This is a genomic window from Collinsella aerofaciens, assembly GCF_964283865.1.
Classification (GTDB): domain Bacteria; phylum Actinomycetota; class Coriobacteriia; order Coriobacteriales; family Coriobacteriaceae; genus Collinsella.
In genome coordinates this window covers 1-57,671 of sequence record NZ_CAXYLS010000002.1, presented here as the reverse complement: position 1 = coordinate 57,671, position 57,671 = coordinate 1, and the positions used below count along the sequence as shown (strand labels likewise).

The window sequence follows — 57,671 nt, the reverse complement described above, 5'->3', positions numbered from 1 at the left end:
CTCCCAAATATCATCTTGATCGCAAAATACTACGTAATCCCCTTCTGCCAAAGAGAGTAGTGCCTCGAACGATTTGACATAACCGAGATTTTTATCGCCATGATAATAACGATAGGCGTTTTTCTTTATATGCTCTTGGATAAACCCCTCTAAAGAGGCCGATTCGGGGCAGTCATTTCTGACCAAAAGCGTAACCGGAAACGTTTGTTCATCAATCGAATCAAGTTGAGCGGCGAAAAACTTAAGATCAGGTTTATATGCTGAAAGAAGTACGCATACGCCTGTACCATTTCCCTTTTCTATTTCCAAAAATCCTCCCAAAGTCATGTTTTCAAGATTAGCAAAGCAATCATTAGAGATTTAAGGTGTTGTTTATTACGCTCAAAAAAGACAGGAGAAGGCTCGGCCTTTAGATAATACATGGCGGCAAATTGAATGGTGCTCCCGTAATTTTTAACACCAACACCGACATCTCGCCCCCCTAGAGGGAGCGAGATGGTTGGCTTTTCAAAATAATCTGAAAAGGAAGCTCGTAGAGAATTAAAATCCTGCGCACCGGAAGTGCATACAGTTTATGACTGCCTTCTCATGAAACCGCTTGCCAAATCAAAGCACCTCAATTGGAAAAGAGTCCCTTAAGAATCAGTGTCTTTCTCCCACCTTTAAAGACACTTGTCCAATATCAATAGGAAACAACCTTTGTTCCATAAGGTATGTTATCGTAAATCCATTTTGCGTTCTGGATCTCAAGGCGCACACATCCTGCAGAGGATGGAACGCCCATCGTGGGATCCATCACCCGGTTACTGTTGACGTAGTAGGGCGAAGAATGGAATAGATAATCACCGTAGAACTGTGTGTAGTAATAGCAAGTATATCCATGCCCAAAGGAGTATCCCTTTCCGTAGACTTGGTACTCCCCTATCACAGTTGGCGTACTGGCTTTTCCCGTCGAACATACATATCGACGGTTTAAGGACCAATTATTCCATGACCCAGTGTAGATGCTCGTGATACAACGCGACGTATCGACAAGTATCAGCCAATTTGTATTGCTTGAATAACTTTGAGCTTTAGCGTCCATATAGTCTGACACCCACGCGCCGTTAGCCATGAAGTAATTCCAGGATCCGTCCACAACGCGCCAGCCAGTAGCCATAGCCCCACTAGCATCAAGCCAATACCAGGTGCCGCCCAAATTGAGCCATCCCGTCTGCATATAACCAGACGAATTCAAGTAATACCAATATCCGTTAACGGCAACCCAACCGGTTTTCATAACGTAAGTAGATGGATCTAAATAGGACCAGGAGCCATCCTTGCTCAGCCAGCCAGATCGTGCATAGCCAGCGGTCTCATCAAAGAAGTACCATTTTCCGTTAACGTTCTGCCAGCCGACGCTCAAGGAGCCATTAGTCGGATCAGCATAGAAAATGCAGCCACCAAGCGTCACGAAACCGCGCGCTTCGACCAATTCGCCATCGCCGTTTGAAGTAAATAACTTCCCATTGCGCAATGTTCCGCACAACGAGCAGTCAGAACCAGCAAAAGCCTTAGACGGACCATCCTGAACCGAGTCCTGGACATCTACCCATTCACGACAAGCAACAGCGCCTGAGCCTTTTGCATAATAGCTTTTCCCATTTACAGAAAAATGCCCGAGCAGCATTTTGCCGTCGACGGCAGGATCAAGATAATAGTATTGGCTACCGTCCTTCAGCCAACCCGTCTTTACAATACCCGATGCATTAGATGGCTCAGCGTAATACCAGTCTCCATCGCTCATAAACCAGCCGAGTGACAGCGCTCCCGTTGAAGAAAAATGATACCGATTCGATCCGATGGAAAAAAAGCCGGTAACCATTCTATTGTCATTTGCGATATCGAGCCAATACCAAGCGCCGTTCACCGAACGCCAGCCCGACGCAAGTGCGCCGGAACCGTCTGCGTAATACCAGTCCGTACCATCAAACGCCCAACCAACAGCCATTGCACCGGAATCCGATAAATAATAACGTGATGAGCCAACGGAAACGATTCCCCTAGACATAGCACCATCATTGGCGGGATCAAGCCAATACCAGTTATTGCCAGTTTGAAGCCAACCGGTTAAGACTTCACCATTGCTACCCCAATACCATAAACCGTTATCAAGACACCATCCATTAATCAGTCCATAGGTTCCAAGAAGATAAGGATGCCCATCGATAACACGTCGCCCAGTAACCATGGAACAGCCGTCAAGGGAGTCAAACCAGTACCATTGGCCTCCGATAAGCTGCCAACCATTTGCCAAAGCGCCTGATGGACTCGCGTAATACCACTTATTGTCAGTAAAAATCCAGCCGCAACTCATCGCGCCGTCACGAGCGGGGTCCAAATAAAACAACGAGCCGTCAACATTCTGCATTCCGGTCAAACGGCAGTCGTCAAGATAGTAATACCAGGACAAACCGTCCCATTGCCATCCAGATAGTTTTTCCGTCGTCGACGAGTCTTGGCTTTCGACAACCTGTGGATTCGAATCTTCCGCTGTTTTGCCAGCATAATCGTTGGAATCTTGAGCGAGACCGCCGCCGACAAAAGCACCCGACCCTTCCGTCGAGTCGCGCTCTACGATATCGTTATCCGCCCCCTCTTCCACGGCATAAGCAGTGCAAGAAAACGCGGGGGCGAAAACCGAGAGCGAGGCGGATAGTAGCACCAAGCCGATTGCTCGCCAGCAAATTCGATGATCAATCCGAGCATTCATTTCAGGCCCCCAACCGGTACCGACTGTCTTACAAGGAATCAATTAGATAAACGGACGGGCTGCGCCGATCACATTTCCCCTAGCGCTGACGGGATGAATACCGACACCCTGATGAGGCCAGGAGTCAATCATCATACCGCCGCCAAGTGCGATTGCGATATGCCCGCGATAATAAATCACATCGCCACGCTGAATCGAGCTGGTGCTCACGGGCATAAAGATGTTGCTTCGATACCAATTCATCGAATTGTAGGTTTGGCTTGGATCCCAGCGATGGTTATAAGGGTTGTAAACACCCATATCCATGCCAGTAGCATAAAGACATTGCAAGACAAAACCAGAGCAATCAACAGCCCCGCCGGGAGCGGTAGACCAAGGCTCAATATATTGCGTACCGATATATTCGTAAGCACGCTGAATAAAGGCATTCACGCAATCTTCCCGCGTCGCTTCGACAGAAATGCGAGAAGGAGTCACATAGGTAAAGTAGCCAGTGCAGTAGCTAGGCAACTGAACAGTCCAAGAGCTGACCTGGGGATACTGCGGAGGATTTTGCCAGCCAACCTTGTCGCACTGGCCATCGCTCCAGAAAATTCGACGCACGCCATCGATGGTTCTTGCGCCTGTTGCCATAGCACCGCTGCCGTCTAGCCAATACCACTTACCCGAATCTTTAAGCCAGCTAACATGCATGCTGCCGTTGGAGTCAAGGTAATACCATGTTCCATTGAGGCATTTCCAACCAGTTGCCATTTTTCCGTCGGCGTTTAGGTAATACCATGCACCGTCAGTAAAAACCCATCCAGTTTTCATCGCACCAGAATCGGCATCAAGCCAATACCAATCGCCATCAATCTGCAGCCATCCACGATGAATGACGCCCGTTCCGGGCTCAGCATAAAACCTTTGATTTGCAACATTAACCCAACCGGACGCAACCTGCCAGCCATCAGCTCCAGCTGTTTTTAGGATAGTACCGTTTTCGCGGATCACATCTTTGCAAAGATATCCATTGCCATCGGCATATCTTTCTACGCCGTCTTTAACGGTAATCCAGCTTGACACCACAAGTCTACCGCTCAGGTTTGCGAAACAATCGTTGCCGCCCACCTCAAATAAGCCCGTTTTCATGAGATGGCTAGCAGGGTCCAGGTAATACCAACTCACGCCCTCTTTATACCAGCCAGAAATAAGCGCGCCAGATTCAGAGGCAAAATACCAGCCGTCCTCGGACTGAGCCCAACCAATAGCCATAGTCCCATTCGAATTCAAATAATATGCTGCATTGCCAAGGTCTAAATACCCAACAGACATTTTGCCGTCGGAAGCCGGATCGAGATAATACCAGGTTCCGTTAACGAGTTGCCAGCCAGTGACCGCAATACCATTAGAGCAGTAATACCAATCTACTCCATCTTTGAACCATCCATTTACGAGGCCATAGTCGCCAAAAATGTAGGTACTTCCATCGATCTCGTGACGACCTTTGAACATAGCCAGCGTCTGAGAGTCAAAATAATAGCGAGTCCCACCTATCGTCTGCCATGACGAAGCAAGTGCGCCCGATGGATATGCCCAGTACCAATTCCCGTCAACGAGAATCCAGCCGGTTTTCATAGCACCAGTGGCATCTAAATAGTATTTCCCGCTCCCGAGGTCGACAAAACCAACCTGCATTATATGGGTGGCAGGATCCAGGTAATACCATGTGCCGTCTTGATAAAACCAATCAGCAGCTAAATCGCCTCCAGCATTGGCATAAAACCAATTTCCATCTGAGTTACGTAGCCAGCAGTTCTGATATAGCGCGCCAAAAGGCGTTGCGGCATTGCCGTCATTCGCATAAAACGAAGCAGTCGATCCGCCAGCATCGGTCACATTGAAATAACCTGTCTGCATTGCACCATCATTGGCCGGATCAAGCCAATACCAATAGCCCCCGCTTTGCAGCCAGCCAGTTTGGTGTTTACCGTTTTTTCCGTAATACCAAACTCCAGACGACTCGTCTCGTTGCCAGCCATCTTTTATGACGGAAGAATTATCAGGTTGCAAACCACAGAAAAAATCCGCTTTTGACTCAATACTCTGAGCCTCAACGGAATCCTGTGCAAACGCGACATTCGCACTCAGGGGCAAGCAGCAAGCAGTGATTAATGACGCAGCAGCACAAACAAGCGTGGCCTTCTTTTCGAATCGATACATAAGCGACCCTCCCAGATATCCTATTTAGTTATTTTAATCCACCTTTCGAGATTGATTTTCGCTACTTTCTGTTCAGTCTATGTAGCTAAATACAATTGATTGAACATATCGTTCAATCATTCTATTCTTTTCCTAAGCAATGAACATCTTAATTGGAGGCCTGCAGTGGAACTGACCAAGCGTAACTTTACAGTTCTGTACGAATACCTAAAGAACCCATATGCCAGCCAGCGAGAAGTTGCCGAGCGCACCGGCCTTTCACTTGGATCAGTAAACGCAGCGAATAAAGAGCTCACGAATGAGGGGCTTCTCGAATCGGACAGCCTAACCGACGGCGGTTACGAAGCGCTTCATCCCTATAAGGTTGAAAACGCAGTGATATTGGCTGCGGGGCTTTCGAGCCGCTTTGCTCCCATTTCGTATGAAAAGCCCAAAGGCCTTTTAAAAGTACGTGGTGAGATCCTCATTGAGCGACAGATTAGGCAGCTGCAAGACGCAGGTATCAGCAATATCACCGTCGTTGTCGGCTATAAAAAAGAATATTTCTTCTATCTCGAAAGCAAGTTCGGCGTCTCGATTGTCGTCAACAACGAATATGCATCCAAAAATAACCACGCATCGCTTATGTGCGTAAAAGAGCGGCTTGGCAACACCTATATTTGCTCAAGCGATGATTACCTTCTAAACAATCCGTTCGAAGCATACGTTTGGAAAGCATTTTATTCTGCTCAATATGCTGAAGGCGCCACCAAAGAATGGTGCATTCAAACCGGAGCAATGGACAGAATTACCAATGTTACGATTGGCGGTTCCGATGCTTGGTATATGCTCGGACATGTCTACTTTGATAAAGCCTTCTCGCTTGCATTTAAGCAGATTCTCGAAACGGAATATAACAAGCCCGAAACAACGGACAAGCTTTGGGAAGATCTATATATCGAGCACATCAAGGAGCTCGATATGGTTATCAAGAAGTATCCTGAGGGCGAGATCAACGAATTCGATTCTCTTGATGAGCTGCGTGCCTTTGATCCGCATTTTATCGAAAACGTTGACTCCGATATTTTCGATAACATCGAGCAAGTGCTCGGCTGCTCCAAAACAGAGATTCACGACGTTTATCCCCTTAAACAAGGTCTTACGAATCTATCGTGCCACTTTAGAACCAATGACGGAGAGTACGTTTACCGCCATCCGGGAGTCGGGACCGAACTGCTTATTAACAGAAATGGAGAAGTAGCCGCACTTAAAAAGGCCAAGGAGCTCGGCCTTGACGACACGTTCATTCATGAGGACCCAAAGCGTGGTTGGAAAATTTCGAAGTTTGTACCCAACGCAAAGCAGCCTGACCCGCATGATCCTGCCCAAATGAATCGAATGATGCAGATGTGTCGTTCGCTTCACGAGAGTGGTGCAAATGTTGAAACCGAATTTGACTTCTACCTCGAAGCGAAGCGCTACGAATCACTTCTTCTGGAAAAAGGTCCCATCGACATTCCAGGCTACAGGGAAATGTCCGCCGAAATCGATGAATTGGAGCACTTTGTACAGGCCGATAATGCACCAAAATGCCTTTGCCACAATGACTTCTTTTACCTCAATTTCCTTATCGATGAGAACGACAAGTACTATCTCATTGACTGGGAATATGCTGGCATGAGCGATTACGCAAACGATTTTGGAACATGCAGTGTCTGCTGCGAGCTTTCCGAAGATGAAGTCGACCGCGCGCTTGATGCATATTTTGGGCGCAAGGCAACAAACAACGAAATTGCGCATAACTATGCGCACATTGCCCTTGCAGGATGGTGCTGGTACCTCTGGTCTCTTCTGAAAGAAGCCGAAGGCGACTTCGTGGGCGAATGGCTCTATATCTACTTCAATTACGGTGCCAAATACCTCAAAAAGGCACTGGAGATCTATCGGAAAGGTGAGTAACGATGCAATTCGGCTTTTTTAGCGGTCTTCTTTGGGGCCTTGATACAGTAATTCTTGGAATCGGCTTGGCGCTTGCGCCCTATATTGGATCGGCGGAAGCGCTTGCATGCGCCTCCATTGCGGGATCCTTTCTCCATGATGCCTTCTGTGCAATTTGGCTCTTTGGCTACATGGGAGTCCGAGGCAGACTAAAAGACACGCTCGCTGCACTTAAAACTCGTTCGGGCAAGGTCGTCATCGCCGGCGCCCTACTCGGTGGACCTATCGGAATGACCGGCTACGTATTGGCAATTAATAACATCGGAGCTGCCTACACGGCAATCATCTCCGCCTTCTATCCCGCAGTCGGAGCATTCCTTTCCTTCGTACTGCTGAAGGAGAAAATGGGCAAAGGCCAGATTCTTTCCCTTCTCGTTGCTCTTTGCGGTGTAATGACGATGGGCTATCTATCGGCCGGATCGAGCGAGATTGCAAATGCCCCCCTCGGCTTACTCGGCGCAGTGCTTGCCGTTATTGGATGGGGATCCGAAGCGGTGCTGTGCGCATGGGGAATGAAAGATGATGCCGTTGATGACGAAACAGCTTTGCAAATCCGCGAAACTACAAGTGCGCTTGTTTATGGAGCGCTCGTACTCCCCCTCTTCGGAGCATGGCATTTCACGTTGGGCGCTATCCCAAGCATGCCCACATTGATTATTGCACTCGCCGGACTCGCAGGAACTGCATCCTATCTGTTCTATTACAAGGGCATTGCGGCAATCGGAGCAGCGCGTGCGATGGCTCTGAATATCTCCTATTCGGCATGGTCAGTGGTCTTTGGCCTGATCTTGCTTGGAACAATTCCCGACATGGCATCCGTAATCTGCTGCGTTGTAATTGTATGCGGAACAGTTTTGGCAGCCAGTAACTGGGACGAACTATTTGGACGTAAGAAGACGGCGTAGCTAGATTAACAATGTAGCAAAAGGGGAGAGCTCGTCGAGCTCTCCCCTTTTAGCATCATGGCTATTCAATTACCACGGCCTGGCTATCCATCTGTTGCCACGTGCCGAAGAACACTTGGGCATTTCGCGCAACATTGCCGTTAATCGAATCCGAAAGATAGACAATTCCCTGCTCGTCATCATAGCCTTTAAGGACTACGGCATGATTACCGCCCCACAGACCATAGGAATGCCCGTTATACCAACGCGCAGCATAACGGCCTCCTGGCCAACTTCCCCATTCGGTATTCCACATCTCAACAGGTTGACCACAGGTCAGCCTGTTCTTAATGGAAGAAATTGACGAGAAAGAGACGTCTTTTGCCTGCTTGCCACTTCCAGCAGCACGCAGAAAGTTATTACCAGCAATAGTAATCGCAGGTGCGACGCATCCCATGAGACCCCCGCTGCTACGCCTTGGATTGCCATCAAAAGCGGTAACAAAATTGCCATTACTTCCCTTGGGCAAATAGTAATCCGCAATAATCGTCTTACCTAAACCGAAACCATAGTAGTTAAGCAAGTTTGTAAGGGCAACCGACTCACAGCCAGTAGGAAGTTCCGGGTACTGCGAATAGCACGGGACATCGACCCAAGCGCCAACCATTGCGCCGGATGAACTGAACTTGTAGTCAGTAGAGCCGATCCAATACCAACCGTTGCTCAACATTACTCCCCCACGTGCGGCATCAAGGTAATACCATGTGTCCCCACGGGAAAGCCATCCCGTTTTCATTATGCCAGAAGCGGAATCTAGCCAGTACCAGTTACCGCCATCGTTAAGCCAGCCGGTCGCCATTCGACCATCCGAGTTAAAGTAATACCAAGACCCAGCAATTTGCTGCCATCCAGTCAGAATTACCCCATTAGCAGAACAATAATATCGAGAACCCTGACTCTCAATCCAGCCCGTTCTGGCATTACCGTCATCGTCAATCAGCTGGATTCCCGAATCGGTCATTATGCCTTTAAGGTCAATTGCGCCGCTGGATGACGAATGATACATCCAAGACCCATCACCGTTTGACCAGCAATTAGCCATCATCTTGCCGGTACTATTAAATATGTATTCACATGATCCGATAGTTTGAACGCCCGTGGTCATGGCATGCGTCGAGGGGTCGAGCCAGTACCATGCACCGCTTAGGCTGAGCCATCCGGAGGCGAGGGCACCGGAGCCCGTCGCGTAGTACCAGGTCCCGCCGTCGAGCACCCATCCGGTCGCCATCGCGCCGGAGGCGCTGAACCAGTACGCTGAGTCGTTGCACACGTGAAGGCCCGTCACCATGGCGCCGCCCGCGTCGGGGTCGAGCCAGTACCAGGAGCCGCCGGTGTAAAGCCAGCCGGTCGAGGCGATGCCGTTCGCGAACCAGTACCAGGAGCCGTCGACGAGGCCCCATCCGTTAAGGGGGCCGCAGCTGCCGAAGTAGCGGCGGACGCCCTGCGCATCGGTCTGGTAGCCCGTCAGCATGGCCCCCGTCCGGGCGTCGAAGCAGTAGGGCACGCCGCCGACGGATACGGGGCCGCGCGCCAGCGCGCCGGATCCCGTCGCGTAGTACCAGGTACCGCCGTCGAGGACCCATCCGGTCGCCATCGAGCCGGAGCCGTTGAACCAGTACATGGAGCCGTTGCACCCATGGAGCCCGGTGGCCATGACGTGCGTCGAGGGATCGAGCCAGTACCACGTACCGTTTAGGTTGAGCCAGCCGGAGGCGAGGGCGCCGGAGCCAGTCGCGTAGTACCAGGTCCCGCCGTCGAGGACCCACCCGGTCGCCATGGCGCCGGAGGAGTTGAACCAGTATGCGGAGCCGTTGCATGCGTGAAGGCCCGTCACCATGGCGCCGCCCGCGTCGGGGTCGAGCCAGTACCAGGCCCCATTGGTATAGAGCCAGCCAGAATGCAGCGAGACTGGATTAACTGAATCCACATAGAACCAGTTACCGTCAAACGAATTCCAACCCTGATTCCATTTAACGGATTCTTGAGCAGACCCATCATTGATTGAATCGGAAGAATTAAGAGTCGAGGAGACGGATTGCTGCTCAAAATCAGTAGGGATGAAGGAGCTTATGGATTCTGCGTTCGCGATATCAACCACACCGGGCCCAGCGAGCAGTAGAGTTGAAAGAATGATTAGGATTAATGTTATTCGCTTTTTCCTTGCCATGTCAGCCCCCAGTAGTAACCAATTTTTACATAAACATAGTCTACAAATGGATAGCTAAGAGCAATATGTAATTAGAAAAAAGCAATTAAAGAAGAGTTGCTAGCCGAGCCAAGCACCATTACTAGCAAAAGAGTATTGTGCCCCGTCGATCTGCTGAACACCAGTAACCATAGCGTGCGTCGAGGGATCGAGCCAGTACCAGGCGCCGCCGACATATGCCCAGCCGGAGGCCAGCGCGCCGGAGCCCGTCGCGTAGTACCAGGTTCCGCCGTCGAGGACCCATCCGGTCGCCATCGAGCCGGAGCCGTTGAACCAGTACATGGAGCCGTTGCACCCATGGAGCCCGGTGGCCATGACGTGCGTCGAGGGATCGAGCCAGTACCACGTACCGTTTAGGTTGAGCCAGCCGGAGGCGAGGGCGCCGGAGCCAGTCGCGTAGTACCAGGTCCCGCCGTCGAGGACCCACCCGGTCGCCATGGCGCCGGAGGAGTTGAACCAGTATGCGGAGCCGTTGCATGCGTGAAGGCCCGTCACCATGGCGCCGCCCGCGTCGGGGTCGAGCCAGTACCAGGAGCCGCCGGTGTAAAGCCAGCCGGTCGAGGCGATGCCGTTCGCGAACCAGTACCAGGAGCCGTCGACGAGGCCCCAGCCGTTAAGGGGGCCGCAGCTGCCGAAGTAGCGGCGGACGCCCTGCGCGTCCGTCTGGTAGCCCGTCAGCATGGCCCCCGTCCGGGCGTCGAAGCAGTAGGGCACGCCGCCGACGGATACGGGGCCGCGCGCCAGCACGCCGGAGCCAGTCGCGTAGTACCAGGTCCCGCCGTCGAGGACCCACCCGGTCGCCATGGCGCCGGACGAATTAAACCAGTACAGGGAGCCGTTGCACTCGTGAAGGCCGGTTGCCATGGCACCGCCCGCGTCGGGCTCGAGCCAGTACCACGTGCCGCTCTGGAACAACCATCCGGCATACGCCTTGCCGTTGGAGGCTGCATAATACCAGGTGCTGTCAATTAGTTGCCAATGATAAAGGGAGACATCAACATACGCGTAGTTCATATCAACGTTGCCGTTGATTCCAAGGACTTTTCCGTTGCTCTTATACTGCCAAAAACTGTAATTGCCGGTATAGTCACATTGCGAGTTATATTGAGCAATCCAATGATCCCAAGAGCTACTCTTAAATACAGAGTCAGTCAAAATGTTGTTAAACCAATTTAAATTTGCATAAATACCAGGCTCATATCCTGCGGCAGAAATCCTATTACAAAAAACCTGCGCCCTCGATGCAATTCCGGTTTGACGTCCATTTGCAATTATCGAGTTATCCTCAAGATCGTAATACACCGGCAATCTTGGATTATGTCCAGAAAGGCAATTGATCACCATTGATGCCTCATCGGCTGCCTGCTGATTATCAAAAGCATATGAATAGATATAGACGCCGTAGGGAATTCCGAGTCGCTCGCACTCAGAAATATTTCGATTAAATTGATAGTCAACTCGACCGCCCCAAGATGGAGCGCCAAATCCAACACGCAGAATAGCGAAATCGATACCAGAAGCCTTAACAGCATTCCAGTCAATACGTCCTTGATGCTCACTGACATCGATGCCCTGCGCCGTAGCCCCATCGGGAAGAATGTCCATGGACAATAAGGCTATTCCATCTTCTTCGGAAGAAGCATCCTCTGCGACCAATTGCCCATCCTCATAACGCCAGGAATTCTCAACTAGGGACCGCGCAGCTTCCGCGTTCGAGGGGAAAACAAACACAGAAATGGGCGCAAGGACCATCAGCACCAACAATGCCGAAAATAACTTAAGATGTTTGCTCATGTAAACCTCGTCATTCGTTCTTGTTTGCGTTTAGCTTACAGCATGGCTGTGAAAGATTTCCGAACATCCAACTGGACAAGATGCCATCTAGGACGACAAATAACTGCACGCAATACCACAATGTAAACAAGAACTTCCCAGCAGGGTGAAACCAAGGACTCCTAGTCCCTACTCTTACCCCCCCCAAGAATACCGACTTCAAATAAACTTTCAAACTAGATGTCAAAAAGGTAGGGGATCCAGAGAGTCCCCTACAACTCAGAATTCTAACGAATCAATATTACTTTCGATGGACCCAAAGCGGTCAAACCGGAGATGCGGTTTCCATAACCATCACTATGCCAGAACAAATTTTCGCTCGGCGAATTGCCCCAGAAAAAGCCAATGTGGCTATCGTCGGCATATGGGTTGTAAGGATTGAAGAACACAATGTCCCCCTTACGAGCCAAGCCACTGCGCAACAACTCATCAATAGAGTTGAAATAAGTCACGTTCGCGCACGTATCGATAGCGTAGCCGTACCAACGATAAGCGTTAACGCAGCCGCCCCTTCCGGGACCTCCACTCCAAGGGGAATGGCTCTGCTCGGCGGCAATGGGAGCTAAATTACCGCCCGCTTTCATATACGCATGCGATACAAATCCGCCGCAGTTCATACCGGTATACCCATCCCAACGAGGATCACCCTTTGGATACATGCATGTTTCTTGGCTAAGATGCGTATCGTAGGGTGTTCCACGGTAATAGCCATCGTTTTCGTGGCTCATAAGCCAATTGACCAGGCTGGACCTATTAACCCCCAAAACAGAACCAGACGTATTCAACCATGCACCACTTGCATTGAAGTAGTAGTCGACGCCATCGATTTTCAGCCACCCGTTAGCAAACATAGCGCCCGAAGGCTGAAGCCAGTACCACGTGCCGCGGTCATTGAGCCATCCGGTCTTCATCTTGTAGGTGGAAGGATCCATCCAATACCACGCACCGTTAACATATTGCCAACCAGACTTAAGGACACCATTGGAAGATGCGTAATACCAAGTATTGCCGCTTTCGTCAGAAGCGTCTTTCGACATAATCCAACCAGATGCTACATTGACGGCACCGTTTGCATCCGCATAGAAAACCGCGTCTCCAATATGAATCACACCTGGCAATGAAGACGAGTCAGCACGATCAGCGACTACGGGAGATCCATCAGATGAAGTAGGCAACGGCTCGCTCAGTGCTCCAGACGATTTCGCCCATGCCATACCGTCGCTCAAGTTAATCCAGCACGAAGATGCCATCGCACCGGAATCATAAGAAAAATAGCGCGTGTTTCCTACCGCGAATTCACCAGTACACATTGCGCCGGATACATCATCAAGGTAATACCAGGCGCTTCCGAACTTTATCCATCGTCCTCGTTGAATAGCTCCATTTGATGCGGCGTAATACCAAGTACCATCAACAAGTGCCCAGCCTGTTGCCATGGCGCCTGAACTCGTAAGGAAATAGGTGGACAACTCCACTTGCATAAAGCCCGTGAGCATAATATGGCTTCCTGGATCCAGGTAATACCAAGAATTCCCTAGAAGTAACCAGCCTCCATGCAGTAAGCCGTTGGAGTCAGCGTAATACCAGTTGTTGTCAATAAGAGCCCACTGGGAGGAGAGCATGGCCCCTGAGCTGTTAAAGCTATAAGAAGTGCCATTACATTCTTTCAACCCGGTGGCCATAGAACCGTCTGCAGGATCAAGCCAGTACCAACGACCCCCATCCGAGAGCCAGCCTTTCACCATGGCACCAGAGCCGGAGAAATAATGCCAGACGGAAGCATCAAGGTGCCATCCGATAAGCATTGCGCCAGAAGAGGAGAATCCATACGTGGCTTCCCCGATCTGCAGCATTGTATCGTGGACCATCTTGCCCTCATCATCCAGCCAATACCAGTTGCTGCCGTCTGAAAGCCAGCCTTTTACCATGGCGCCAGAACCGGAGAAATAACGCCAAGCAGAAGTGGGGCCTGTAGAATCTAGGTACCAGCCGACACGCATTGCACCCGAAGAGGAGAATCCATAAGTTGCACCCCCGACTTGAACCAATCCATCCTGAGCCATTCGACCTTCGTCGTCGAACCAGTACCAGCTACCGTTTATGTGTCTCCAAGAAGAAACAGCGATTGTTCCGTCGGACAAGCCCCAACGCCAATAACCAGCCCCTTCTTCGGGTGATATCCACCCCTGATGCCAAACAATTTGATTCGAAACCTCAGAAGGGGTCTCATTATCAACCTGAGAGTTCTGCTCGACAGCGAAGGTCGATTCGCGCTGAGCATCAACGCCTGACTCGACAGAAGCAATAGCAACGTTAGATGCGGGACCTTCGTCAGTGTTATTCGAATCAAGGGCGTATAACATCGAGGGCGAACCCAAAAGGAGTCCCAAAGAAACAAGGCCCGAAAAGACCAACACCCCGAATGAGCATTTCTTCATAGCAGCACGGTATCCAATCACGCAGCGACCCCGTCACCTCAGGGCAACGGGGCCTCAATCAAAACTAGCTCAATAATGCGTTAGCCAATTTGTTGGCAGTTCTTGCACTCTCGTAAAGCACCGCGCCTCCGGGCCTCCTGGATAGAGATCTGCGAATAGCCCTTTGCGTCCTTGCCAACGGTACGACACTTATGCGTATGGTAAACATCGCTACCGCTCTTATACCAAACTAAACCGTAGTCCGGAATCCACTTGCCGTCCTCGCCGACATAGTAGGAGCCAACCCAGGCATTCGTAGCCATGGCGCCGGAAGACTGGAGGTAGTAGTCGCCGACCCAGGCGTCGTGGGCCATAGCGCCGGAACCGCTAAAGTAGTACCAGGCGCCGCCGACCTGACGCCAGCCGGTGGCCATCGCACCGGAATCGTCGAACCAGTACCAAGAGCCACCCAGGCTGCGCCAGCCGTTAGCGACCATGGCGCCCGAGCCGTCGAGATAGAACCACGCACCGCCGATGTTGAGCCAGCCAGTGGCCATCGCGCCGGAGGCGTTGGCGTAGTACCAGGTGCCCGAATCGTTGATCCAGCCAGTTAGCATGACACCGTACTCATTGAAATAGTACCAAGTTCCACCGATATTATGCCAACCGGTCAACAGCTCGCCGCTGGAAGTCGCATAGAGCCACTTTCCATAGATGGAGTCATAAATCCAGCCACTATGCTGCATGCGGCCATCAGCATTGGCGCCAGGGGTGTTCAGGAAGTAGTTTTTGCCATCAATCTGAACTCGGCCGTATGCCATATCGTGGTTTTCGGGATAGAAGTAGTACCAATCCCCGCCGATAAGCTGCCAGTTCGACACCGCGGTCCCGTCAGCGCCAAAATAGTACCAAACGGCTTCGTAATCGTTATACCACTGGTTCGTGACCATGACGCCAGTCTCGGGATCGAAATAGCGAAGGTTGCCGTCCTCGCACCGAACGAGTTCGGTCTGCATCGAGCCATCGTTGTCGAAATAATACGTTCCAGCAGGACGAGAAACAGAGAAACCTGTCAAATTGCGAGACTCGCTATGATCAATATATTGAAGACCAACGAGAGAATCAATATCAGCAAATGAGGGCGCCGGGACAACCGTCATGCAGGCGGCGGCAAATACAGCAACTCCCAGCGCTGTTAGTCCTCGCCATCTTTCTCGAAGGTTATTCATACGACATCCTTTCTCCGAGATTTAAGGCTCTCTTAAGTTATTCTCAGACTATCAATTTAGTTTTTCAACAGGGAATCGATAAAAGGTATCTTTGTGACTGCAATTTGATGAGAGCCGCCACGTCCTTGCCGTCCCGTGCATTGTCGACAGCAACGTCTTATGGCACAAACCGGATATCCTTTTCGGCGCAAATCGTTTGAGCAGGCGGCACGCGGAAGGAGTGTGTAGAGCGGTTTTCTGCTGGCTGCCAGCCACGGCATCCTTTCGGAAACCTAATTGCCGCCGGAATTAAAGTCCCCGGCGCGGACTCACCTTATCTCCCCGACGCGGGCTCGATATCCTCTCGGATATCTAATCGTCTTGGACTTTTACCTGCCCAAGCACAGTACAACTTTTACGTGCCGCCACACGGAGCAAGGCCCGGGGATTATTCTCTAAAAACCATGCTTTCAAAGCAACTTAGGCACAAACGTAGTCAAACAAAATACCTTTCAGGTCTTTCTTGAAGATAAGCAGTAGATTAAAGTATCCGACAAGAAATCCCGCATTACATTCAACCCGCAGAAAAAACAGAGCACTAATACTCCGCCATGCCTTCGGACTCATATAAAAACCTCATATGATCGACATCGAATCTAAGTGATAGCACATCTATAGATTTGCGTACATCAGAACACAGGCAAACGAATTTAAAAAACGAATCAGTTAATTCGCTTTCAAACTCTTTGTCGCATATACGTTTTCCAAGCTCAATAGCTTGGCTCAATTTAGTAGCGACAAAGTGGTTGGAAATTAAACCAAGCATGTTATTAGCCTTCTCAAGGCTATCAAGAACAGGCAAAACGTATTGTATTGCGAAATCTAATGTGACGGTATCATCCTCAATATAATTCGGAAGTCGATACGCTAAATCACATGTATTTATATAATATTTGATCCATGACTCTTTCATTTTTGGAAACCGAGAGATATGGATTAACCGACTTTCAGCAGAGGTATCGCCCAATCTATTAGAAGTTGGAATTAAAATAGTATTTGACCTTTGCTTTCGCCAAGACGAATTATCGAAATTCAATCGAACACGAATATACTCTTGCAACCAGACAAAATAGCACGCTCCATCATCCGCTAAAGAACATCTAATTAAAAGAAAAGGTATTGCAAACATTTCAGCGTATAAAAGCGTCTTCGTATCAATGGAAAATGGAATTTCAGGTTTATCTTCGAGTGGCTTGTTTGTTCCCTTCACCTGAATTGCCATTAATTCACCAGTAGCGAATCCGTTTTCAAAGCGCTCAAAAATTTTATCGATTCCAAAATCACGTTCTGTTAAGTCTCGAACAACCCAGTTTTCAGAAGGCATAAGGGAGGTGACGAAAGAGCATGCCTCTGTATCAATTATGTGGCTATTTGGACGTTTCGGAGGATATGCCATAAAAATCAGCTCCATCAGCCTTAGCGCAAGAGCACCTAATAACGACAAAATAAAGATAACAACCAACATAATTAGACTGCATGTCAGTTGATATCGAATAAGCGGTTAAGGACACAATAACCAATAAAACAATAGCACTCACTGTGTCCAGGGGCATGGACCATCTCCTCCATCCTTCCTGCTCGAGCACGTCAGAGTAACCACCCGGTGAAACCATTGGCCGAGAGCTGCGCCCCCAGTCCCCGGGAAGCGGCCCTCTTGATTAAACTGCTCAGTATTTCGTGCTCACGGGCTCAATTCCCGGTGACCACTTGAGTCACTTCATAGTAGAGAGCAACGACAATGTCGACGCTGCAGGTCTTAAGAATACATTCGCAATAGATGTTCCGGCTGTTCACGCCACTGCAGTGAAGCTGACCGGCCTCGGCTTCTATGATCGAATTAAGCACCTGATCGGAGAGCCTGCGGATAAGCACCAGCTGTCGATCGTCCCGTCGCTGAGGTGGGGCTCAGCGAACATGTCGGGCGCGGCGTCCGCTAAGATCTACATTGCGGTCCTCATCCTTCTCAAGAACCTTCCTTGTGGTTATTTCAGATTCTAGTGCGAAAGCCGTTTTGCGTCAGGCAGACGTCATCACCCCCCCCCCACGCTTACGCCATCTATTTTTTGTGCGATCCAAAGTATCGCTAGCTCACGCTCTTCACTATCATCAAATTTGCAGGTCTCATATTTGATGTTTCATTCAGCTCCTTAGAATCGATAACCAAATCCCATTGTCCATTTTGGCCCGGCAATGATCGGCAAAGTTGTTTGTTAGGTATACGAAACAATCGATTAACTGGAGTCAAACGCTTAACTCCAAAACATTTCAAACTGACAATTTCGATACATAATAAAGCTGCCAGTGAATTCAAACAGTTCTCCAAATTAGCTTTTCTAAAATACGTACCACGATCATGTTTCACAGCGTTATAGCTATCCCACCAAGTTAATTTTGCATACATTCCATTTATCCACGCATTAAAAGGTTTGAGTGAAATACTCTGGTTAATCGCAATGTCAACTACCTCATTTACAAAGGCAATATCATTCAAAGCAGACAGGCACTCGAATGCTTCCTTGATATTAGATGGTCTATTTCCGGATCGAAGTTCGACATAATCTTTAAAAACCGAATCAAATTCAGAACAAATCGATAAAAGCATCTTTGCAAATTCAACTGAATAAGTTGAGAAATTATCGTTGCTCAGCTCAACATAATTAAAGGAATTAACAAGCTCTCTTTCAAGAACCAAGTAGTAATCCCAATTTGATAAAGATAAACTCATAGACAAGCAACTCCCGTTAACGTAAATTACACCAAATTATCTTTCGAAATGCCCCCGTAGATATAGCAATCGCCAGCTCAGAAGTCTACTGACGCCCGATTCAGCTGACAAATAATTGACTATACGGCACTATTAAAGGATAACTAGCACTGTTCATCTACAGGAATATCCAGTTTATTCGCCGCGCAAATGCAAAGCTCTTTATCCTCTTGAGTCATCCTGCTCCCAAGAATAACTCGCAACGGCTTGCATGGGCGTTGTACATAATTCATCTCAAGCTCATCTGGCTCTGGTACAAGACGGGCACGATATTCGTTCTCCCGCTCAAACACACTGCCCTTTCTGTAAATTGCCCGTAGATCACTAAGCATGTCATCACTGCTCACATTAAGACCAAGCATCCTAGCAGCAGTCCAAGCAATTTGAGGGTCGCAATTAAATGGTTCGTCATCATATAAAATTGGTAATAATTCAGTGCGCATTCCGTTAGCTATGTTGCAATTGCGAATAGCTTCTCTGTCGTAAGCAAGAACGAAACCCGCTTGGCTTTCGGAATATACATTCCACATATTCGAATCGCTAGGATTGTCCGTTAGGCACAAAATGCGACAACAATTTCGGCAGCTATTCTGATGAACTGGGGCAACAAATCCTCCAACAAATAAGCGCAAGTTTTTAACAGCCGAGCGAAAAAGACTAACTTTTCCCTCATCGGATAGTATCTCGAACTCATCTATTCTTGCTGGATTAAAAGGAGCCCCCAGAACCCCTAAAACAAACGCAAGTCGTCTAAAATCAATTTGATTTATTATCTTTAACGCTTGTTCATCATCATTGAGATTACTTTCGATTTCATCTATACCATTCCAGTTATAGATCGGTACCGAGTCGCACTGATCGCTGAAAACCTTTGGATGAGAAAATGTAACAGTCGCGTTTTCTAGATCGGCAAAAGCGTATTCACTTGGAGGTCGATAGCGGTAAAGCATTCGCGGGACGAGAGAAGTCGATAGCGCTTCCAGCTCCTTCTTTGCGGAAACAATGGAGGCGCCATCGTTTTGCTTGGCAACGAGATTAGCCAGCGTCTCCCGATATGTTTCTTTCTGTGTCAAGCTTAGCGCCATGCAATATCGCTTCCCGATCTAGCTAAATTAGATGCAGTTGATTTTATCCAGTGCAATAATACTGAATGCACATACGAAGCAGAAGTCATGTCTATCAACTACCAAAAAATGATTCCGATTGGAACGTACCGGAAATCGTAAAAGCTGCCAACGGATATATTTATAATAGCCTGAGATGGCTAGAGATGAAAACATATAGTCATCAAGCAGTCTTGTCCTCCGATGAAGACGCCAGCTATGACATCGAATTCCACTCTCTGTCAGGTCGCTTTACCAATTACGGAGCGCCGCAGAGGCTGCAGAAGCAGTCGAGTATGCAGAAAAGATTTATATGGGCGCGTCAATTAAAAAAGCTCTGTTAGACCAGGATTGACACACATCTGTCCCCACGGCGCCATATCGTTAGCCTCGTAGACCGCGGGGCAGCATGAACGCCGAGGACCTGGTAATCGCCTTCAAACGGGACATGGCGAAGCTGAGCGGGACCGAGCGCCGCCGCGCGATTGAGTCCGTCAGGGACGTGATCCGCGCGGCGGCGTTCGACGACACGGCCGGCTCCGCCTACGAGGTCGAGCGCAGCCGCGTCTGCCTCAAGACCGCCTACGCCATGCGCCATAGGCTGATCGAGTGCCTCTCGGCCCACTGCCCCCATTCAGGGCCGGGCGGGGCTGCGGCGGCGAGCTCGACGAGATCTACTTCCCTGAGTCGCTCAAGGGCAAGGGCAACCGCGCGAAGGGGTTGTTCGCGATGCCGTATCGGCAGCATAGAGACGGTATGTCCATTTCGTCTCTTTTAGCGCTGAATACCATGTATCGGGTTCATTTTCTCATGCCTTATAAGGAATATATGAGACGGCTGAATTCGTAGATGCCTGTTGTAAATGAATGTATGTGAGAAAGCTAACAACTACATAATAAGAGTTGCGTTTGGCATCAGGCAACGAAAACCGTTGCATTTTGTCTCTTGCAACTAAAAGGGTTGCGTTTGGTATATAGCAACGAAAACAGTTGCATTATGTCTCATGCAACTAAAAGGGTTGCTTTTGGTGTCTAGCAACGAAAACAGTTGTGCACGGGCAAGATAACCCTCACGCTTTGCGAATGATATCTTTGTTCCTGCAAATTAAAACACGCAATGTTATAGATAGACGAAATCTGATTAGCGGGCGACGATGAATGCCACATCTCTATTATCACGGGGACTGCCGCCCCAGAAAAACCCGATATGGCAATCGACGCTGATAGCAGTCTTAAAGAACATGACGTCGCCCTCACTCGACCTAGAACCGTTCGAGAATCTCCTCGGCGTTCTCTCGCAGATAGATATCTAGGTCCGGCACGGCAAACTGCACGTAGCCCCTCTGTGGTGCCTGAATAACCTCTCTTTGTAGCAATTTTGCCCTAATGGAGCTGACCTCATTGGTCTTTTTACCCATGCGCTTAGCAATCTCGGATGATTTGGACTGTTGTTTATCCTCGCACATGGCCAAAAGGTATTTGATATCGTTGAGCCCCAGTCCAGAAATCGCGGGCTCGTGAACAACATCGTGAAAACGAGCCTCTGCCAGCGCAATGCCTTCAGTGACGTCGCGCTCGCTCACAATGGCACTTTTGGCACGATGCAAGTTGGCGCGCTGCCAAATGGAATAACCGACCAGTTGCACCAGATAGGCATAGCCCTTAGTGGCCTTAGCGGCTCTCGACAGGAGATTGTCCTCTATGGTCAAGCCAGTCGCGACAAAGCTATCGCCCATAGAGAGCGCTACCTCCACCTGGTTGATAGGCGCCAGATCTTCGGGGAGGGCACGACGCAAGAACGTAAGCGCCTTGCCGTTAATAAGATCCATAACACCGGCGGGTAACCCGGCAAAGGCAAGTGCGATATCTACTTTTTCCCCTATCAAAAGCTGAACCGTAGACGCAATGGCACGCATATCGTCAATCGGAGCGTCCTGAACTTCATCGATGGCAATAAAAAGACCCTCGGATGACTTCGCCGCCGAACTTAGCAACTTTCTAAGGCTCGACTCTTTGGGTGCAACATCGACTTTCGCAGAAACAAAGCCGGCGTTTACACCGACCGAAGCATTGGCCGCAAGGGAAGAATCAGCAACCTGATCCTTCAAGTCCAGCAATAGGTTAGGGCCAGCAGAAACAATAGCGGTCTTCCATCCAAGCTCTCGCGCACGATCCCTAAGATCGCAGAGCAAAACAGTTTTTCCGGAGCCCCTCGGTCCAGCAATACGCATGAGCCTCGCAGGTGCACCAATTCCCGCATTCAAACTCTCGGTAAACTCAAGGGCAATATCATCACGACCAATTATGCGCGGAGGCTCAGCGCCGGCAGTGGGACGAAACGGATTATGGAATGCTGTGGCGCTCACTTGTTTGCCTTTCTAGGGAATCGATTAACAGCCAATCATCGGTTAAATAATTATCGCAGACTATATCGAATAATATCGAGTTATATAAGGCTGTATAAACTTATCGCGGAAGTATCGAGCTTTCGTAATATGACTTAGTTAATAGTCCACCATTGCTTTCTTCCAAGCTCATAGCGAAAGAAAGTTCAGGACTTCCTAAACCCATTGCCTTAATACGAGAAATACTCGCTCTCGGCAGATAGGTTTGGCCCCAACCACGGATCGCCGCTGAGGAAGAACTCCGGCCAGCGCTGCATGAACAGTGCTTGCTCACGCTTCCAGCGGCGCAGCTTTTCCTCGTTGGCCTCTTCCCTGCCGCGCGAGGTGAACTCGTAGTGATACAGGGGTGAAGATAGGTAGGCCCGGCCGTGCGCGGTAGCTCCGCGGGCGGCCGGGCCGGTTTTGCCTCTTGGCAATGTTCAACTCATATTAAAAGGGAGGAGTCGACTGATCGGCCCCTCCCACGGCGTTTCGCCGTTTCTCTCTGCACATATTAGCACACGGAAGGAACGTCACCGCTTGCGCCCGTAGCCATCGATGAACCCCTCAATAAATCCGTATTTCTGCCGGTCACCGCTTCCGACGATCATCATGTACGTATCAACCCCGACAGCGCTCTCGAGCTTCTCGAGCTCCCGCAGGCATTTCCGAAGAAAATCTCTGGAACGCTTCTTCTGATGCGTTAGCAAGGTCAATAGGTAGGCCAGGAGAACGATGTAGTCGATTATGGAATTGAAATTCAACCTGTACCCGATAGAAAGATCCTCATCGAGAAGCTCGCCAACCGCGGCCAGGTTTCTGTCGGTCTTGGGATACTTAACCGATTGGCTGAACCTCGAATCAAATACCGCCCCGTTATGGGCGACCGCGTTCCTTAAGGGACGAATCGTCTCGACGATGTTGATGACGATGCCGGGGTTCGCATGTAAGAGACCTAGGTCGCTTGCGATATCGGCGAGGATTTCATCGGGAAGGCTTCTGCATACGCTTGTGAGATCGCCGAGGGTCATCACCTCGAAAATGCTCCAAACGGGCGCGTCATCGTCGCGATCGACATAATGCTTCACGAGATCGTTTTTGTAACTCCGTCTCACGATGTTCTGAAGCTGGCTCTTGAGCTTGAGCTTTTCCCCCATCTGCCCGTTCACGACCCTTCCGTTGACATCCCTGCATGTCCGGAGGCCGCGCTTTAAGAAGGTCGCCAGCCCGGGGTCCTCTATGTTCTCAAGTATTCTGGCCAAGACTATGTTTTTAACCGCCGTTTCGATGAACATTATCTCCGGGTAGATTGCAGCCTTGATGGCGGAATCGAACCCGTATATGTCCATGAGTGCATCGAACGAAGGGAGGGGGAGCGCATTTTTGGGCTTTCGGACAAACCGGAAGCCTTTATAGCCATGGAAATAGCCCATGTTTCTCAGCAGTATCTTTCTGTCGCTCCCCCGCAAATCCTCCATACCGTGATTCGTCCTCATGTGCTTCATGAGGGAATTGATGCTCATGCCCTTCTTCATCGAACCTCCCTTGGCCTCCTTCTAGGAAATTATATCCCAGCCCGCCTCGACGGGGCGAGCCTGTCGTTGGCGCCGGCCTATTTGTGTTTGTTAACGTCGTGATTGCGGGTTTGATCACATCCGATTTTCAGAATTGAGCACGATAGTTTTTCGGTTTTGAGCACGGCCACGCCGACCAGACCGCATGCCTTAACGTTGTCGGTGCGTCGTATCGGCAACGAGCAAAGGCAGGAGGGAATGATCGACGTGGACAAGATAGAGGACGCAGGTGGCGGGCTGCAGGGCCATGCTCGAGGCCGAGCTCGCGCACAGGGACGCGACCAAGAGGGCACGGCTGCTCAGGCAGGCGAGGCTCCCCGTGCACAAGTCGGCCGAGGGGTTCGACTGGTCGCACGTGCGGTTCTCCGAGGGCTGGGGCCGCGACGACATGCTTTCGCTGGGCTTCGTCGGCCCCCGCGAGGACCTCGTGTTCTTCGGCAAGACCGGCAGGGGCAAGACCCACATGGCCGTGGCCCTGGCGATGCGCACGGCCGCCGCCATCTGGTCGTCGCCGAACACCGCGCCCCACCGGCTGAACTCCAGGTTCGTGGTGATGACCACCGACTGCCGCTCGTAGGCGTCGGCGAACACCTAGAAGAGCGCGCGCGCCGTCGAGATCCAGCGGCAGGAAGCCGAGCTCGTCGATGACGAGCAGCCTAGCGCAGCCGATGAGCGCGGCCTCACGGTCAAGGCGCCCCTCGTCGCGGGCGCGCCGCAGCCGCATGACGAGCGATGACGCGGTGAAGAAGCGGGCCTCCATCCTCCGCTCGCACGCCAGCATGCACAGCGCCGAGGCCATGTGCGTCTTGCCGGTGCTGACGTCCCCCACCAGCACGAGGTCCTCGCAGAAACCAGTTTCATGGAGCGTTTCATTGAAAATCCCCCTAATCTAGCAACGGTTTAAAGTCTACTAGATTGGGGGGGGGACGCGAGCCAAGTCGACAAAGGCAGTTAACCGGCGGCTATTCATGCCTCGATTTAGAACCGCTCGAGAATCTCCGCAGCATTCTCTCGCAGATAGATATCTAGGTCCGGCACGGCAAACTGCACGTAGCCCCTCTGTGGTGCCTGAATAACCTCTCTTTGTAGCAATTTTGCCCTAATGGAGCTGATCTCATTGGTCTTTTTACCCATGCGCTTAGCAATCTCGGCTGATTTGGACTGTTGTTTATCCTCGCACATCGCCAAAAGGTATTTGATATCGTTAAGTCCCAGTCCAGAAATCGCGGGCTCGTGAACAACATCGTGAAAACGAGCCTCTGCCAGCGCAATGCCTTCGGTGACATCGTGTTCGCTCACAATGGCACTTTTGGCACGATGCAAGTTGGCGCGCTGCCAAATGGAGTAACCGACCATTTGCACCAGATAGGCATAGCCCTTAGTGGTCTTAGCGGTTCTCGACAGCAGTTAAACCATTGTCTAAAGCGAGAAATACTCACTCTCGGCAGATAAGTTAGGCCCCAACCACGGATCACCCGTCAAGAAAAACTCCGGCCAGCGCTGCATAAACAGCGCTTGCTCGCGCTTCCAGCGGCGCAGCTTTTCCTCGTTGGCCTTTTCCCTGCCGCGCGAGGTGAACTCGTAGTGATACAGCTCGGCATAAGGCGTATAGATGGTGTGGTAGCCCGCCTCCCATACGCGCAGGCAAAAGTCTGCGTCGTTAAAGCCAACGGCGAATTCCTCGTTGTAGCCGCCGACGCGCTCAAATACGTCGCGTCGCACCATCTGGCAGGCACCCGTTACGGCGCTAAAGTTGCCCGGGCGCACAGCGCGGGCAAGATAGCCCTCGCGCTTTGCCGAGAAGTCCTGGTTGGCATGGGCAAGTGCCCCACGCACGCCAACCAAAATGCCGGCATGCTGCACCAGATGATCGGCAAAGTAGAGTTTGGCGCCCACCACGCCCGCATCGGGACGCTGCAGATAGCCCATCATCTCTTCGATAAAGTCCGGGCTTATGACCTCGGTATCGTTGTTGAGCAGCAGCAGGTAGTCGCCCTTGGCGTGCTTCACACCAAAATTGATGATCTGAGAGTAATTGAACTCGCCCGGCCAGCACACAACACGCGCGATGCCCTTGCCTTCGGATGCTGCAGCCACGCGCTCTGGCAGGGTTTCGTAATACGCAAACGTCTCCGGGGCTTCGCTGTTGTTCTCCACCAAGACGATCTCGTAATTGGTATACGTTGCCTTCTGAGCGATCGACATCACGCAGGCATCGAGCGTCTCAACGTGATCCTTAGTGGGAATCACAATGCTCACCAGCGGCGCAGACTCCGGCAGCGCATAACGCATGTGATAGACAAACGGCGTCTCGGCCTCCTCGACCGTTCCGCAAATGCCCAGCGCGTTAAAGTGGCGCTGAAGCGCAAGGCGCCCAGCTTCAATAGCATACGGCTTGCTATCGGCAGAACCGTCGGCGGTTGAACCGGGATGCACGCGCCAGTGATACAGTACGTGCGCAACATGTTCAAACCGCGCGCCCGCCGCAAGGCAGCGGAGCGTCAGGTCGTAATCTTGGGCGCCCGCGACGTCTTCCGGCGACATGCCAATGCGATCAATAAGCGCCTTCTGCACCATCAGGAAATGCGTCACGCAGTTATGGCTATAGAGCAGGTCGACGTTGAGCTTGGTCTTAAAGACCGGCTGGCCCCACTCCCCCGTTTTCTGGAACATGTCCTCGTCGCAGAACAGGACCTGGGGACGCTCGTCCTCGGCAGCCTTGTTCAGCGCGGCAACATAGTGGAACAACGCGTCCGGTTCCAGGATGTCGTCATGGTCCAAGAACGCGATGTAGTCGCCCGTCGCTTGCTCGATACCTGCGTTGGTGTTGACCACAATGCCGCCGTTGCCGGGAAGCTCGATGCGACGGATGCGCTCGTCGTTGGCACCTGCCGCAAGGGCGGCCACCGCATCCCATTCAGGCGAGGCATCCATAAGGAGCAGTTCCCAGTTGTCATAACTCTGGACTAGCACCGAGTCCAGCAGCTCGCGCAGGTATTCCCGATCAGTCTTGTAGCACGGCACCACAATACTCACGAGTGGTCTATAGGCAAAAGCCACCGAAGCGACACGCTGGCACGCTAAATCGCCCGGCTTTGCGCGATGTTGCTCAAACCAACGTCGATAAGCTGCGTCGTCTGCACGCGCGTCCTTCATGCGGTTCCAGCTGTCGTCGACAATGCCGTTGTACAGGCGACCATCCATGGCGCAAAAACCGCTCTGGATTAGGCCCGTGGGATCAGCCGCAATCGCGACAAAATCACGTATATCCTGGGGCATCTCAACGCTCAAATACGTTTTATTGACGCGGCAACCGTTGCGCTGCGGCACATCGATCTGCGATTCAAACACATGCACGGTGACATCGATGGCATTCATATGCGCATCGAAAATCTGGAGCTCAGGGGTGCACTTGGAGTCTCCCACCCACGTAACCTCATAGCGCCACACCGCGCCGGCGTCTGCCGGCAAATAACGAATGGCATCGATCTCGTAGCGACCGCAGCATTCGCCACGCTGCGCATCGCGGATAAGCGCACACAGCGCAGGCTTTGCTTTGTAGTTAATCTTGGATTCCAGCTTGGCCACGCGGCTATCGAGGCGAATAGAGCCCAACCTTTGGCCACCGAATGCAAAAACGGCATCCATCGACGAGCCATCCAAAAACGGAAGTACCAAGACGGCGAGCTCGCGTTCGTAATCGGAAACGGAAGGGCAAAGCGCCAGCACACGGCCATGATCGACCGGGAGTACCAGCGACGGCACACAAGAGCCGCTCGTCGTCGCATGGGCAAACGCTTGAGAACCCTCCCGCTCAATAAGCGCGGTGACATCCTGACCGGCAAAACGAAGCAGCACAAACAGACGGCCCTGACTGCGGCAAAGCGCCAAACGCTTGATACTCATCTACACTTCTCGCTTTCCCAGGGCGTTCGCTGCCATGCGTTTGCAGGCACCCAGGCGCCCAAACCTCAAGACGTCGTAATCGAACATGAGCTTTTTACATGCACGGGCATTGGGGGCCTTGCTGGTAAGCGCCGCACGCACCATAGCAGCAACAGAAGGAGCGCATTGTGCGAGCGCAGCATCGCTGCCCACGGCAGAACCGGCAAGCGCCGTGGCAACGGCAGCAAACACCTTGCCGCAGTCCGAACCCAGCAACCTGAGCGCATCGTACAGCACCAGATCGCATAGGAAGTACGCCAGGTCATCGGCATACTGGACATCGAGACCGTCGCGCTGCCAGTCAGCCAGCACAGCGGAGTAAATCTTCACATGCTCCAGCAGACGCGTCTCGTCGTCATAGCGCATGGTGTCCATGAGCGAGCCCTTGCGCGCCACGCGGTAGTCATACAGCTTGTTCGAAATAAGCGCGGTCTTGCGCGAGCGACCGTACACGGCAAAATCGAAGACCTGGTCCTCGCCATACTTAACGGTTTCGTCGAACACGATCCCGTTGCCCAGCAAAAACTCACGCTTGCAAGCGGTGCGCCATGCAAAGGGGCGAGACGCTTCCTTAAACAGCAGGTCGGAGCCATAGCCTTCAAACGACACATCGCGCGGGCTCAGTACATAGTTAAGCCACGGATACCCCGCCTCCAGCGGATACGGATTCGCGCCAAAGGTCAAAACATCACAGCGCTCGCGCTCAAAGGCATCGACGATTACACGGCATGCATCGGGCGTAAACCGGTCGTCGGAATCCAAAAACGCGACGATAGGCGCCGTGGACGCAGCGATGCCGGCATTACGCGCACTCGACAGGCCCCCGTTTGGCTTATCGACCAGCGTAAAGCGCGCGTCCTTTTCGCAATACGCAGCCGCAATATCGCGCGAGCCGTCCGGCGAGCCATCGTTGACCAGCACGCCTTCCCAATCGGGCATGTCCTGCGCAAGCAGGGAGTCCAGGCACCAGGCCAGGCACTCCTCCACGTTATAGATGGGAACGACAACGGAAATCTTGGGGGTAGCCATAGTCACTCGCTCCTACTGTGCGGCCGGAACGTCATCGGGGTGCGGGTTGTCGCCGTGGGTGCGCTGATACGTCAGCACGCGCCAGACCAGCGGCAGGCCGCCGATCTTAAAATAATGCTTAAACGTATTGATCTTGCCCGGCTTCTTAAAGTCAAAGCGCGAATCGATATAGGCGCGGGGAGACTTGACCATCAGGCGCAAGTCGGTCTCGCCACGCGGATCGAACAGCGACAGGTCAAAGCGACCGGCATCCCAATCGGCCTTGAGCTCGGGAGATGCCTTCTTCCAAAACTGCTCACGCAGTTCATCGACCAGACGTTCATCATTCCAACGGTACGTATCGACCTTCATGCGCATTAAAATCCCCTGGAGCTGAGCCTTGAGCTCGGGGCGCTCTTCCAAAAAGCGCTGCATCTCGGCATATTCGTCGCAAACGCAAAACACCTTGTTGGGCGAATTAACGGAGCTCTTCTCGTTATCCTGACGATAGCACAAAATGGGGTCCGCAATAAACGCGGCACGTTCGGCACAAGCCCAAACCTTAAAGTTAAAGCCTGCGTCCTGATACGAGGCACCCGGCGTGGGAAGGAACCGAATCTGATTGTCGTTGAGGAACTCGCGCCGATAGATAGCCGACCAAATGGAAGGTTTGCGGTAGAAGATGCCCGGGCGGTCGACGGGGCGATACGCGGCGCCCGTCATATGCTCGTCGATAATCCCAAACAGTTCACGGCGCTCGCTGGGCGTGGACCAATACAGGTAAAAGTCGCCCTTTACCACATCGGCATGCTCAGCATCGGCCTTGGCGACCAACTTTTGGAGCGAATCCTCAAACATAAAGTCGTCGGACTCAAGGATGCCCACGTACTCGCCGCGCGCCATCTCCAGGCCGCGGTTCATCGAGTCGCCGTAGCCGCTGTTGGCCTTGTCGATCATCTTTACACGGGGGTCGCGCTCCATGTACTCGCGGATGATATCTGGCGAGCTATCGGTAGAACCGTCGTTGATACAGATGATCTCGATGTCTTTGAGCGTCTGCGCCACGGCGGAATCAAGGCACTCGCGCAGGTAGCGTTCGACATTGCAGATGGGGACAAGCAGCGAAACTTTAGGGGTATCAGAGTTCTGCAAGAGAACCTCCTGTTGAATAGCGTGTAACAGGGTTATTTTAGCAGCCGAGTTGCGGCGGGCGGCAGCGCTTGGAATTAGATAAAGCGCTCCAGGCAGGCTTTGAGACCGCGAGTCGAAAGATAGAACAGCGTGGCGTCTGCCATCGAAACGCCCGAGGTCGCCACAACGAGCTTGTGGGCAACACGGCGAACGGCGCCCTTAGCAGGCATATCCGTCCACTCCCTTCCCAAAAACGTCGTGAGATCCATATTGACGCGAACGGCTACACGGCGGTAGTCATTAGCGTCCAAGCGTGCCAAATCAAACACGATAAGGTCCAAGAACCAGGTGATCAGCTCGCCGGGGCACAGGTCCAAAAGACCGTAGGCCACCCAGTCCTCCAAGACCTCCTCGAGCATCCTCATGTGGGAGTCAAGCTTTTTGGCGCGAGCCTCGGCACTGTTGAACTCGTGCGTCGCCGATTCGCTCTCCATCACGTAGTGGTAGAACTTGTCCGGCATGACAACGGTCTTGCGGGCAAGCGCATAGGCCGCAAATTGAAATACGACATCCTCGCCCAAGGCCAAGCCGGGAGCAAAGCGAATGCCTTCGCGATTGAGCAGCTCGCGCGAAAAAGCCGCACGACAGGCATAGGGCTGCGCATTCGAATGGAACAGCAGTTGGGGATCACGGGCGCCGAAGGTACCGGCTTTGGGGCTCATGAGTTGCTGGACGCGTTTGGGGGCAGCATCGGCAGGTTCACAGACGCCGCCAAAAACGGCGGCCTCGGCATCTGCAGACTCCATGGCATGCAGCACGCGCTCGACCGTCTGGGCATCGATGTAATCGTCGGCATCCACAAAAAAGACGGTCTCGCCCTCGGCGGCATCGATACCGGCATTTCGAGCACACGAGACGCCAGCGTTTTCCTGGTCAATCACCAGTACGCGATCGTCGGCCTGCGCGATCTGACGCAACACGTTCAACGAATCATCAGTCGAACCGTCGTTGACACACACAACCTGAATCGAGCGCTCGGACTGGGCCAGCAGCGAATCGAGGCATCGCTGAATGGAGCGCGCAGAGTTGTAAACGGGGACGACAATGGTAGCTTTAGGGCACGAGGCCTCTCCCATGCCGACCTACCCCCTTAGCGATTCGATGAGGAAGGCGGCGACCACGCCTGGGCCTCCAACCGAGGCGTAATACTTAGCACGCCCCAAGGCACCATCCGTCGCAAAACTCGGATGCTCGTCAACCCAACCCTCAGGATCTTTGAGGATGGCAGCGAGATTCGCGCGCTTCCACGGCTTGAGGTCGTCAAGCGAAAACTCCCCCGCGTCCAAGGCCGCCTGAAATTCCTTAGCCATCTGAACCAGGAACTCCTTATAGAACTTAGGCGCCAGGCGCACGTAGTTCCACATATACGAATCGTACTTAATGAGCTGATTGAACTTGAGCATGCGCGCGACGTCATCACTTGCGTGGTCGCGGGCATAATCCTCTCGAATCCAACGCTCAATCTCGGCATACTCGGTATTGACGCAAAAGACCTTAGCCGAAGAATTGACCGAGGAATTCTCGTTGTCCTGGCGATACGACAACACGGCATCATGCAGGTAAATAGCCTTTTCGGCACACGCGATCACCTTAAAGGCAAATGACGTGTCCTGAAAGGATGCCCCCGGAGTCGGCAGGAACTTGATACCGTTGCGCTCAAGAAAATCACGACGGTACACGGCCGACCAAATCGACGGTTTTTGCTTAAAGAACTGCGTCGTATTGCTGGGATGCACCGGTTTGCCACAATCCCTTGCCTTAAACATCTCGTGCAGCGAACGGCGCTCCTCGGGCTTAGACCAGTAGAAATCAAAGTTCGCCTTCGCAAAGTCGGCATTATTGCTATCGGCGGCCGAGACAAGCTTTTCGAGTGCGTCGGGCGCCATAAAGTCATCGGACTCCAAGATGCCAACGTACTTGCCACGCGCCATCTCCAGACCGTGGTTCATCGAGTCGCCGTAGCCGCTGTTGGCCTTGTCGATCATCTTGACGCGCCCATCGCGCTCCATATACTCGCGGATAATCGCCGGCGAGTTGTCGGTCGACCCGTCGTTAATGCAGATGATCTCAATATCCTTGAGCGTCTGCGCCAGGGCGGAATCGAGACACTCGCGCAGGTAGCGCTGAACATTGTAAATGGGAATAAGCAGCGACAGAACAGGGCTGCCAGAGGCGTTAGTAGACAAATGTGCTCCTTAGGAAATACCTGTCGTTTCATGGTATCAAAGGGTCAGCGCGCCAGCGGGCGTTTATATAATCTATGGAGCCTCTTGCGGGCAAAGTAGCCGCACGTCATGCGGCGGGCCCGTGGCAGGTTCCTGCGTTTTATTCAAAGCTTGCCGCCAAGGTGCGCCGAGCCTTTACAATAGGACAGTCCCAAGGACGTATTCGATAGCTTCCGTGCAGCGCATGCGCGCCGCGCGTGAAAGGATATATTGCCCCATGCCTTCAACCCTTCCCGCTCCCATCGATAAGCTCGCCATCGTCGTCGTTACGTACAAGCGCCAGGAACTCCTGGCCAACTTGTTCGAATCTATGACCGAGCTCACGGCAACGCCCTGGCGCATCGTGATTGTCGATAACGAGAATTCGCGCGAGACCGAGGCCATGTGCACCGCATTCAACGAGCGCCTGGCCAACCTGTGGGGCATCGACACCGAGCAGCCCGACGCGCAGGGCGGCACCGACCGTGTCATCTACGCCCCGCAGCTCGAAAACGGCGGCGGTGCGGGCGGCTTCTCGGCCGGCACTAAATGCGCCTACGACCTAGGCGCCCAGTGGTTCTGGGTGATGGATGACGACGTGCTCGTCATCCCCGAAGGCATCGAGCGCTTGGCCAAGTGGACCGACCGCTACGATGTTATCCAGGGTTCGCGCTTGGACTTTGACGGCGGCGCCTTCTTTTGGCAGTACCAGCTCATCCTTTCGCTCGGCATTCCCAACCCCATCGCCAAGTGGGATCTGGGTCCCGAGGGCTACCGTTCCATGAACCAGCTGTGCTTTGAGGGCGGCATGTTCTCGCGACGCGTGGTCGACAAGATTGGCCTGCCCGATGCGCGCTTCTTTATCTACGGCGACGATGCCTGCTACGGTTACGTAGCCAGCCAGCACTTCCCCGCCGCCGTGGTCGCCGACGTGGTGCTCAAGCGCGCCCGCGCCGTCTCTAACTGGGACATCGCCGGTAAGCGCCAGCTCAACTCCACAAGCGACACCAACCGCTACTACATCATGCGCAACCGAGGCTTCCTCGCTCGCTATATGCAGATCTACGGTGACTACCACCCCATGCTGTTCCGTCTGGGCAATGCCGCGACCTTCTGCAAGGAGTTCATTCGTCTGGCAGCAGTCGACAAATGCTTTAAGACCGGCATTCCGGCGCTGCGCCGCGGCATGAAGGACGCCCGCAAGATCGTTAAGGATCCCAACTGGAAGCCCATGCCGCCCCTGAAGGACGCCGAGTAGTAAAGGGCTTTCGCCCGCCGCTACAGTCGTTGACACACCACGGACACACGCTGACCGTCAAAGCCAAAGCCCCAACGCATGCGCCCGACGGCGGGGCGCGGCACGCGGATATCATCGATGCCGTCGCGCTCTATGTCGAGCAGCGCCTGAACCGCCAACAGTTCCAGGCCCAGGGCATCGACGCCAGGGTCGTACAACATGTTGACCGTAATGAGCGGTCGCTCATCGAGCATGCCGAGCGTGTCGGCCACGTCAAACACCCGACCGGTGGGAATCACCTGGATATCCCAGCGATCCGAGACGCCACTTCGCTTGGAGCTGGGATTGCAATAGCCGGGCAGTCCAAAGCAGAGCCCCTGAAGCGCCAGATGATAGGCTGTCGGCATATCTGATTGGCCCACATCGATGCCCAGATCGCTGATAGCACAGCTCAAAGCTTGCTTTACAGTGTCCTCGTCTCCTCGACACAGCCCGTCATGGAACGAGTCGATAACTCCAACGTCCTCAACGGCGCACTCAAACCATTCCAGAATTACAAGACGGAGCGCCTGACGCACTTCGTTATTAGGCAGACGCAGGGAACGAAGGCACGCGCCGTTTTCCGAATGCCCCGTCATGTCCGTCGTAAGAAATCCAGACAGATACAGCGCTGTCCAGATATCTTCGGGCTTGGCGGCATCGGCCTCCTCGGCATGCACATGCACTGGCACCTCAATAAACCCATGCGCCTCAAGTAAATCGAACAATGCGGACAGGCGCATGAGATTCCAGTCGCCGACGCATGCGCTCAGACGGTCGGCGTAACCATACAGATCTGCCCGAACGGGCGCGACGCAACCGCGATGTGCGTAGTCCACCACGCGCTCCGGGCTCGAGCAATAAAAACCACCAAGCAGATAGCCCTCGAGCCACTCACGCGCGTCATCCAGACAGCCGTTGCGACCGATGCAATCCAACAGCACTTGGACTTCGTCGTCCGAAAAACCGAACCATCGATCACACCAACTCGACAACGCTGTCGCCGACCGATAGGAAACCCCACGTTGGGACAACGCAAACTCGGCATGACCGGGGCGTTCGCACATCAGACACGTCAATCGCAACGAGTCGCCGGCATCGGCAATGGTGTCGAACAACATTCGGCTGAGCGACTCTAGGGAATCCACGCTACCGTCGTCCTTAGCGTCCAAACGCTTTGGACATACCGCGTCGTAGTCGTCTATCAGAAGAACAACCTGCTCATCGAAAGCTGCCTGGAGCAGTTTAATAAGCACGCCAAGCGCCGCATCGATCTCCTTATCGCTGGCCACCCCACGCGCCGCCCTCTCGATAAGACGAACCTCACGTCTTGACAGATCAGGCGCGGTAAGCAGCGGCAGTAATCGGGCGCACTCGCGCACGACAGCCCCGCGAATTGCTGCCGCAGCACCAGCGCCATGCCTCGAAGCGGCAGCTGTAAAGTCGAGCATGATGACCGGATAACTCGCGTACTCATCACGATAGCGACCGCCGCCCGCCTGCCAAATCTGGGTACCAGCGAACAGGCTTCGATCCGGCAGCCGGCGATCAGGTCGTTCCAAATAGCACTTGAGCATCGATAAATTCATGCTCTTGCCAAAACCCTTGGGCCGACAGCAAAGCGCAACAGGTGCTTCACTGTCCAATATATCGGCAATAAACATAGTCTTATCGACGAGTAAACACCGATTGATTGCATCGGAAAAGTCGTGTGCATCAACCGGTAGAGCTGCGCTATCCGCATGATTGAGCAACCGTGCACCAAACGCATGAGTAAAACCACAATTCACCTGTTCAGACACCGTAAACTCTCCTTCTAACGCAGCACGATGCCCATTGTAGCGAGCGGGTAGAGCGCAACAATATCGACATGCAAACGTTTCGGGCAGCGGTAGCAACAGCCCCCCGAGGGGCCATAACAAATCGTTGCACAACAAAAAAAAGGGGGGCCGATGCCGCCGCACCGGACCCCGTCCCAAACTCTTATAGAAAACGATCTGGAAGATTACTCCTCCAAGCCGTCCTCCCCAGAAGCCTTCTTCTGCTGATCGAGCTTATGCTTACCACTTACGATAGACGTAGCGCCCAGTGTGGCCAAGCTTGCACTGGCAAGGCTCGCCATCACAATCAGATCGCCCGTCTTGGGCATGTTGCCGCCCGAGGACTTGGTAGTTGTAGTCGTCGTGGTCGTGGTGGTCACCGTTTTGGAGTCATTTTGCTCTTGGACCTGGTTGTCAGCACCGCTCTTGTCGTCGTCTTCGGACTGTTTCTTTTCGCCCTCGGCCTTGCTCTTGTCCTTCTCCTCAGATTCAGACTTCTTATCCTCGTCCTTCTTCTGTTCGGACTTGTCGCTCTTCTCCTCAGAGCTAGAACCCTTATCGGATTCGGTCTTCTCGGAAGCCTTGTCCTTGGAGTCGCCCTTTGCGGCTTCGATCTTTTCCGTGGAAACCTGATCAGAGTTGCCCTTGTTCTGGGTCGAGCCGTTATTGACGCCAGCCATCAGCGAAGAGCCCAGCGTAGAACCAAGCTGCTCGGAGAAAGAAGGCTTCTTGTCCGGCGAAGCAACGGGAACGTCCGGCGCCTTATTCGAGTCATCCTTGGAAGCATCGGAACCAGGGTTTGCGTCAGAGCCGGAGCCGTTGTTAGAGCCGGTGCCAACGGACGAATCGATCGAGCCGGTGGATGGGTTAGAGGTGCCAGCGCCGGTCGAACCAGAAGCGTCGCTGTCCGTATTGCCGGCAGAGCTTGAAGACGAATCGCCCGCAGCAGAGCCGTTTGAATCGGAGCCGTTCGAGGTGGAGCCGTTGTTGGTAGTGCCATCAGCAGAGCCATCACCGTCAGCACCGGTCGAGGGCGCATCCATCCTGTCATCGTTGGCATCGTCGCTCGAGTCGTCATTCGAATCAGGCGTCGGCGAGGGCGCCGGCGTAGGTTCGGGCTGCACGGGCGTCGCAGCGGCAGCGGCCTCGTCCTCGGCGATATAAACCAAACAGTCCTTCAGCTCGTTGCGGTAGCGGTTCTTCCAGCCCTCATGATACTGGGGCTGGCTCGAATACTTGGTCGCCACGTTATTGACCACACTGTTGGAAAGCGCCGTCACAAACTCGCGATCAGTCATACTGTTAGAAAGGTTTGCCCAACGGAAGAAGTCCCTGCAACCACCGGTGCCGCACATGTTGGTGATGCTCCACACCATGCCCTTAACGCAATCGGCACGGCCCGAAATATCAATGCCCAGGCCGCTCTTGAGCCACGCCTCGGTCACCGCATAGTACGAGTTGTACGCATACGCATCCTGCAGAGCCGAGAACTCAACAGGGTCGGTGTTATAAGCACCTTGGAAAGCCTCCTGCGCAATACGGCCCAACTCGGTGAGCTGGCCGTTCTCGTACATGGCATTGCTCGTGTTGGAAATCTCGCTGCCGCGATCAATCGCATCCTTGAGCATGCTGTATTTTTCGTGGTTGTAGTTGTAGGCCTGCTTCATAAACGGAATGAGCGACCATCGACGGTCGAACTGGTAATAACCCAGCGCGTTATAGCCGTCGCCATACGAAAAGCCCTGGTTATAGTTGCCATGGCTCTCGTACTTGGTAAAGTACTTCATCTCGGGGGTCACGTTAACAAACGAAACGCCCTGGACCGACCTCAGCACGCCCGAGAAGGACTGCTGGGTATAGAGACCCTTATCGATATCGGTCGCATCCGAGGCAACGCCCGGCGTGGGCTCCTCGGCAGCGGCGGGTGCCGGCACGGAAACGGCGCCAAACGAAAGCGCCAGCGTCAGGCCCGCGACAATAGCAGAATGCTTGCGCTGCATAAGATCCTCCCTGCATTGGTGTAGTTAAAGTGCAGTTTGCAAAGATAGAATTAAGTATTGCAGCTCACCCGTTGTTGCACAACAACCCCTCGGTAAACGGCAACAACCCTCCGCGAAATCTTAAGGAATTGCGCTAAACCTACAGCTTGATGTTGAAGTTGACTTCGGGGACGGCTGCCAGGTCTGCCAGCGTCACGCCGTCGACGTACTTTTCGATCACGTCGTCCAGCCCGCGCCAGAACTTGACGGTCGAGCAAAGATCGCTGCGGGTGCAGCTGTTGTCGATGCCATCGCACGCCACCGGAGCCGTGCTGCCCTCAACGGCACGCAGGATGTCGCCGGCACGCACCTCGGCCGGGTCCTTGGCCATCATGTAGCCGCCGCCCTTACCGCGCACGCTCTTTAGCAGGTTCGCCTTCATAAGCGGACGAACCAGCTGCTCCAAATACTTTTGCGAGATATGCTCGCGGTCGGCGACCTCGCGCAGGGCGATCTTGCCCTCGACGTCGCCAAGCGCTGCGATATAGATCATCAGTCGGAGGGCATAGCGGCCCTTAGAAGAAATGAGCATACCTACCCTCCCGTTGTTCCTGGGACAAAACCACCAGGGGCATTTGTCCCAAATCTTATGCACGCGGGGCAAACAAACCTGATTATTATGTCCCGCATCTAAAAAGTCGAGTGGATTAGTCGGGTTTTCCCTTGACTAACGCCGAACCCATAGTAACTTTATTCCGAGAAGATTCCTAGGGTTTAGTACACCTATGAGTACACCATAAACAGAGAGGGACAGCATGAGCGCAAATCCGCTGCTTTCCATCGAAGGTCTCACCGCCTCCGTGGACGAGAAGACCATCCTCCACAACGTCAACCTCAACGTCGCCGCCGGCGAGACCCACGTGCTGATGGGACCCAACGGCGCCGGCAAGTCCACCCTCGGCCACCTGGTCATGGGCGACCCCGTCTATACCGTCAACGACGGCCGCATCGTCTTTGATGGCCAGGACATCACCGATCTCACCACCGACAAGCGTTCCCGCGCCGGCCTGTTCCTGAGCTTCCAGGCCCCGGTCGAGATCCCCGGCGTGCCGCTGTCGAGCTTTTTGCGCGCCAGCATCGCCGGCCGCCCCGGCCTGGAGATGAAGGGCAAGGAGTTCCGCCGTCGCGTCAAGGAGCTCGCGGCCGAGCTCAACATGGATACCGCCTATCTCAACCGTGAGCTGGGCGTGGGCTTCTCGGGCGGCGAGAAAAAGAAGGTCGAGATGCTCCAGCTTCTGCTGCTGCAGCCCAAGCTCGCCATCCTGGACGAAACCGACTCCGGCCTGGACGTCGACGCGCTTTCCACCGTCAGCCATGGCATGGACGCCTACCGCAAGAGCTGTGACGGCTCCATGCTCATCATCACGCACAACACGCGCATCCTGGAGCACCTGGATGTCGACCGCGTCCACGTTATGGTCAAGGGCCATATCGTGCGCGAGGACGACGCCTCGCTGATCCCCTGGATCGACAAGAACGGTTTTGAGACCTTCGAGCGCGAGGCCGCCGAGCAGCGCGCCCAGGCCGAGGCCGCCGCTGCCGAGCAGCAGGCGTAAAGGGGCGACGCAATGACCAAGAACCGCACCGAGGTCGCGGACATCGACCGCAGCCTCTACGACTTCACCTATGGCGAGGAGGGATTCGAGCGCCTCGACGCCGGCATCACGCCCGACATCGTGCGCGAGATCAGCGCCAAGAAGGACGAGCCGCAGTGGATGCTCGACCTGCGCCTCAAGTCCCTCGAGATCTTCAACCGCTTCCCCGACCCGACGTGGGGCCCCTCCATCGAGGGCCTGGACATGGACAACATCGTCACCTACGTCAAACCCAACACCGACCAAAAGCACGACTGGGAGTCTGTGCCCGACGACATCAAGAGCACCTTTGAGCGCCTGGGCATCCCCGAGGCCGAGCGTAGCTACCTGGCGGGCGTCGGCGCGCAGTACGACTCCGAGCTCGTCTACCACAACATGCAGGACACGGCGTCCAAGATGGGCATCGTCTACTCCGGCATTGAGGAGGCCTTGCACGACCCGCAGTGGGAGCCGCTCATCCACGAGAAGTTTATGACGCTCATCCCGCCCACCGACCACAAGTTTGCGGCCCTGCACGGCGCCGTGTGGTCGGGCGGCTCATTTGTCTACGTGCCCAAGGGCACCAAGCTCGATTTTCCGCTGCAGAGCTACTTCCGCCTTAACGCCAAGGGCGCCGGCCAGTTTGAGCACACGCTCATCATCGTCGAGGACGATGCCGACCTGCACTTTATCGAGGGTTGCTCCGCGCCCAAGTACAACGTGGCCAACCTCCACGCCGGCGCTGTCGAGCTGTTTGTGGGCAAGCGCGCACACCTGCGCTACTCGACCATCGAGAACTGGTCCAAGAACATGTACAACCTCAACACCAAGCGTGCGCGCGTGGACGAGGACGGCGACATCGAGTGGATCAGCGGTTCCTTCGGCAGCCACGTGGGCTACCTCTACCCCATGAGCGTGCTCAACGGTCGCCGCGCCCGCTCGAGCTTTACCGGCATCACCTTTGCCGGCGCCGGCCAGAACCTCGATACCGGCTGCAAGGTCGTGCTCAACGCGCCCGAGACCTCGGCAACCGTCGAGACCAAGGGCATCTCCAAGAGCGGCGGCATCCAGACGTTCCGCAGCTCTATCGTTGCCACGCCCAAGGCTGAGGGGTCTAAGGCAACCGTGAGCTGCCAGTCGCTCATGCTCGACGACCAGAGCCGCTCCGACACCATCCCGGCCATGGACATCCGCGCCAAGAACGTCGACATCGGTCACGAAGCAACCATCGGCCGCATCGGCGACGACAAGGTGTTCTACCTGATGAGCCGCGGTATCTCGGAGGAAGAGGCCCGCACCATGATCGTCAACGGCTTTGCCAACCCGGTCTCCAAGGAGCTGCCGTTGGAGTACGCCGTCGAGATGAACAACCTGATCAAGCTCGAGATGGAAGGAGCGATCGGATAATGAAACAGACCACGAACACCGCTGCAACCACGCTCGAGCAAGTTAATGCGATGCCTGCCGCCACTTGGGGTTGGCTGCGCATGAACCAGACCAAGCTTGAGCTTTCTGACGAACTTACCGTCGCTCCTGCCGAGGCCGTCGAGGTCGAGGGGCTGGACGAGCAGTTCCGCGGCGCTGCCGACGCGTTTAATGCCGCCATGGACGCCATGGCCGAGCGCTTCCCCGAGCGCCGCGCCTCCGCCCCCGGCGACGCCGCCGACCGCGCCCGCATCACGCCCGAGACTGAGCTCGACGTGCCCGCAACCTCCGTCTACCAGGCCGGCGCCATCAAGCTCGAAGAGGAGTTCTCCCCTGCCGAGGCCTTCGAGACCGGCATGGGCGAGGCTGCCTACACCTATCTGGCTGATCACGCCACCAAGCGCATCATCATCGACGTGCCCGCGTACCAGCACGCCACGGTTACCGTGCGTGTGAGCGGTGTCGATGCCGCCGCGGCCATCGCCGCCATCGACGTCGTCGCTCGCCCGCAGGCAACGCTCGACCTGCATATTGCCCTAGACTCTCCTGTTACCGGCGAGGGTGTCGTGGGCTCCGTGCTACGCGTGTGCGCCCACGAGTACGCCACCGTCAACGTGACCTGCACGCAGACACTCGACGACAGCTGGATCGCACTCGACGACACCGGCCTGTTCCTGGACGAGGGCGCGCGCGTCAACGTGCAGCACACCGTCCTGGGTGCCGGCGCCAGCGCCACCGGCCTTGCCGGCGACCTGCTGGGCGACACCGCCAAGGTGACCATCGATACCGATTACCTGGGCGCCCGCGAGCAGGTGCGCGACTTTAACTACGAGCTGCGCCACCGCGGTCGCAAGACCGAGTGCGAGATCGACGCCAACGGCGTGCTGACCGGCACGTCCAAGAAGGTCTACCGTGGCACCATCGACCTCGTGCACGGCTGCAAGGGTGCAACCGGCACCGAACGCGAGACGGTGCTTTTGGCCAACAAGGGCGTCGACAACAAGACCGTTCCCGTCATTCTCTGTGACGAGGACGACGTCGCCGGCAACCACGGCGCCACCATCGGTCACGTCCGCGACGAGCAGCTGTTCTACCTCGCCTGCCGTGGCCTTGACCAAAACGCCGCCGAGGACCTGTTCATCCGCGCCAAGCTGGAGGACGCCGCGCTTTCCGCCACCGACGAGCGCACCCGCGCCGCCGTCGTCCGCCTAGGCAACAACCTGATCGACAACTTTGAAGAGGAGCTCGCATGATCGACACCGAGCACGTTAAATGCGATACCTGTACTGCCCCCGAGCCCATGGAGCTCGACGCCAGCGACGAGGCTTCGCGCTGCTGGCCCACCGTGGACATCGAGACCAACCCCTACAAGGGCCAGTTCCCGCTGTTCCAGCAGCACCCCGAGATCGCCTTCCTCGATAGCGCCGCCACCGCGCAGCGCCCTGCCTGCGTGCTCGACGCCGAGCGCGACTTCTATCAGCGCATGAACGCCAACCCCCTGCGTGGCCTGTACTCGCTGTCCGTCGAGGCCACCGAGGCCATCGCGAAGGTCCGCCAGCAGATCGCCGACCTCATCGGCGCTCCCCAGGCCAACGAGGTCGTCTTCACTCGCAACACGAGCGAGTCGCTCAACCTGGTCGCCAAGAGCTTTGCACCCACGGTGCTCGAGCCCGGTGACGAGGTCGTCATCACCATCATGGAGCACCACTCCAACCTAATCCCGTGGCAGCAGGTCTGCCGCAAGACCGGCGCCAAGCTCGTCTACCTCTACCCCACCAAGACCGGCCAGCTCACCACCGAGGAGGTTCTTGCCAAGGTGGGTCCCAAGACCAAGATCCTGGCCGTGGGACAGGTCTCCAACGTGTTGGGCGTCGAGAACCCAGTCAAGAACCTCGGCAAGCTCGTGCACAAGTACGGCGGCTACCTGGTCGTCGACGGTGCGCAGTCGCTGCCGCACATGCCGGTCGATGTGGCCGACCTGGGCGCCGACTTCTTTGCCTTTAGCGCGCACAAGGCCATGGGCCCCATGGGCATCGGCGTGCTGTGGGGCAAGATGGACCTGTTGAACGCCATGCCGCCAGTGCTTACCGGCGGTGAGATGATCGATTCGGTCACCGAGCAGGACGCCGTCTGGGCGCCCGTTCCCGAGAAATTCGAGGCCGGCACGCAGGACGCCGCCGGCATCTTCGCCACGGGTGCGGCACTCGACTACCTGGTCAACACCGTGGGTTACGAGAACATCCAGGCCCGCGAGCAGGCACTCGTCCACTATCTGATGGGCGAGCTCATGCAGCTCGACTTTGTCCAGATCATCGGCTCCATCTATTGGGACAACCACCACGGCGTTGTGAGCTTTAACGTCAAGGGCATCCACCCGCACGACGTCGCGAGCATCATGGACATGGACGGCGTCTGCATACGCGCCGGCCACCACTGCGCGCAGCCGCTGCTCACCTGGCTGGGCGTCGAGAACCTTGCCTGCTGCCGCGCCAGCGTGGCCTTCTACAACGACAAGGCCGACATCGACAAGTTCATCGCCGGCCTGCATCACGTTTGGAGCACGTTCAATGGGTAATCTGTACACCTCCACCACATTTATGGAGCACAACTCGCACCCCGACTATAAGTATGAGATGGATGCTCCCACGCACGAGCACGACGGCATCAACCCCAGCTGCGGCGACGAGCTCACCTTGCAGCTGCGCGTCGAGAACGGCGTGATCGAGGAGGCCTCCTTTACCGGCCACGGCTGCGCCATCAGTCAGGCCAGCGCCGACATCATGGCCGACCTCATCACCGGCGAGACCGTCGAGGAAGCTCGCCGCCTAGCAGAGCTCTTCCTCGCCATGATCCGCGGCGAGCAGCTCTCCGAGGAGGACCTGGAAGACCTGGACGAAGCCGCCCAGCTCCAGGACATCTCGCACATGCCCGCCCGCGTCAAATGCGCCGAGCTCGCCTGGCGCACCCTCGACGGCATGCTCGAGGGGCAAACAAACCAGTAGTTTATGCCCCGAATCCAAGTTTTTTGATTGCCGAGCCGCCCGATACGGGCGGCTCTGTTTTTACCTAATGAGCGCGAACGCACAAAGTCCGCGCGTCCGGCGCCCCGTCTGACATTTGCCACACAGCCAGACGCGAGCACGGGCGTTTTCCACAGCACCAAAGGCCTGCGGCAGGGCCCCGGGCCCGCCAAGCAATGCGCCAAGCCCCGTTCCGCGAAGCTCCGACTCGCTTCGCGCCTGCCGCAGACGGGTCCCATAGGGAGCGGCGTGCATTTTTGCGAGTATTCAGCACGCCAAGCTGTGTGTATACGCATCGAAAGCGTTAATCAATGTCTTTAGGCGCATATATATTGTGTTTTAGAACAAGCATCGCGGTCTGACGGGACGCAGGCACGTGCTTCGGGGGCGCAACGGCAGGAATCAATAGCTTCGGGACCCGTATGTTGCAAGATTGCGGCGGTGCCGACAGCAACACGATGCTGAAAACTCCGTTATTTGCACGGCGCAGACGGGGGTAGGCACGGGCAAACCCGGACCGAGCCGTTATTTTATGCAAGATGGCGATTTTTCTATGCATATTTAGAAGTGCAGTTACCGTACCAGGCTTTTAGAACAATGGTCGTGGCATATGGGCGACCCCAGCTGCGGTGAACAGGCAGTCCTACGCCACGTTTCGGCCAGTCTGCACCGCCGTTCGTGCACAGGCACGCACGATACGAGAAACGGTACTTTTGCCAATCCCCGTATATCGCTCAATCTGACGCACCGTAAAACCGGCATCGTGCAATCCAAGAATGACGATATTGCGCTGCGCCGACGGCGCGGCTTTAACCCCGTGGAGCGGAACCCCGAGCCCCTTCGCCAACTTTTCGGCAAAGGCATGCCGCTCCCACTCCGTCTCTTCCAGAACGGGCATCGCTGGATCGCAGCCGTCGGGCGTCGAAAGCGAATGGGCAATAAAGTCCTCGGCAGAACCAAAGAGCTCAAGCACGCAAGAAGGATCAGAAAATCCCCTCGCGACATCAGGCACGTCACCGTCGTAAGCGCACAAATGCTCCGCAAAGCTGCTCCAGGGATAACGCTCGATTAGGCTAACGCCCGCCTCCTGCGGATCGGCGTGAACGGAGCGAATAGCCTCCATCACCTGCCAGTCGGTATCGAGCGAGCGCCGGTCAAAACGGTTCTGGAACAGATGCCCTGTGCGCCCCGTGCGTTTATTGAACCGCCGCGCGTACGTCAAAAGCAGCCGGTGCATCGCCGCGCTCATCGCGTCCTCGTAATCTGCAAGCACCAGACGCACGTGATTGCCCATAAGGCACCAGGCGATAACCGTCACGCCCGCCTTGCGGCAGCACTCACGCATCAGCTCCAAGAACTCCCACCGGTCTTCATCGCCCTCAAAGATGAGCTGCTTGCCCGTACCGCGGGCACAGACATGGTAAAAGCCGGTAACCGTTCTCCAAACGCGCTGCATGGCGCTCCCTTCGCCGGGATCTGCTTGCCATCCAATACAGCACGATTGAAGCGTGCCATCAAAACATTCACGCAAAACAATTCGCTCACGCGGCCAAAGGCAGTAAACAGGCGGCGAACGGCACCGTTGCAACAGGTCAACCCCTGCAACGCTTGCAAGAGCGGACCAAAAGCTTGCCCAAGACGGACCCCCTCTACGGAAGTTCGCGACCACAGACCATAGAGTTAAACCGTTTCAATTAAAACTTCCGGACTTCTCGCTACGAAAACTGAGCCGTTCGCCGAATATTCCGTGCATTTCGCGGTATTATAGGGGCTGCATGTCATGTCCCTTTCGAAGGGTCGCCCGGCAATCGCCAGCCACGACCCCTAGACGGGACGCCAACACGATAGAGAGGAGAGGCATGCAGTACTCACAGGAAGTGGAGAACATGTGCCCCGTTGCCAAGGGTGCATACCACGGCCCCGCACCCATCCCCGAGGAGGGCAAGTGGGTCCAGGCTAAGGAGATTTCCGACATCTCCGGTCTTACGCACGGTGTGGGTTGGTGCGCACCTCAGCAGGGCGCCTGCAAGCTCACGCTGAACGTCAAGGACGGCATCATCGAGGAGGCCCTCGTTGAGACCATCGGCTGCTCGGGTATGACCCACTCTGCCGCCATGGCTTCCGAGATCCTTCCCGGTAAGACCATCCTCGAGGCCCTCAACACCGACCTCGTCTGCGACGCCATCAACGTTGCTATGCGCGAGATCTTCCTGCAGATCGTTTACGGCCGCAGCCAGACCGCGTTCTCCGAGGGCGGCCTGCCCGTGGGCGCCTCCCTCGACGACCTCGGCAAGGGCCTTCGCTCTCAGGTCGGCACCATGTTCGGCACCAAGGCCAAGGGCGCTCGTTACCTCGAGCTCGCTCAGGGCTACGTCACCCGCATGGCTCTCAACGACAAGAACGAGATCATCGCATTCGAGTTCCTGAACCTCGGCAAGTTCACCGACGCCGTCAAGGCCGGCAAGACCCCCGAGGAGGCCATCGCTGGCGCTATGGGCCACTATGGTCAGTGGGAGAACGCTGCCAAGTACATCGACCCGCGCACCGACGAGGAGACTCACTCCGTCGCCAGCGTGTTCCCGGTTCACGAGTAGAAAGGGAGGGAAATAACTATGACTGTTACGTTCGAAGGTTACGAGCGCCGCGCTGACAAGATCAACAAGTGCCTCGCCGACAACGGCATCGCCTCCCTCGAGGAAGCTCTGCAGATCTGCACCGACAAGGGCTTCAACCCGCGTGAGATCGTCAACAACACCCAGTCCATCGCCTTCCAGAACGCCGAGTGGGCCTACACCCTCGGATGCGCTCTCGCTGTCAAGCGTGGCGCCAAGTCCGCTTCTGAGGCTGCCGCTATCATCGGCGAGGGCATCCAGGCCTTCACCGTTCCCGGCTCCGTCGCCGAGGACCGCAAGGTCGGTCTGGGCCACGGCAACCTGGGCGCTATGCTGCTCTCCGACGACACCGAGTGCTTCGCCTTCCTGGCCGGTCACGAGTCCTTCGCTGCCGCTGAGGGTGCTATCGGCCTGGCTCTGAACGCCAACAAGGCTCGCAAGAAGCCGCTGCGCGTCATCCTCAACGGTCTGGGCAAGGACGCTGCTCAGATCATCGCCCGCATCAACGGCTTCACCTACGTGAAGACCCAGTTCGACTACTTCACGGGCGAGCTCAAGGTCGTCGAGACCATCCCCTACTCCGATGGTCCCCGCGCCGCCGTCAACTGCTACGGCGCCGACGACGTCCGCGAGGGCGTTGCCATCATGTGGCACGAGAACGTCGACATCTCGATCACCGGTAACTCCACCAACCCCACGCGCTTCCAGCACCCCGTCGCTGGCACCTACAAGAAGGAGCGCCTCGAGGCTGGCAAGAAGTACTTCTCTGTCGCTTCTGGTGGCGGCACTGGCCGTACCCTGCACCCGGACAACATGGGCGCCGGCCCTGCCTCTTACGGCATGACCGACACCATGGGCCGCATGCACTCCGACGCCCAGTTCGCCGGTTCTTCCTCCGTGCCTGCGCACGTCGACATGATGGGTCTCATCGGCATGGGCAACAACCCCATGGTCGGTGCCACCGTCGCCTGCGCTGTCGCCGTCGAGGAGGCCCTCAAGGCCTAATCGCGCCCGCGCGATGCTCATATAGCTGAGCTTTGGAGCCGCTACCCACCCGGGTAGCGGCTCTTTTTGTTTGCGCTGTCGCAGGGTAGCTAATGCCGATATATCAGTTGGGGCGAAATACTAGATGTGATGAGATGGAGCGTCAGAGCGTCCATGACGCCCACCTGCCATATTTGCCCTTTACCGATTTGCCGAGTTTTTGCGGCCCCATTGCCGATCACCCGTGCGACAATGCGCCGGACGAGAAAGGAATCCGATGGAATCGACTGATGTACTGGTAATTGGATCTGGCATTGCGGGCCTTTGCGCCGCCATCGAAGCGGCACGCACGGGTGCAACCGTCACTGTGGCAAGCGCCGGCAAGACTATGAGTGGATCGAGCTTCTTCCCCGGAACCTGGGGCCTAGGGCTTATCGGACCCGTTAACGAAGACGACGAGCAGGACCTCATCGACACCATCCTGGCCGTCGGCGGCGGCGTTGCCGACCCCGAACTCGTCCAAGCGTTCGTCCACGGCATTCCCCAAGCGATTGACTGGCTCGAGCAAGACCTGGGCGTTGAGCTCCAGCGTCCGCAAAGCGCCAAGAGTGCTCAACAAAAGCAATTTATCCCCTGCTTTGACCACAAGACGCGCATGTGGCGCGGCCTCACCCGCAAGCCCCTTGAGGACGCTCTGACGACCTGGATCGAGTCGCTCGGCATTCGCCTGCTCCCCCGCCATGAGCTTATCGACCTTGTTGAGGACACGAACGGCAGAATAACCGGAACCGTGCTCTACGACCTCACCGAAAATCGAATCGTGCCCTTTGCTGCCAAGGCCACGATCATCGCAGCCGGTGGCACAGGCGGCCTGTTTGAGCGCAGCCTTACGTCGGCCGATGTGCTCAGCTCCTCGCAGGCCATCGCACTCGCGCACGGCGCATCGCTTACTAATATAGAGTTCATGCAGATGATGCCCGGCTTCATCGAGCCCAAGCGCAACCTGGTCTTCAACGAGAAAACCTGGCGCTACGTACATGTAGACCAGCCGGCAGATATTGCCGACGACAAGCTGGACGACCTGCTCGAGCAGCGCTCTGGATATGGTCCCTTCACGTCACGCTTGGCCTCCCGCGCTATCGATCTCGTCATCGATCAGGCAGGTGTCAAAGGCCTGGCACTCCACTACGACTTCCCCCGCGAGGATGTCCCAGAGTTTGTGCAGACCTTTGCCACCTGGCTGCAAGACGAGCACGGCATCGCGCCGACCGACGAGATGCGCGTTGCGATGTATGCCCACGCCGCTAACGGCGGCATCAAGATCGATAAGACCGCGCACACGGGCGTTGAGGGCCTCTACGCTTGCGGCGAGGCGACAGGCGGCATGCACGGCGCCGACCGCATTGGTGGCTTGTCAAGCGCCAACGGCATCGTATTCGGACGTATCGCGGGCGCATCGGCAGCCCTCACAGCGCAGAAAGAGCCTGAAGTGGCCCTGAAGGCGGATATCACCCTCCCCCAGTGCGGCATTGCCACAACAGATGCCGATCGCCTGACACACAGCCTTAGGCACACGATGAGCACCTTTTGCATGATCAACAGGACCGAAACAGGCCTATCCGAGGCCCTGCAACAGCTTGAAAGTCTGCAAGACAAGACCATGGCGCTGAGCAAGCCGCATGCCGATGACAGCGAGATCGCAGCCCTCGCCCGCCTACAGTCGCAGATTCGACTAGCACAGGAAATGGTCAAAGCCATGCGCAAGCGAACTGAAAGTCTCGGGTCGCACTATCGAGCGGATTAAACCGGACACCTATCTAAAGCAGAACACAACCAATCGATATCCATGGGCCCCGTGAGCTCGAAGCAGCACGGGGCCCATTCGTGTCCGCACGACAGCGTATCCTTATTCTGAATACAGAGCGGACAAAGCCCGCATAGAAAATAGACCAGCGAGGAGGAGATATGGACAGTAGAGATATCGAGAAGTGGCGTATCGAACTTGATAGCTACGCCAATGTGGAAGACGGCGTTGAGTATTGGCTCGCACGCGATTTAATGGAACCCATGGGGTACACTCGATGGGAGAACTTCGCCGAAGTTGTTAAGAGGGCAAAAGTCTCATGCGAAACAAACAAAACTCCAGTTGATTCCCATTTTCGTGACACCACGAAAATGGTAACTGCCGGTGTCGCCGCTCGCGCGGTTAAAGACTACAAACTTACGCGCTATGCATGCTATTTAATCGCACAGAACGGAGATTCAAACAAGCCAGAGATCGCGCTCGCCCAGGCATACTTTGCCGTGCAGACGCGCCGCCAAGAGCTCATAGAGCAGCGCTTCGCAGAGATTCAGCGCTTGCAGGCGCGTCACTCGCTATCCGATTCAGAGAAACAGCTCTCGGGTATTGCGTTCAAACGCGGCGTGGACTCCAAAGGATTCGCGATCATCAAGTCGAAGGGCGATGAGGCGTTATTCGGCGGCAGAAGCACGGCGGAAATGAAGCAGCAGCTCGGCGTACCCAAGAGAGCGGCATTGGCGGACAGGTTAGCCGATGTCCTCATCAAAGCAAAGGACCTTACGAACTCGATGACGGCCTTCAACGCCGAGGAACACGACCTGTACGGCCTGGACCAGATCAAGCAAGAGCACGTCGAGAACAACACAAGCGTGCGTGGCAGCCTCATCGACCGCGGAATTGTCCCCGAGAACCTACCGCCTGCCGAGGATACAAAAAAGCTCGAGCGTCGCGTGAAGACAGACGAGAAGAAACTCAAGGAGGGTACTGACGGTTTTACCGATCCCCAGGGTAGGCTCGATCTGTGAAAGCGGCTGTGCCCTTTCGGGTTCGACCCCATGCGAGGTCAACAAAAAACGACCAGCCTGAGCCAGTCGCTTTAACAATCTTTGGGTGGGCCGTCAGGGGGTCAGCCTGCTGCGCAGGCGGTCGCTGCGGCGTTTCGCGCCTTGCGCGCTGCGCTGGCAAATGCTTACGCATTTCCTCAGCTCCGCGCCCCGACGGGTTCGACCCCATGTGAGGTTAACAAAAAAGCGACCAGCCTAAGCCAGTCGCTTTAACATGCTTTGGGTGGGCCGTCAGGGGGTCGAACCCTGGACCTTGGGATTAAGAGTCCCCTGCTCTACCAACTGAGCTAACGACCCAAAGCTAAAGTCCGTTGTGGCGAACTTTAGAGGAGATATCGTGTGGTGGGCCGTCAGGGGGTCGAACCCTGGACCTTGGGATTAAGAGTCCCCTGCTCTACCAACTGAGCTAACGACCCGATATCAACACGAAGCAAGAACTGGGGTGGGTAAAGGGACTCGAACCCTCGACCTACGGGACCACAACCCGTCGCTCTAGCCAACTGAGCTACACCCACCGTGTCCTGTGCGCTTCGCGCTCGACTATTATTGCAAGGAACGCCACGCGATGCAAGCCCCAATTTTCAAGAATTTTGAAAAGAGTTTTTCGAGACCATTTCGAGCAAATCCCACCGGTTTCATAGGAGTAAACTTGCCCCACTGCAAATCCTCGAAAGGACCGTCATGAAAGAACTCTCCAACCGCACGGCAAGATTTACCGATTCGGTCATCCGCCGCATGACACGCATCTCCAATAAGTACGGAGCTGTCAATCTCTCGCAGGGCTTCCCCGACTTCGATCCCCCGGCGCAGCTGCTCAACAGCCTGAGCGCCATCGCCAGCGACCCCAAGCCGCTCTATCACCAGTACTCCATCACCTGGGGCTCCCAGGCCATGCGCGAGGCGCTCGCAGCAAAGCAGGAGCACTTTATGGGCATGCCGGTCGACCCCAACCAGAATATCGTGGTCACCTGCGGCTCCACCGAGGCCATGATGGCCGCCATGATGACGGTCACGAACCCCGGCGACAAGGTCGTCATCTTCTCGCCGTTCTACGAGAACTACGGCGCCGACACGATCCTTTCGGGTGCCGAGCCCATCTACGTGCCGCTCAACCCACCCACATTCGACTTTGACCGCAAGACACTCGAGGCGGCCTTCCGCGACAACGACCCCAAGGCCATCGTCCTGTGCAACCCGTCCAACCCCTGTGGCAAGGTCTTTACGCGCGAGGAGCTCACCTTTATCGCTGACCTCTGCAAAAAGTACGACGCCTACTGCATTACCGACGAAGTCTATGAGCACATCGTCTATGCGCCCCACGAGCATGTCTATATGGCCACGCTGCCCGGCATGTTCGAGCGAACCATCAGCTGCAGCTCGTTGTCCAAGACCTACTCCATCACCGGTTGGCGCCTGGGCTACACCATCGCTCCCGCCGAAATCACCGAGCGCATTAAAAAGGTCCACGACTTCCTCACCGTGGGCGCCGCCGCTCCCCTGCAAGAGGCCGTCGTCACCGCCCTCAACTTCGACGACAGTTATTACCAGGAGGTCCTCGACCTCTACACCGCCAAGCGCGACCTATTCTGTCAGGGACTCGACAGCATCGGCCTCACGCACAACGTGCCGCAGGGCGCCTACTACGTGATGATGGACATCTCTGAGTTTTGCTATGACAGCGACCTCGAATTCTGCGAGGACCTCGCATCCAAGGTGGGCGTGGGCGCCGTGCCCGGCTCGAGCTTCTTCCGCGAGCCCGTCAACCATCTGATTCGTTTCCACTTTGCCAAGCGGGATGAGACGCTTAACGCGGCACTGGAGAACCTCAAGTCGCTACGTGATAAAATCAAGCCGCGCGGGTAAGGACGGCCCGGCAACTAAAGCAACCAAAGAAGCCCCGCACCGCCCGCCACGTTGCGAGGCTTCTTCTTTTTATAGCGCTTTCTTAAATGGTTTAGAGCCCTATACTTTAGTCACGGAGCAACTCGTCCCAGAGAGAGGAATACTATGGCAGAACAGCAGCTTATCGGAGCGCTCGAGGCCGGCGGCACCAAGATGGTCTGCGCCACGGGCTATGCAGACGGTACGGTCCTGGAGCGTGAGCAGATCGCGACCACGACCCCGCAGGAGACCGTTGAGGCCGTCAATGCATGGTTTGCGAACAAGGGCATCGCCGCGCTGGGCATCGGCGCCTTTGGACCCACCGCAGTCAACCCTGCCTCGCCCCAATACGGCAAGATCCTGGAGACGCCCAAAACGGCATGGCGCTACTTCGACCTGCTGGGCACCATCCAAAACGAGCTCAATATCCCCTGCGGCTACGACACCGACGTCAACGTCGCCTGCCTGGGCGAGGTCACCTTTGGTTGCGCCCAGGGCCTCACTGACGTTGTGTATCTGACCATCGGCACCGGCGTGGGCGCCGGCGTGCTCTCGGGCGGTAAGCTCGTACACGGCATGATGCATCCCGAGGCCGGCCACATCCTGGTCACGCGCGACCCGCGCGACACCATTGGCGAGCACAGCGCCTGCCCCTTCCACGACAATTGCCTCGAGGGTCTCATCGCCGGCCCCGGCGTTAAAAAGCGCTGGGATGGCAAGAGCGCCGGAGACATGGCCGATGACCCGGAGGCCATGGACCTGCTCGCAGGCTATCTGGCACAGGCGCTCATGACCTACACGCTGTGCTACGCGCCGCAAAAGATCATCATCGGTGGCGGCGTGGCCGACCACACCCCCATCGTGCCGCTCGCGCGCAAGAAGTGCGCCGAGATGCTCAACGGTTATATCGTCACGCCCGAGGTCAACGACATCGATACCTATATTGTCAACAACAGCCTTGAGGGCAAGCAGGGCATCATGGGCTGCCTGGCCCTGGGCGCGCAGGCGCTTCAGTAACAGACGCACCCACAGGGCGTGGCGCGCCCGGCAAATCCAACCTACGGAACGACGCCACCACGCCCTATATAAGCCCTCTAATAAAAAAGGCCGCCTAGCACCAAGCATACGTCCTAGGCGGCCTTTTTGGCACATATGAGCGATCGTAGTAGATATCGGAGCACAACGCCCGTTGCCGCTCCACAGCAGTCGATCATCACATCGGTGATCATGCCGGCGCGTCCCGGCACAAAGAGCTGAATCGTCTCGTCGATCGAAGGAATCAGCAGCAGGAACACCGCCGTGGGCAGCAGCACGTCAAAGGTGCGCCGGCCCTCAAAATCAAAGGCGTGCGTTGCCAAGATGCCGAGCACCATATACTCGGTAAAATGCGCGCACTTGCGAACAACAAAGTTGGTCACCCATTCATATGGAAGTCCCACGCCGTGCAGGAAACCGCGGATAGCTTCCATGACCGTTAGGCTCAGCGAGCCCGACCCCGAGCCGGGAACCAGCGAATTGCCCCAGATCAAGAGCGCCATCAGGCAGGTCACGACCGCCCATTTTCGATTGATCTTAACCATGCAGAAGTTATGCCTCCGCGCGGAGCGGCGCGAAGCTGGCGGTACCGCCCTCGATAACGCTCAGGTAGGCACGGCCCGTACGCTTGGCGGTAGAGGACTGCAGGCGCTCGATCTCCTCCTCGAGGATCTGATTGACGCGCTCGTGACGACGGTTTTCCATAATGCCGGCGGCAATAGCCTCGGCCCGCTCGATGCTCTCGCGCGAGATACGGGCAGTATCCTCGGGGAACACAGCGCTGTGACGGCCGACATAGGCGGGGGCAGCAGGCTGAGGGGCAGCGACGGGAGCGGGGGCTGCAACAGGAGCAGGCTCGTCAATCTCATCCAGAATCGCGGTGGCGGCGGCCCACATGTCCTCGTGGCCCGAGTAATCGGCCATGGGGACATCAACCTCGAGTGAGGCATCCGGAAGGTCGCCGGTGTCGATGCGATCTTGGGCATCAATCGATGCGGTGATGGCTGCAGGCTCATCGAGGTCATCGAAATCGATATCCGCGGCACCGGAGATGATAGGCATGCTGGCGAGGTTTACATTGTACGGCGCAGCCTCAGCCGCCTGCTGCTGGGCAGGAGCGCCCCACAGCGAGCTTTCGGCGGCACGGCGGGCGGCAACGGCCTCCTCGTCCGCAGTCATGGCTTCATCAACGTACGAATTGTCGGCAGAAGCGTTCGCGTCCGCCGAGGTAGCGCTGTAGGCGTTATTGGCTGCCGCGTTGGCGACGAGTGCCACGAAAGCCGCCGTGCTGCCCGCAGGGGCGGCCTGGGAGCCAGACACGGCGCGTGCCGCGGCGGCGATGTCGTCGCGATTGAAGGAGCCGGTCTGCCCGCCGTTGGTGAGCTCGTCGATGGCGACTTGATAGACGTCGCGCGAGTGTGCAGGGTCGCAGCTCACCGGCGAATCGTCGTCAAGCATACTGTCGATCATGGACCAAGCCTCGTCCTCGTCCATAGCATCTGCGGCTCGAGCGATGGTAGGGACACCATCATCGGCATGACGGCGCTGGAACGCACCAGTCAGGCCGGAAAGGAATGCCGAGGTAGACTGCTCCGCCTGAGCCTGAGAATCAGAAGCCGCAGCGTAAGGAGTCGCATCCTGCTGCTGAGCTGAAATCGAGGCGGTCTTGAACTCGCTTTGATGCTGATTGAGATTGGCGGCACCGCCCATGGCATCGGGCTGGAACAGACGCTCTTCACGCTGCGCACGATACTCGGAGATACCCAGCGAGGCGGCATAGATGCCCACGCCCGCCACCGCGCCCACGGCGAAGGGAACCGCACCCGCCACGACCGTCTCGTTCACAGACGAAAACGGCAGCGTCGCGGCATACATAACCACGGGAGCGGCAAGGCCGATCCCGCACGAAAGTCCGGCAAGGACTGCTCGTTGTGTTGCATCAGAAGAAGCCATGAGCTCTCCCCATCTTCCAGCACCCAAATCGCATCATTCAGTTGGCTGCGCGAGAGAAGATGAAGCGGGGCTATGCCCCAAAGCAACGGTATATGGTTCGTTTCATCTGCGTTATCCGTCGCGAAGCTTAAAAGCTATTATGCGAAACCGCCCTGTCGATTGCAAGCGACGATGTCGGATTGAAACGGGAAACCTGCTGCTTGCCAGTCTTATGGTCAAAAATAAGCGCGGAGCGGCGATATAGAAAAGGGCCGAGGCTCAAAGCCCCGACCCTTTATTGCATTGATGACTATCGCTGCGTGTGGATGACAACCTAGAACGTCTGCTCGTAGTCGCTGTGCTTTTTGGCCGAACGCACCAGGAACTCCTGGTTGGTGTTGGTGCCCTTAAGACCCTTGATAAACGACGCAGCTGCGCGCTCGGTGTTGTTCATGCCGGCAAGAATGCGACGCAGGCCAAAGACAAACGGACGCATCTGCTCGTCAACCAACAGGTCCTCGTTACGCGTACCGGAGGCAACGGGGTCGATAGCCGGGAAGATGCGGCGGTCGGCCAGGTCGCGGTCGAGCTTGAGCTCCATGTTGCCGGTGCCCTTGAACTCCTCAAAGATGACCTCGTCCATCTTGGAGCCGGTGTCGATGAGGGCAGAGGCCAGGATGGTGAGCGAGCCACCGTTCTCGATATTGCGGGCTGCGCCCAGGAAGCGCTTGGGCGGATACAGTGCCGCCGAATCGACGCCGCCCGAAAGGATGCGGCCTGAGGCGGGCGCCGCCAAGTTGTAGGCGCGGGCAAGACGCGTGATGGAGTCGAGCACCACCACGACATCGCCGCCCAGCTCCACGATGCGCTTGGCGCGCTCGATGACGAGCTCTGCCACACGAGTGTGGTTGTCGGCGGGCATATCGAAGGTCGACGCCACAACCTCGCCCTTGATGGAACGCTGCATATCGGTGACCTCTTCGGGGCGCTCGTCGACGAGCAGGCAGATGAGGTGCACCTCGGGGTTGTTAATCGAGATAGACTGGCAGATCTTCTTGAGGATTGTGGTCTTGCCGGCCTTGGGCGGGGACACGATCAAGCCACGCTGACCCTTGCCGATCGGCGACACGATGTCGATGGCGCGACCGGTAATGGAGTCCTTGCCATGCTCCATGCGCAGCGGCTCGTTGGGATAGACCGGGGTGAGGTCACCGAACTTGGGGCGGTTGCGAATCTGCTCGGGGTCTAGACCGTTGACGGTCGTGATTTTGGCGAGGCCGGCGCGCTTGTCGCCGCCGCGCGAAGGACGAAGCGAGCCCTCGATGACGTCGCCCGTGCGCAGACGCGCGGAGCGGATGAGGTAGGCGGGCACGAAGGCGTCGTCGTTGGACTTCATGTAGCCATGGGCATGGATGATACCGGAGCTGTCCGGACGAATCTGCAGGATGCCCTTGATGTCGCGGAAGCCCTCGGCCTTCGCGGCGGTGACGTAGATCTCCTCGACGAGCTCGGCTTTCTTCTTGCCGGTCGTCTCAATCTCGAACTCCTTGGCCTTCTCGCGCAGCTCGGCGACCTTCATGGCCGCGAGCTCCTCGCGCGAAAGCGTGGGCTCGGTGGGAGCGGCATTACGCTCCTTGTTGCGCTGCTTGCGATCGCGCTGGCGGTTGCGGCGGTCGTTGTTGCGCTCGTCCTTGCGCTCGTTGCGCTCGTCGTTGCGCTTGTGCTGGCGACGGTTGGGGCGAGCGCCGTCTTCGGCCTCGGCGGGCGCGGCGCCATCGGTTGCGGCGGCATCGGCGTTAGCCGCAGTATCATCGCTGGCCTCGGCCTTGGAATCGCCCTGCAGCTCGGCCTCGGCCTGCTGCTCGGACGCCTTGGCCTTAGCGGACTTCTTACGACCGCGCTTGGGCTTCTCGGACGCAGACTGTTCGACGTCTTGGGGCTCGGCGGCATCAGTCGATGCATCGGCGGTCGTCTCGGCGGAATCCTCGGACGCACCCTTCTTGGCAGTCTTGGCCTTGGACGTGCGCTTAGCAGCAGTACGATGGCTGCGACCAGGACGGACGTCGGCGGGCTCGACATCGGCGGGAGCGGCCTCGGAAGTCGTAGCATCCTGGACGGGTGCATCGGCAGCGGTTGCAGACTCGGCGGTCGCCGCAGCATCCCGAGCGGCTGCAGCTGCGGCTGCGGCCTTCTCTGCCTCGACGAAGGCCTTGGGCTTGCGACCGCGACGGTGCGGGCGCAAAGCCGGATCGACAACGGGAACTTCGCTGGCCTCGACAGGCGCAGCGGACTCAGCAGGCGATGCGCCCTCCCCTGCCGCGGAACGAACCGAAGCCTCGGTGAGCTCGAGGGTTACCTGATCGGCAACCTGCTCGGCCTTAGCAGCCGTGCGACGGCGTGTGCGCGGTGCCGGCTTCTCGGTCGGCTGGTCGGCGGCAGGTGTCTCGGGCACAGACGGAGCTGCAAGCTCGGTCAGAGCCGCGGCCTCGCGCTCGGCAGCACGACGGCGGGCGCGCACCACCTGAGCCTCGCTAATCTGCGCCAACGCACGCGCCTGCGCGACCTCATCGGAAATCGGCTCCGAGGAGTCAGCTGCAACGGTGCGCTTGACGCGCGTCGTGCGCGTGGTACGGCGCTTGGGCTTGGTGACCCCCTCGCCGTCAGCAGCAGACTTGGCCGTGCGGCGCGTACGCTTGGGCTTTGCCGGAGCAGCCTCCTCACCAGTTACAGGCACGGCCTTCTCAGCCGCTGAAGGCGTAGGCGTCGAAGCAGCCTTAGGCGTCTCAGGAGCCGAGGCTTGCGCGGGCGCCGCGACCTGGTCCAACGCAACCGGTGCAGCGGGAGCGGCTTGCGTCGTCGTTATTTCGTTTTCTTGCTGTTGATCAGACACAGTGTTTGCTCAACTTTCTTTTCAAGCCCTGTGATCACATGCTCCCTGCATAAACCTTCAGGGCGGCTAAACAGTCTAGCTCCGTCAAATACCGACGGACATCATTGATCTGTATCGAGATGATTGCGTCAACTACGCAGCGTTAGTGTAACACAACCGCCGTCACCTGCAACTTAGTCATCGGGGACGTTCATAAACGACTAGTCAAAAGGGACACTCTTTGTTTGCCACCCACAAATCCGACTGCCTCCGCCAAAACTATGGCGGTTTACTACGATGAATCGCTCAACCGCGACCACTCCGAAACTTGTTGAACTAAAACCGCAGGTAGACGCCTTGCACTTTTTAGCAAAACGCCGGCGTGGTTAGAATTCCTCAATTCATCGTAGTAAACCGGCATAGTTTCGTATTTCCAGCAGTTCCAAATTCATCAATACGTCGGCGTTTGCGAAAAAAGCCCGACCTCCGTGTGAACTGCGTCCCAAATCTTGGACGCCCTAAATAGCGACTAGGCCGCGAGGGCCTGATTCCGGAACTCCTCCGGGGT

The 57,671-nt window shown here is 55.7% G+C and carries 41 protein-coding genes, 3 tRNA genes and 2 pseudogenes (1 of these 46 running past the window's edge); 15 read left to right on the top strand and 31 right to left on the bottom strand.

Annotated elements, in window-relative coordinates:
• From ACRX4W_RS01660 to ACRX4W_RS01650, 3 genes are all read right to left on the bottom strand, one after another.
• A protein-coding gene (locus tag ACRX4W_RS01660) for a glycosyltransferase (RefSeq protein WP_158564977.1) crosses the window boundary here: on the bottom strand, positions 1–309 show its 5' end (the start). The gene continues 639 nt to the left of window position 1, outside the view; only the first 309 of its 948 coding nucleotides appear in the window; it begins with the start codon at positions 307–309; its stop codon lies beyond the left edge, outside the window.
• Positions 310–682: 373 nt separating this feature from the next.
• The gene (locus ACRX4W_RS01655; protein ID WP_271739584.1) at positions 683–2,752 is read right to left on the bottom strand and encodes a L,D-transpeptidase family protein; all 2,070 of its coding nucleotides are present in this window, start codon (positions 2,750–2,752) and stop codon (positions 683–685) included.
• 42 nt (positions 2,753–2,794) lie between these two features.
• Positions 2,795–4,954 (bottom strand): NlpC/P60 family protein, encoded by a 2,160-nt coding sequence (locus ACRX4W_RS01650; RefSeq protein ID WP_432298957.1) that lies wholly within the window; start codon positions 4,952–4,954, stop codon positions 2,795–2,797.
• 165 nt (positions 4,955–5,119) lie between these two features.
• On the opposite strand from ACRX4W_RS01650, the gene ACRX4W_RS01645 reads away from it, so the two are divergent.
• Both ACRX4W_RS01645 and ACRX4W_RS01640 read left to right on the top strand, forming a co-directional pair.
• Positions 5,120–6,892 carry a phosphotransferase gene (locus ACRX4W_RS01645; protein ID WP_432298956.1) on the top strand — a complete coding sequence of 591 codons (1,773 nt, stop codon included), beginning with the start codon at positions 5,120–5,122 and terminating at the stop codon, positions 6,890–6,892.
• A gap of 2 nt (positions 6,893–6,894) precedes the next feature.
• Complete coding sequence (locus ACRX4W_RS01640) at positions 6,895–7,836, top strand: DMT family transporter (RefSeq protein ID WP_117655878.1); 942 nt, start codon at positions 6,895–6,897, stop codon at positions 7,834–7,836.
• Positions 7,837–7,897: 61 nt separating this feature from the next.
• Here ACRX4W_RS01640 and ACRX4W_RS01635 read toward each other — a convergent pair whose 3' ends face one another.
• The 11 genes and pseudogenes from ACRX4W_RS01635 to ACRX4W_RS01585 all read right to left on the bottom strand — a co-directional run bounded on the left by ACRX4W_RS01635 (position 7,898) and on the right by ACRX4W_RS01585 (position 23,384).
• Complete coding sequence (locus ACRX4W_RS01635) at positions 7,898–10,042, bottom strand: C39 family peptidase (RefSeq protein WP_432298955.1); 2,145 nt, start codon at positions 10,040–10,042, stop codon at positions 7,898–7,900.
• A 99-nt stretch (positions 10,043–10,141) separates the two neighbouring features.
• Positions 10,142–11,095, bottom strand: coding sequence for a PspC-like choline-binding domain-containing protein (locus ACRX4W_RS01630; RefSeq protein WP_227789888.1), 954 nt, complete (start codon positions 11,093–11,095; stop codon positions 10,142–10,144).
• Positions 11,096–11,122: 27 nt separating this feature from the next.
• Positions 11,123–11,686: pseudogene (locus ACRX4W_RS01625) on the bottom strand (glycoside hydrolase family 25 protein); the annotation flags it as partial.
• A gap of 455 nt (positions 11,687–12,141) precedes the next feature.
• The gene (locus tag ACRX4W_RS01620) at positions 12,142–14,373 is read right to left on the bottom strand and encodes an N-acetylmuramoyl-L-alanine amidase family protein (protein WP_432298954.1); all 2,232 of its coding nucleotides are present in this window, start codon (positions 14,371–14,373) and stop codon (positions 12,142–12,144) included.
• A 59-nt stretch (positions 14,374–14,432) separates the two neighbouring features.
• Positions 14,433–15,491, bottom strand: a complete 1,059-nt coding sequence (locus tag ACRX4W_RS01615) for a hypothetical protein (RefSeq protein WP_432299051.1) — start codon at positions 15,489–15,491, stop codon at positions 14,433–14,435.
• 646 nt (positions 15,492–16,137) lie between these two features.
• The gene (locus ACRX4W_RS01610) at positions 16,138–17,064 is read right to left on the bottom strand and encodes a DUF4365 domain-containing protein (protein ID WP_117807058.1); all 927 of its coding nucleotides are present in this window, start codon (positions 17,062–17,064) and stop codon (positions 16,138–16,140) included.
• 618 nt (positions 17,065–17,682) lie between these two features.
• Entirely contained in the window at positions 17,683–18,324 is a 642-nt protein-coding gene (locus tag ACRX4W_RS01605) for a hypothetical protein (RefSeq protein ID WP_022094837.1), read from the bottom strand.
• 143 nt (positions 18,325–18,467) lie between these two features.
• Positions 18,468–19,436, bottom strand: a complete 969-nt coding sequence (locus ACRX4W_RS01600; RefSeq protein WP_158558595.1) for a DUF2971 domain-containing protein — start codon at positions 19,434–19,436, stop codon at positions 18,468–18,470.
• Positions 19,437–20,727: 1,291 nt separating this feature from the next.
• The gene (locus tag ACRX4W_RS01595; RefSeq protein WP_231500720.1) at positions 20,728–21,831 is read right to left on the bottom strand and encodes an ATP-binding protein; all 1,104 of its coding nucleotides are present in this window, start codon (positions 21,829–21,831) and stop codon (positions 20,728–20,730) included.
• Between the two features lie 209 nt (positions 21,832–22,040).
• Entirely contained in the window at positions 22,041–22,286 is a 246-nt protein-coding gene (locus ACRX4W_RS01590; RefSeq protein ID WP_117839759.1) for a hypothetical protein, read from the bottom strand.
• Between the two features lie 96 nt (positions 22,287–22,382).
• Positions 22,383–23,384, bottom strand: coding sequence for an Abi family protein (locus tag ACRX4W_RS01585; RefSeq protein WP_117757939.1), 1,002 nt, complete (start codon positions 23,382–23,384; stop codon positions 22,383–22,385).
• 286 nt (positions 23,385–23,670) lie between these two features.
• Between ACRX4W_RS01585 and ACRX4W_RS01580 the strand changes: the two genes are divergently transcribed.
• Positions 23,671–24,000: an ATP-binding protein gene (locus tag ACRX4W_RS01580; protein ID WP_117757953.1), complete on the top strand. Its 330-nt coding sequence runs from the start codon at positions 23,671–23,673 to the stop codon at positions 23,998–24,000.
• On the opposite strand, the pseudogene ACRX4W_RS01575 reads toward ACRX4W_RS01580, so the two are convergent.
• The 7 genes and pseudogenes from ACRX4W_RS01575 to ACRX4W_RS01545 form a co-directional block, all read right to left on the bottom strand.
• Positions 23,970–24,222, bottom strand: a pseudogene (locus ACRX4W_RS01575) (ATP-binding protein); the annotation flags it as partial. The gene ACRX4W_RS01580 and the pseudogene ACRX4W_RS01575 overlap by 31 nt on opposite strands.
• A gap of 179 nt (positions 24,223–24,401) precedes the next feature.
• Positions 24,402–24,722: a DUF8462 domain-containing protein gene (locus ACRX4W_RS01570; protein WP_187361856.1), complete on the bottom strand. Its 321-nt coding sequence runs from the start codon at positions 24,720–24,722 to the stop codon at positions 24,402–24,404.
• Between the two features lie 120 nt (positions 24,723–24,842).
• Entirely contained in the window at positions 24,843–27,329 is a 2,487-nt protein-coding gene (locus ACRX4W_RS01565) for a glycosyltransferase family 2 protein (protein ID WP_117839758.1), read from the bottom strand.
• Positions 27,330–28,397 carry a glycosyltransferase family 2 protein gene (locus ACRX4W_RS01560; protein ID WP_117772953.1) on the bottom strand — a complete coding sequence of 356 codons (1,068 nt, stop codon included), beginning with the start codon at positions 28,395–28,397 and terminating at the stop codon, positions 27,330–27,332.
• 12 nt (positions 28,398–28,409) lie between these two features.
• Positions 28,410–29,528: a glycosyltransferase family 2 protein gene (locus tag ACRX4W_RS01555; RefSeq protein ID WP_164473294.1), complete on the bottom strand. Its 1,119-nt coding sequence runs from the start codon at positions 29,526–29,528 to the stop codon at positions 28,410–28,412.
• A 74-nt stretch (positions 29,529–29,602) separates the two neighbouring features.
• The gene (locus ACRX4W_RS01550; protein WP_117772957.1) at positions 29,603–30,643 is read right to left on the bottom strand and encodes a glycosyltransferase family 2 protein; all 1,041 of its coding nucleotides are present in this window, start codon (positions 30,641–30,643) and stop codon (positions 29,603–29,605) included.
• Positions 30,644–30,649: 6 nt separating this feature from the next.
• A complete protein-coding gene (locus tag ACRX4W_RS01545) occupies positions 30,650–31,753 on the bottom strand; it encodes a glycosyltransferase (RefSeq protein ID WP_117772959.1) in 1,104 nt (367 codons plus the stop codon).
• 256 nt (positions 31,754–32,009) lie between these two features.
• On the opposite strand from ACRX4W_RS01545, the gene ACRX4W_RS01540 reads away from it, so the two are divergent.
• Positions 32,010–33,029 (top strand): glycosyltransferase, encoded by a 1,020-nt coding sequence (locus ACRX4W_RS01540; protein WP_117772961.1) that lies wholly within the window; start codon positions 32,010–32,012, stop codon positions 33,027–33,029.
• A gap of 20 nt (positions 33,030–33,049) precedes the next feature.
• Here the strand turns inward: ACRX4W_RS01540 and ACRX4W_RS01535 are convergent, their stop codons facing one another.
• The 3 genes from ACRX4W_RS01535 to ACRX4W_RS01525 all read right to left on the bottom strand — a co-directional run bounded on the left by ACRX4W_RS01535 (position 33,050) and on the right by ACRX4W_RS01525 (position 37,438).
• Positions 33,050–34,837, bottom strand: coding sequence for an AAA family ATPase (locus ACRX4W_RS01535; protein WP_432299050.1), 1,788 nt, complete (start codon positions 34,835–34,837; stop codon positions 33,050–33,052).
• 215 nt (positions 34,838–35,052) lie between these two features.
• Positions 35,053–36,867, bottom strand: coding sequence for a VgrG-related protein (locus ACRX4W_RS01530; RefSeq protein WP_432298953.1), 1,815 nt, complete (start codon positions 36,865–36,867; stop codon positions 35,053–35,055).
• 139 nt (positions 36,868–37,006) lie between these two features.
• The gene (locus ACRX4W_RS01525; protein WP_432298952.1) at positions 37,007–37,438 is read right to left on the bottom strand and encodes an RrF2 family transcriptional regulator; all 432 of its coding nucleotides are present in this window, start codon (positions 37,436–37,438) and stop codon (positions 37,007–37,009) included.
• A gap of 223 nt (positions 37,439–37,661) precedes the next feature.
• On the opposite strand from ACRX4W_RS01525, the gene sufC reads away from it, so the two are divergent.
• From sufC to sufU, 5 genes are read left to right on the top strand one after another with little or no spacing between them, the layout of a single operon-like run.
• On the top strand, positions 37,662–38,462 hold the full coding sequence (gene sufC / locus ACRX4W_RS01520) for a Fe-S cluster assembly ATPase SufC (protein ID WP_117735618.1): 801 nt from the start codon (positions 37,662–37,664) through the stop codon (positions 38,460–38,462).
• 12 nt (positions 38,463–38,474) lie between these two features.
• Complete coding sequence (gene sufB / locus ACRX4W_RS01515; protein WP_117848423.1) at positions 38,475–39,887, top strand: Fe-S cluster assembly protein SufB; 1,413 nt, start codon at positions 38,475–38,477, stop codon at positions 39,885–39,887.
• On the top strand, positions 39,887–41,158 hold the full coding sequence (locus tag ACRX4W_RS01510) for a SufB/SufD family protein (protein ID WP_432298951.1): 1,272 nt from the start codon (positions 39,887–39,889) through the stop codon (positions 41,156–41,158). The genes sufB and ACRX4W_RS01510 overlap by 1 nt, the downstream gene beginning before the upstream one ends.
• Entirely contained in the window at positions 41,155–42,480 is a 1,326-nt protein-coding gene (locus ACRX4W_RS01505; RefSeq protein ID WP_432298950.1) for an aminotransferase class V-fold PLP-dependent enzyme, read from the top strand. The genes ACRX4W_RS01510 and ACRX4W_RS01505 overlap by 4 nt, the downstream gene beginning before the upstream one ends.
• The gene (gene sufU / locus ACRX4W_RS01500; protein WP_432298949.1) at positions 42,473–42,907 is read left to right on the top strand and encodes a Fe-S cluster assembly sulfur transfer protein SufU; all 435 of its coding nucleotides are present in this window, start codon (positions 42,473–42,475) and stop codon (positions 42,905–42,907) included. The genes ACRX4W_RS01505 and sufU overlap by 8 nt, the downstream gene beginning before the upstream one ends.
• A 661-nt stretch (positions 42,908–43,568) precedes the next feature.
• Here the strand turns inward: sufU and ACRX4W_RS01495 are convergent.
• Positions 43,569–44,381 carry a transposase gene (locus tag ACRX4W_RS01495; RefSeq protein WP_432298948.1) on the bottom strand — a complete coding sequence of 271 codons (813 nt, stop codon included), beginning with the start codon at positions 44,379–44,381 and terminating at the stop codon, positions 43,569–43,571.
• A gap of 403 nt (positions 44,382–44,784) precedes the next feature.
• Between ACRX4W_RS01495 and ACRX4W_RS01490 the strand changes: the two genes are divergently transcribed.
• The 4 genes from ACRX4W_RS01490 (at position 44,785) to dinD (ending at position 49,347) form a co-directional block, all read left to right on the top strand.
• Positions 44,785–45,519 carry an iron-sulfur cluster assembly scaffold protein gene (locus tag ACRX4W_RS01490; protein ID WP_006235554.1) on the top strand — a complete coding sequence of 245 codons (735 nt, stop codon included), beginning with the start codon at positions 44,785–44,787 and terminating at the stop codon, positions 45,517–45,519.
• A gap of 18 nt (positions 45,520–45,537) precedes the next feature.
• A complete protein-coding gene (locus tag ACRX4W_RS01485) occupies positions 45,538–46,542 on the top strand; it encodes a GGGtGRT protein (RefSeq protein ID WP_006235553.1) in 1,005 nt (334 codons plus the stop codon).
• A gap of 256 nt (positions 46,543–46,798) precedes the next feature.
• On the top strand, positions 46,799–48,325 hold the full coding sequence (locus ACRX4W_RS01480) for an FAD-dependent oxidoreductase (protein ID WP_432298947.1): 1,527 nt from the start codon (positions 46,799–46,801) through the stop codon (positions 48,323–48,325).
• 161 nt (positions 48,326–48,486) lie between these two features.
• Complete coding sequence (gene dinD, locus ACRX4W_RS01475) at positions 48,487–49,347, top strand: DNA damage-inducible protein D (RefSeq protein WP_349091520.1); 861 nt, start codon at positions 48,487–48,489, stop codon at positions 49,345–49,347.
• A 263-nt stretch (positions 49,348–49,610) separates the two neighbouring features.
• On the opposite strand, the gene ACRX4W_RS01470 is transcribed toward dinD, so the two are convergent.
• The 3 genes from ACRX4W_RS01470 to ACRX4W_RS01460 all read right to left on the bottom strand — a co-directional run bounded on the left by ACRX4W_RS01470 (position 49,611) and on the right by ACRX4W_RS01460 (position 49,901).
• Positions 49,611–49,683: transfer RNA gene (locus ACRX4W_RS01470), tRNA-Lys, on the bottom strand.
• A gap of 43 nt (positions 49,684–49,726) precedes the next feature.
• Positions 49,727–49,802 (bottom strand) — tRNA-Lys (locus ACRX4W_RS01465).
• A 22-nt stretch (positions 49,803–49,824) separates the two neighbouring features.
• Positions 49,825–49,901 (bottom strand) — tRNA-His (locus ACRX4W_RS01460).
• A gap of 166 nt (positions 49,902–50,067) precedes the next feature.
• On the opposite strand from ACRX4W_RS01460, the gene ACRX4W_RS01455 reads away from it, so the two are divergent.
• Complete coding sequence (locus tag ACRX4W_RS01455) at positions 50,068–51,249, top strand: pyridoxal phosphate-dependent aminotransferase (protein WP_432298946.1); 1,182 nt, start codon at positions 50,068–50,070, stop codon at positions 51,247–51,249.
• 144 nt (positions 51,250–51,393) lie between these two features.
• Entirely contained in the window at positions 51,394–52,284 is an 891-nt protein-coding gene (locus ACRX4W_RS01450; protein ID WP_250787583.1) for an ROK family protein, read from the top strand.
• Between the two features lie 113 nt (positions 52,285–52,397).
• Here ACRX4W_RS01450 and ACRX4W_RS01445 read toward each other — a convergent pair whose 3' ends face one another.
• The 3 genes from ACRX4W_RS01445 to rho all read right to left on the bottom strand — a co-directional run bounded on the left by ACRX4W_RS01445 (position 52,398) and on the right by rho (position 57,124).
• A complete protein-coding gene (locus ACRX4W_RS01445; RefSeq protein WP_346978810.1) occupies positions 52,398–52,847 on the bottom strand; it encodes a VanZ family protein in 450 nt (149 codons plus the stop codon).
• A 7-nt stretch (positions 52,848–52,854) separates the two neighbouring features.
• A complete protein-coding gene (locus ACRX4W_RS01440) occupies positions 52,855–54,255 on the bottom strand; it encodes a hypothetical protein (RefSeq protein ID WP_368145375.1) in 1,401 nt (466 codons plus the stop codon).
• A 313-nt stretch (positions 54,256–54,568) separates the two neighbouring features.
• Positions 54,569–57,124, bottom strand: a complete 2,556-nt coding sequence (gene rho, locus ACRX4W_RS01435; protein WP_432298945.1) for a transcription termination factor Rho — start codon at positions 57,122–57,124, stop codon at positions 54,569–54,571.
• Between the last annotated feature and the right edge of the window lie 547 nt (positions 57,125–57,671).

What these genes read in the sequence shown, in the direction of transcription:
- ACRX4W_RS01655 (WP_271739584.1), bottom strand. Translation starts at nt 2,752, where the DNA reads ATGAATGCTCGGATTGATCATCGAATTTGCTGGCGAGCAATCGGCTTG.
- ACRX4W_RS01650 (WP_432298957.1), bottom strand. Translation starts at nt 4,954, where the DNA reads ATGTATCGATTCGAAAAGAAGGCCACGCTTGTTTGTGCTGCTGCGTCA.
- ACRX4W_RS01640 (WP_117655878.1), top strand. Translation starts at nt 6,895, where the DNA reads ATGCAATTCGGCTTTTTTAGCGGTCTTCTTTGGGGCCTTGATACAGTA.
- ACRX4W_RS01635 (WP_432298955.1), bottom strand. Translation starts at nt 10,042, where the DNA reads ATGGCAAGGAAAAAGCGAATAACATTAATCCTAATCATTCTTTCAACT.
- ACRX4W_RS01630 (WP_227789888.1), bottom strand. Translation starts at nt 11,095, where the DNA reads ATGAACTACGCGTATGTTGATGTCTCCCTTTATCATTGGCAACTAATT.
- ACRX4W_RS01615 (WP_432299051.1), bottom strand. Translation starts at nt 15,491, where the DNA reads ATGACGGTTGTCCCGGCGCCCTCATTTGCTGATATTGATTCTCTCGTT.
- ACRX4W_RS01610 (WP_117807058.1), bottom strand. Translation starts at nt 17,064, where the DNA reads ATGTTGGTTGTTATCTTTATTTTGTCGTTATTAGGTGCTCTTGCGCTA.
- ACRX4W_RS01605 (WP_022094837.1), bottom strand. Translation starts at nt 18,324, where the DNA reads ATGAGTTTATCTTTATCAAATTGGGATTACTACTTGGTTCTTGAAAGA.
- ACRX4W_RS01585 (WP_117757939.1), bottom strand. Translation starts at nt 23,384, where the DNA reads ATGAAGAAGGGCATGAGCATCAATTCCCTCATGAAGCACATGAGGACG.
- ACRX4W_RS01580 (WP_117757953.1), top strand. Translation starts at nt 23,671, where the DNA reads ATGCTCGAGGCCGAGCTCGCGCACAGGGACGCGACCAAGAGGGCACGG.
- ACRX4W_RS01565 (WP_117839758.1), bottom strand. Translation starts at nt 27,329, where the DNA reads ATGAGTATCAAGCGTTTGGCGCTTTGCCGCAGTCAGGGCCGTCTGTTT.
- ACRX4W_RS01560 (WP_117772953.1), bottom strand. Translation starts at nt 28,397, where the DNA reads ATGGCTACCCCCAAGATTTCCGTTGTCGTTCCCATCTATAACGTGGAG.
- ACRX4W_RS01550 (WP_117772957.1), bottom strand. Translation starts at nt 30,643, where the DNA reads ATGGGAGAGGCCTCGTGCCCTAAAGCTACCATTGTCGTCCCCGTTTAC.
- ACRX4W_RS01540 (WP_117772961.1), top strand. Translation starts at nt 32,010, where the DNA reads ATGCCTTCAACCCTTCCCGCTCCCATCGATAAGCTCGCCATCGTCGTC.
- ACRX4W_RS01530 (WP_432298953.1), bottom strand. Translation starts at nt 36,867, where the DNA reads ATGCAGCGCAAGCATTCTGCTATTGTCGCGGGCCTGACGCTGGCGCTT.
- ACRX4W_RS01525 (WP_432298952.1), bottom strand. Translation starts at nt 37,438, where the DNA reads ATGCTCATTTCTTCTAAGGGCCGCTATGCCCTCCGACTGATGATCTAT.
- sufC (WP_117735618.1), top strand. Translation starts at nt 37,662, where the DNA reads ATGAGCGCAAATCCGCTGCTTTCCATCGAAGGTCTCACCGCCTCCGTG.
- sufB (WP_117848423.1), top strand. Translation starts at nt 38,475, where the DNA reads ATGACCAAGAACCGCACCGAGGTCGCGGACATCGACCGCAGCCTCTAC.
- ACRX4W_RS01510 (WP_432298951.1), top strand. Translation starts at nt 39,887, where the DNA reads ATGAAACAGACCACGAACACCGCTGCAACCACGCTCGAGCAAGTTAAT.
- ACRX4W_RS01505 (WP_432298950.1), top strand. Translation starts at nt 41,155, where the DNA reads ATGATCGACACCGAGCACGTTAAATGCGATACCTGTACTGCCCCCGAG.
- sufU (WP_432298949.1), top strand. Translation starts at nt 42,473, where the DNA reads ATGGGTAATCTGTACACCTCCACCACATTTATGGAGCACAACTCGCAC.
- ACRX4W_RS01495 (WP_432298948.1), bottom strand. Translation starts at nt 44,381, where the DNA reads ATGCAGCGCGTTTGGAGAACGGTTACCGGCTTTTACCATGTCTGTGCC.
- ACRX4W_RS01490 (WP_006235554.1), top strand. Translation starts at nt 44,785, where the DNA reads ATGCAGTACTCACAGGAAGTGGAGAACATGTGCCCCGTTGCCAAGGGT.
- ACRX4W_RS01485 (WP_006235553.1), top strand. Translation starts at nt 45,538, where the DNA reads ATGACTGTTACGTTCGAAGGTTACGAGCGCCGCGCTGACAAGATCAAC.
- ACRX4W_RS01480 (WP_432298947.1), top strand. Translation starts at nt 46,799, where the DNA reads ATGGAATCGACTGATGTACTGGTAATTGGATCTGGCATTGCGGGCCTT.
- dinD (WP_349091520.1), top strand. Translation starts at nt 48,487, where the DNA reads ATGGACAGTAGAGATATCGAGAAGTGGCGTATCGAACTTGATAGCTAC.
- ACRX4W_RS01455 (WP_432298946.1), top strand. Translation starts at nt 50,068, where the DNA reads ATGAAAGAACTCTCCAACCGCACGGCAAGATTTACCGATTCGGTCATC.
- ACRX4W_RS01450 (WP_250787583.1), top strand. Translation starts at nt 51,394, where the DNA reads ATGGCAGAACAGCAGCTTATCGGAGCGCTCGAGGCCGGCGGCACCAAG.
- ACRX4W_RS01445 (WP_346978810.1), bottom strand. Translation starts at nt 52,847, where the DNA reads ATGGTTAAGATCAATCGAAAATGGGCGGTCGTGACCTGCCTGATGGCG.
- ACRX4W_RS01440 (WP_368145375.1), bottom strand. Translation starts at nt 54,255, where the DNA reads ATGGCTTCTTCTGATGCAACACAACGAGCAGTCCTTGCCGGACTTTCG.